A 56745-nucleotide genomic window follows, 5' to 3' on the forward strand; every position below is an offset into this window, starting at 1 on the left:
GCTGGTAGTGCCAATACCTGTATCGGCATTACCCGGCAAATGCGGGCGCGAACGGCGCGGCGGCGGTTGCAGCCGTCGCACGGGATGCGTGTCACGGCGACACGCGCCTGCTGGCCACCTTCGTGGGGTCGGTAACGCGCTGCACGCAGAAGCGCTGCGCGTCCTCCGGCAAGTGGAAGCGGCCGTTGCGGAACAACACCCTTCGCTGCGACGTGTCGTGCGGCGAAGGCGTCTTGAACGGCCCGTAGCTCGCGATTGCGCCGCACACCGGGCGCCCGGAACGTGAAGTCGTGCGGCAGCGGATACCGCGAGTGCCCCGCAGCGTCAGCCGTTCGGGTATTCGCGGTTGATCAGCTCGAGCCGCAGCATCCCGAGTTGCACCCCGACGTTGCTCAGCAGGTAAAGATCGCGGCGCCGCAAGGCCGGCATCTGCGCGGACGCGTCGTAGAGCGACGGCAGCGTCAGGCCCGCCGGCACCGCGGCCTGCATCCCCGCGGCATTCGACACGCGCACGGCAATCGACGCCTGATCCGAATGCGTGACGACACCGACGTTGCCGAGTGCCGACGCCGAGCCGGCCTGCCTGACGATCGCGGTTACGACGCCGTCGGGCGTCGGTATCGGGCTGCCGGCGGCCGGCGCCGGTGTCGCGATCGACGTCACGCCGGCCGTCAGCCCGTATTTCGACGCGAGCACGCTCGCGACTTCCTGCTGCGCAAAGATCCGCGCGGCAACCTTCTGGCGCAGCAGGAACACCGCGTCGGCAATCGCCTCGTTCACGGGGCCCGGCACGGGCGCGGCGCCGGACGACGGCGCGGCGCGATTGCCCAAAGCGAATGCGGCAATCGTGTTGATGGCCGTGGCCTGGACGGTCGGCGGCGTCCACGAGAAAAACGTCTCGAACAGGTAACCGGCCTCGTCGGCGGCGGCTGCGCGGTCGTTCAGTTCGTTCGTCAGCTTGCCGAGCATCTGGCGTTGCAGTTCGGCGTCTGAAACGGGAGCGTCGCCGGCGAAGCCCGGCGTGCTGGCGGTACCGGTCGCGGCAAGCGCGGCAGCGGAAGCGAGGAAATGGCGGCGGGTCTGCATGGTCATCGGAATCGGGGGAAAGAAAGTGCGTCAGCCCTTCGGGAACGCCTGCATCGTCGCGCCGACCGCGCGGGCGAGCATCTGCGCATACATGTCATGCACGAGGTACAGGCTGCGGTTGCGCGTCCACGGCTGGCCCGACTGCGGGTCGTAGCGCGTCGGCAACGGCACCTCGGCAACCGCGGCCGCCTTCATGCCCGCCTGCTGCGAGGTCTGGATGCAGCGCTTCGCATGATCCCGATGGCCGACCACCGCGACGCTGCCCATCGCCGCCGCGCCGCCCGCGCGCGACACGGCCTCGGCGGCCACGCCGGCCGTGCTGAGGTACACGATCGTGCCGTCGCTCGAGATCACGGGCTCGATCGAGGACAGCACGTCGGCGCCCATCCCGTATTTCGACACGAGAAAGCGGGCGATCTCCCACTGCGCGTAGACCTTGACCGGCTTCAGTTGCCGAATGCGATAGACGGCATCCGCGAGCGCTTCGTTGACGGGCCCCGGATCGGGCAGCGCGGACTGGTTGCCGCCCGTGCTCGACGTATTGCCGCTTGCCGCGTTCGGGCGATTGCCGAAGCTGTACGCGACGATCGCGCCGGCCTGGGCCGCCGGCATCGTCGGCAGGTCCCACGCAAATCCGACGTCGGTCAGCGCCGGCTGGATCGCGCCGACCGTCGCGGCATCGCCGAGCTGCGCATTCAGCTTCGCGGACATCTGCGCGGCCAGCGCGGCGTCGGTAACGGGCATCGACGTGACGTCGTCGCCGCCGCATGCGCTCAGCAGCGGCACCGCCGCGACGGCCGGCGCGGCGGCCAGGAATTTTCTGCGTGAAGAAGCCAGCGGATTCAGTTTCATGAGAAATACGAAATGATGCGAATGACGTCGACGCGATCCCCCGGCGTCGCATTCACGGTCACGGGAAATCGCAGTCGGGCGAGTCGCACAGGTGGCGACGGACGGCAGTACCGCAGCGCGGGTCTAATCGCCGCGCCTCCATCGATTGACGAGCCCGGATCGTAGTCGGCGTTTGTTAAATTGCGGTGAAGTTTGCGAGCCAATACGCGCAATCGCGCCTTCGTTTCACGGATGGATGCCCGCGTTTCACATAGGGTGAGCGCCTGCGCGATTCGTTCCACGGATGGCGATCATGCGCCCCGCACGCCGCGCGACTTCCCCGCATGACGCGCTACGATGGCGCAACGCACATGGGCAATCCCCACGACCCGGACCAGGAGTACACGACGATGAAGCTCGGCCTGAACGAATCGCTCGCCCGTCTCGACGAAGCAGGCACGCTGTTCACGACGCTGTTTTGCCACGGCACGCTCGACGTCGAGCTGTACCGGCCGCGCGTCGAGGACAAGCAGAAGCCGCATACGCGCGACGAGGTCTACGTGATCGCCACCGGCACGTCGCACTTCGTCGTCGACGGACGCGAATGCGCGGTCGCGGCCGGTGACGTGCTGTTCGTCCCGGCACACGCCGACCACCGCTTCACCGGCTTCTCCGGCGACTTCTCGACCTGGGTGTTCTTCTACGGCCCCGAGGGCGGCGAGCACGGCGCGTAGCGCGTGATGGTGACGCGCGGCACTTTTCCCGCGATCGCCTAGACTGTCTATTCGCAGCGGGCGGCGCGCGACGCGCGGCCGCCCGATCGTCACGATGCCGGTGGCGGCCGCTTCAACGAACGGGAAAACAGCATGCGATACGAACTGTATTACTGGCCCGAGATCCAGGGCCGAGGCGAATATGTACGGCTCGCGCTCGAGGCGGCGGAAGCCGACTACGTCGACGTCGCGCGCGAATCGGGGCGCGGCATGGGGGTGCCGGCGATGATGCGCATGATGGACAGCGCGAAGGCGGAATGCGTGCCGTTTGCACCGCCGTTCCTGAAAGCCGGCGACCTGGTGGTCGGGCAGACCGCGAACATCCTGCTGTTTCTCGGCGCGCGGCTCGGGCTCGCGCCGGACGACGAAGCCGGGCGGCTGTGGGTGCACCAGCTTCAGTTGACCGTGGCCGATTTCGTCACCGAGATCCACGACACGCACCATCCGATCGCAAGCGGCCTCTACTACGAGGACCAGCAGGCGGAAGCCGCCGAGCGCGCGGCCGATTTCCTCGAGAACCGGCTGCCGAAATTCCTCGGTTATTTCGAGCGCGTACTCGACCAGAACCCGCACAAGAGCGGCTACATCGCCGGCCACGCACTCAGCTATGCGGACCTGTCGATGTTCCAGTTGATCGAGGGGCTGCGTTACGCGTTTCCGAAGGCGATGAAGCGCGCGGAGCGGAAAATCGCGGCGCTGGTCGCGCTGCACGACCGCGTCGCTGAGCATCCGCCGGTGGCGCGTTATCTCGCGTCGGAACGCCGCATCCCGTTCAACGACATGGGCATCTTCCGGCACTATCCGGAGCTGGACAAGTAACGCCGGCACCGCATCCGCGCCGCTTCACGCAGGGCGGCCGACGCCCCGCTCACGCGGCGACCGGCGTCTCGTGCAAATGGCGCCACACGATCAGCCCGTCCGCCTCGCGCCGGAACACGACCGTCGAGCGCCGCACCGTGCGTTGCCCTTGCGCGTTGGTCTGCGTCTCGCGATAGCCGATCGTCGCGCCATCGGACCACACGGCAAGCCCGCGCAACTCGTCGATGTCGATCACCAGCCCCGGGCGCGCGCCGTGCCCGTGTGAAAACAGCGCATCGATGCCCGCGTAATCGAGCACCGTGCCCGACATCGTGATCATCGAAAATCCCGGCGAAAAACGCGCCATCAGCGTCGCGAGCCGCTCGGGGCCGGCACGGCCGGACAACCAGCACGCGATGTCGGCAACGGTGTCGACGACTTCCTTGAAATACGGATTCGGCAAATTCATAAGGCTCTCAGGTTCTCACGAGTGGGATGAAACGGGTTGCGCGACCGGCGCACGGTATGCGGGAAGCCGTGCAATCAGGCCCAGCGGCAGCAACGTCAGCACGACCGCCAGCCCGAAGCACCAGCGGTACGGCGCGAGCGACGGCCCGCCCACGTCGAACGCCAGCAACGCATTGAGTGCGCTGCCGAGCACGGCCACGCCAACGCAGAAGCTCAACTGGCGGTTGATGTTCCACAGCGCGCTCGCGCCGCCCATCCGGTTGGCAGGCACATCGACGAACGCCGCGCTTTGCGACGTGCTCGTGCACAGGCTCGCACCGAACCCCATCGCCGCGAATGCCGCGATGCGCACGGCTTCGACGTCGGCCCAGGGCGTCGCGAGCAGTGCGATGCCGACGCAATCGATCGCGATGCCGCTCGCGAACAAGGGTTTCGCGCCGTGGCGCGCGAAGCAGCGGCGCGTGGTCGCGATCGCGAAGCACGCCGCGATCGCCCACGGCAGCATCAGCGCGCCGGCATGCGCGGCGCTCAACCCGAGCGCGTTCTGCAGATAGAGCGACGCGACGAGGTTGACGCCCGTGAAGATGCCCGGCACGCACAGATAGACCACCACGCCGGTTCGCAGCAGCGGCTGGGCGAGCAGGCGCAGGTCGACGACCGGCGACAGGGCGCGACGCGCATGCGCCGCATAGCCCGTGCCCGCCGCGCTCGCGACGGCCAGCATCGCGAGCGGGAATGCCGCGCCGCCGGGCTGCCCCGCGGCGGTCAGCCCGAGCAGCAGCGCGACGAGCGTGACCGCACTCAGGCCGAGCCCCGGCCAGTCGAGCCGCGGCGGCCGGTCACGCGCGCCGTCGCGCGGCAGCCATGCGAACGCGAGCGCGCAGGTCGCGGCCGCGATCGGCAACATCGCGAAGAAGATCGCGCGCCACGAACCGCGATCGACGATCGCCCCGCCGATCGCCGGCGACAACGCCGGCACGAGCAGCGCGACCATCATCACGACCGACGTGAGCCGTGCCCGTGCCTGCGGCGGATACGCGCGATAGGCCATCGTCTGCCCGACCGGTATCAGCAGCCCGCCGCCGAGCCCCTGGACCAGCCGCCACGCGAGCAGCGTCTCGATCGACGGCGATGCGCCGACGCCGGCACTGCCGAGCCCGAACAGCAGCAGTGAAGCCGCGAACACGCGCCGCTCGCCGCAACGGCGCGCGAGCCACGTGCCGAACGGAATCACGACGGTCAGGCCGAGCACGTACATGTTGCCGACCCACGCAAGCTGCGCAACCGACGCGTGCAGTTCGCGCTGCAGCGCCGGATACGCGGCGTTCAGCATGAACATGTTCGCGAGGTCGATCGCGAAGCCGAGCAGGTAGACGGCGGCGATTCTGGAACGGTCTGGCATGGCGGCGGGAACATCACGAAACGCCGCAGTGTAGAAGCCGGCACGCGTATCGGTAAGCGGCCGGATGCGACGAGTCCCGTCGCAATTTTTTGACAATCGGATCGCGCCGCCACGATGCCACGACAACGCAACGCCGCACGGCCGCACATTCGGGTACCCTTCGAGCGATCCAACACCCAGACAGGACCCACGCCCCAACCATGGTGAGCCTCGATCGTTTCGCCGTTTTCCGTGCCGTGGTCGAAGCCGGTTCGTTCACGGCCGCCGCCACCGCACTGAACCAGGCGCGGGCGGCCGTCAGTTTCAACGTGAAGCAGCTCGAAGCCGAGCTCGGCGTCACGCTGTTCACGCGCACGACCCGGCGTGTCGAGCTGACCGACGCCGGCGAGCGCTTCTACCAGCGCTGCCTGCGCGTGCTCGACGAAGCCGAAGGGGCGATCGACGAAGTGCGCGGCGAACATGGCGGGATGCAGGGCATGCTGCGCGTGACGTCGACGGTCGAGTATGCGGCGCGCGTCCTCGCACCGATGCTGCATGCGTTCACCGCGCAGCATCCCGCGTTACGCGTGCGGCTCGAAACGCATACGTCGCAGGCCGATCTCGTGCGCGACCGCTTCGACGTCGCGATCCGGCTCGGGCGTCACGAGCATTTTCGCGACCTGCCCTATCGCGGCGTCTGCCTCGCCACCTACGACGTACTCGCCGTAATGGCGCCCGACCTGCCGGCGAGGGCCGGGCGCCCTAAACCGGCGTCGCCCGACGACCTCGCCCGCCTGCCGCAGCTCGGCCACAGCCGGCTCGAGCGAATCGCCGAGTGGACGCTCACCGATCGCGCGGGCAACGAACACGCGTTTCGACCGGCCGCGAAGCCTCGCGTCGTCGTCGACAACGCATCGGTGTTGACCGAACTCGCGCGCCGGGGCAGCGGCGTCGCGCTGCTGCCCGAATGGCTCGTGCGCGACGATCTCGAGAGCGGCACGCTGGTCGATGCGCTGCCCGCGTACCGGTTTCCGCAGCAGAACGTCTACGCGCTGTACGTCGCGACGCGGCACGTGCCGCAGAAAGTGCGCGCGTGGGTGGACTTCATGAAGGCGCGGTTGCAGCACGCGCACTGAGCGCGGTTTGCGTGCGCCGCCGCGCGCGGGCCGTCGTTGCGGAGCCGGCCGTCCGATACGACCGGCTTCCGTTGCCGCGCTTTCGGTGCCGCGCCTTCAATACCGACAAGTCAGTGCGGGTGCCCGTGCTGCGTGGCCGCCGCATCGACGGCCTCGACCGAGCGCGTCAGCCACGGCCCGATGTCCATCTCCTCGTAGCGCACGAGCCGGCTCTTGCGCGCCCGGCGATATGCCCACCAGATCGCGACGAACAGCGGAATCCACACGTAGATCGACAGCACTTCCATCCAGTCGATGCGGGCCGCGAAGAACGCCTGGTAATCCTGCCCGAGCGAGATCACGATGCAGATCGCGATCGCGAACAGCGGCCCGAACGGGAACCATTTCGCGCGGTACGGCAGCTGATCGAGCCGGTAGCCCTGCTTCAGGAACCCCTTGCGGAACCGGTAATGGCAGACCGCGATGCCGAGCCATGCGATGAAGCCCGTGATGCCGACCGTGTTCAGCAGCCACAGATAGATGCTCTGGTTGTTGGTCAACGACGTGAGGAAGCACAGCCCGCCGACGGCCATCGTCGCGTACAGCGCGTTGCGCGGCACGCCGCCCGGCGACAGCGTCGCGAACATCGCCGGCGCGCGCCCCTCCGACGCGAGGTTGTACAGCATCCGCGTCGCCGCGTAGGTGCCGGAGTTGCCGGCCGACAGCACGGCCGTCAGGATCACGAGATTCATGGCGCCGGCGGCGAGCCGGAAACCCGCATGGCTGAACACCAGCGTGAACGGGCTCACGCCGATGTCGGTCACGTCGCTCTTCAGCAGGTTCGGGTCCGTGTACGGCACCAGCAGGCCGATCACGAAGATCGCGAGCACGTAGAACAGCATGATCCGCCAGAAAATCTGCTTCACCGCACGCGGGATCGTCTTGCGCGGATTCTCCGATTCGCCGGCGGTAATGCCGACCAGCTCGGTGCCGAGAAACGAGAATCCCGCGATCAGCGCGACGCTCATCATCGCGTGCACGCCGCCGACAAACGGCGCGTCGCCGGTCGTGAAGTTGCGCAAGCCGACCGGATGCCCGTTCCCGATCAGGCCGGCGGCGATCAGCAGCCCGGCCGCGATGAACGCGACCACGGTCACGACCTTGATCAGCGAGAACCAGTATTCCGACTCCCCGAAGCCGCGCACCGACAGCGTATTCAGCAGGAAGATCAGCACGAGGAAGCCCGCGCCCCACCAGATGCCGGGTATGGTCGGAAACCAGTAGCGCATCACGATCTGCGCGGCGACCAGCTCGATCGCGATCGTCACTGCCCAGCTGTACCAATAGGTCCAGCCGAGCGCGACGCCGAAGCCTTCGTCGACGTACTTCTCGCCGTAGATCGCAAACGACCCCGACACCGGCATCAGTGCGGCCATCTCGCCGAGGCCCGTGACGACGAAGTACACCATCAGCCCGATCGCGATATACGCGGCGATCGCACCGCCCGGCCCCGCCTGCGCGACCGACGCACCCGACGCGACGAACAGCCCCGTGCCGATCGAGCCGCCGATCGCGATCATCGCGATGTGGCGGCCCTGCAGACGGCGCTTCAGCGTCGTGCCCGACGGCGCGGCCGTCTCCACTGCCGCTTGCATAGCATCCATAGTGTTCACCCTGATTGGATTCGGGCCGGACAATTTGATTCGGAATACAAATCGTCAGGCCCGGTCATTCGCGTCGAAACCGGCCGCTGCCGGCCGGACGCATCACACGACGCTGCGCTTGATCGCCTGCAGTTCGGCCGTCGTCACGATCTTCTCGATCCGGAATCGCGGGCTTTCCAGCCACACGTTCGCGATCCGCCGGTACTCGTCGAGATCCTCGCACGCGAGCCGCACGAGAAAATCGAACATGCCGCTCACGAGCCAGCAATCGAGCACGGCCGGATTCGCACGCATCTCGTCCTCGAACGGCGCCTGCGAACGCCCGTGGTCGGCCAGCACGATCTGCGCGATCACGACGATCGGCTTGGTCGCGCGCGGCGCCTTGATCACCGCACGGTAGCCCTCGATCACGCCGAGGGCCTCCAGCCGCTCCACGCGCGCCTGGCAGGGCCGCGGCGTGAGGTTCACGAGCTCCGACAGCTTCCGGTAGGAAATGCGCCCGTCGGTACGCAGGATGTCGAGGATCCGGAGATCGATCTTGTCGAGCTGCATCTTCTTGTCGGTCATCCGCGTTCGCTCCGGTCGGGTCGTGGCTGGTGCGCGGAACGTCTCCTGTTCCGCGCGGGGGCCACATTATCCGGCCGAAGCGGCCGCGCGCCAATCGGCTAGAACCGCAGCGACAGGCAGGTCAGGCCGCCGTCCATCTTGCGGAACTCGCTCGTGTCGATCACGTGCAGCGGCAGCCCGAGCGACGCGATCGCGTCGTGCACGCGCGGGTAGCCGGCCGGCGTGATCAGCGTGCCGTTCACGCGCAGCGTGTTGCCCGCGTATTCGTCGGCGGCCGAGATCGCGATCCGGCGATAGTCGGCGAATGCCGGATGCGCGGCCAGCGCTTCGGTCACGAGCAGCGTGTCGTCGCCGAGCGCGTTGACGACCGACTTCAGATGCAGGCCGGCACCCACCGGCACCGCGACGACCGAATAGCCGTAGCGCGACACGAGCGATTCGAACGCGGCGATGCCTTCGGCGTCGGTACGGCCTGTCAGGCCGATGTAGAAGCGCTTGCCGACCAGCATCACGTCGCCGCCGTCGAGACGGCCGTCCTGCATCGGCAGCAGGTCGCGATGCGCGGCGAGCGCCGCTTCGATGTGCGCCGTCTCGCCGCGCCGGGCGGGTGCACCGGGTCGCGTGATCACCGCGAATTCCGGCGTCACGACCGCGACGTCCTCGACGAAGTGCGAATCGGGAAACGCGTCCAGCGGCGGCAGTTCGGTCAGCTCGACGCCCAGCGTACGCAGCGCGTCGCAGTATGCGTGGAACTGCGTGAGCGTCTTGTCGTAGTCGGGCGCGCCGAGCGCGGCAGTGGTCAGGCCCGCGCCACAGGACGGCGCGGGACGGCGAACGATCGCTTGCGTGAATTGCATCGACTCCTCCATGGTCAGCGCCACACCCGTGCGGCACACGGGGCGGCTGCGTTGTGTCCGGACCATTATCGGAAGCCAAATTGGGCAATTCGCGTCGATTTCGGCTGCGCCGACAGCCGATTGCGTCGAATTGCATGCTGCCCGCAGCGGATTCGGCAGACGGCCGTTCACTCATGTTGCGCAACGCGCAACCGCGTGGCGAACGGCCGCTTTCCCGTGCGACGCGGGCTAAGCACCCGGCCCGAACCCCATCTGCGAACGGCCGAGCGCCGAGAGATCGCCCTTCCCGCCGCGTCCGTCGAATTCGACCTCGAAATGGTCGGCCGGAAAATCGGGCGGGCTCTCGCCGCGCAGGAACGCGGCCCGCTGGCGCAGCAGGTACGCGTCGTTCTTCGCGCAACCGGGCGCGGCCGCGATGTACATCACGTTGCTGTCGCCGCTGCCGCGGTGCGCATCCTCGACCGCGTGCACGACGTCGCCGTGCCAGAACACCGCGTCGCCCGGCTCCATGTGCGGGATCGGCACCAGCGCATCGAGCAACAGTGCGTGCCATTCAGGCCGGATCGACAGCGCGCGACCCGGACGCGCGCCGCACAGGTCGTCGTCGGCGACATCGTCCTGCAGCGCGCGCAGCACGACATAGGCCATCGCGTTCGCAACCGGGATCAACTGCAGCGTGCCGTCGCCCGGCCCCTGCGGCGTGAGCGCGGTCCAGCCCTGGAACGTGCGGAACATCGAGCACACGGCCGGCGACGGAATCTCCTCGACGTCCGGACGGAACGCCGCATCGAACGGGTCGTAATCACGCCAGCGGCCGGCCAGCACGTGACGGTAGACCTGGCGGAAGTTCGCGCCGAGCCAGCGTTCGACGGAACCGCCGTCGACATGCGGCGACAGCCCGAGCGACGTCGAGCCGGGCGGGCGGCGGCGAATCCGGTCCGCATAGGCCGGCACCTGGTCGGGATCGAAGTGCGTACGCCCGCCGTCGGCGTGCCGCCACAGGCGGTTCAGAAACACGCGCGCCTGCGTCAGCGCCGGCGACTGGCGCGCAGCCACCTGCGGCTTCGACCAATAAACGCCGTAGATCTGCGGCTTGCCCGACGCAAGGTTGCCGAAATAGCGGTCCTCGGCGCGCGCATCGAGCCGCTCGGCGAAGCGGTTCGCGTCCAGGTACGCGCCGATCTCGTCGTTCCAGTCGCGCGCCTGCCGCGCATCGAATACGCGACGGATCACGACCGCGCCATGCGCGCGGATCGCTGCGACCGCGCGCGGATCGACGGTCCCACCCGCGATGTCCGCGAACGGCACCACCGGAATCACGTCGTGGCCATGCGCATGCGCGCGGCGGATCGCGTCGACCTGCCGCGCGATGTCGCCCTCCAGCTCGCGGAACGTGGCCGCATAACCGGGCAGGTCGGTGCGCAGCCGCTTTTTCGCGTCGCGAATCGCGGCAGGCAAATCGTCAATCGTCAGTTGCATCGTGGTCTCCTCGCTGACAGGTGTCGTGATGTGCCGTCAGCGTACGGCCGGCGCGCAGCCGAGATCACCGTTATCCGGCCAACTATCGATACAATCCTGACAACCCTGGATCACTCGGGACGATGACAGACCACGCACAGCTTGTTGCCGTCCGGATCGCGGAAATAGGCGCCGTAGTAATCGCGGTGATAGTCCGGCCGCAGGCCCGGCGGCCCTTCGCAGGTGCCGCCGTGGCGCAGCGCGAGCGCGTGGCAGCGATCGACGTGCGCGCGCGTCGGCGCAACGAACGCGATCGTGTGGCCGTTGCCCGGTTCGGGCGCGCGGCCGTCGAGCGGCTGGCCGAAGAAGAACAGCGGCCGGTCGGCGTCGGCCGGCATCCAGCCCGACCAGCCGTCCGGCTCGCGGAATTTCAGGCGCAGCCCGAGTTCCGCGAACAGCGGCGCGTAGAAATCGTAGGCGCGCGCGGTATCGCTGACGCCCACGCAAACATGTGAAAACATGGCATTGCTCCGTCGTGACGATCGCCCTCGATCATGCCATGGCGCGATGCCCGCCCTCTCCCGGAGGCCGCGATGGAACCGCAGTACGAGCACGTGACGTTCGCCCCCGGCTGTTCGATCCGTGTTTATCACCGCCAGCTCGCGCGCATTCCGTTCGAATGGCATCGCCATCCCGAGTACGAACTGACGCTGACGCTCAACAGCCGCGGCCGGCGCTTCATCGGCGATCACGTCGCGCACTATGCGGACGACGACCTGGTGCTCGTGCCGCCCAACCTGCCGCATACCTGGTCGTCGAACGCACGCATCGATCGCGATGCGCCCGAAGTCGCCGTCGTCATCTGGTTCGACGGCGACTGGGCGCGGCGGCTGGCCGACTGTTGTCCCGAATACGCGCCGCTGCGTTCGCTGCTGCGGCGTGCCGCACCGGGCCTGCGCTTCGACCCGGACACAGCCCGCGCGATGCGGGCGCGGCTGCCGCACCTGCTCGATCCGTCGCCGCGCACCAGGCTCGCGGCCGCGCTCGACACGCTCGCCGATCTCGCGGAAGCCGGCGGCGAACCGCTCGCCACAGCGCACGCATACGACCGGACCGAACGCACGACACCGCACGCCGATACGGCAGCCCCCGAAGCCGAGCGCCTCGACCGCGTGCTCGACGCGATCGACCGGCACTTCCACGAACCGCTGCGCATCGACGCGCTCGCCGCCGCTGCGCACATGTCCGAACGCACGCTGCAGCGCCTGTTCGTCCGGCATCTCGGCGAAAGCGTCGGGCGCTACGTGCAGCGGCTGCGGCTCGCGCACGCGTGCCGCCATCTCGTCGGCACCGACTGGCCGATCGCGACCGTGGCCGCGCGCTGCGGCATTCCGAATGCCGCGAACTTCAACCGCCAGTTCCTCGCCGCACGCGGGATGACGCCCGGCGCCTACCGGCAGTTCTTCGTGCGGCACGGCCACGCGCCCGATGACGACGCGCCCGCACTCGACACCCGCCCGCCGTCGCTGGAGCATCGCGCCGATCCGGCGCGCAAATGAAAACACCCCGACGGGATGACCCGTCGGGGTGTCGTGGCATTGCGATTGCCCGACGCGAGCGGCCTGCCGGCCGTTCGCGCCACACACGGCTTAACGTGCGTTGAGCGGCTTCGCTTCGCGCGGCGTATCGCCGATGAACAGCTGACGCGGACGGCCGATCTTCTGCTCCGGATCGCCGATCATTTCGTTCCACTGTGCGATCCAGCCGACCGTACGTGCCATCGCGAAGATACACGTGAACATCGACGTCGGGATGCCCAGCGCGCGCTGAACGATGCCCGAGTAGAAGTCGACGTTCGGGTACAGCTTGCGCGACACGAAGTATTCGTCTTCCAGCGCGATCTTCTCGAGCTGCATCGCGAGCTTGAACAGCGGGTCGTCATGCAGGCCCAGTTCGTTCAGCACTTCGTAGCACGTTTCGCGCATCAGCTTCGCACGCGGGTCGTAGTTCTTGTACACGCGGTGACCGAAGCCCATCAGCTTCACGCCCGAATTCTTGTCCTTCACCTGCTTGATGAATTCGGGGATGTTGTCCGGCGAACCGATCTGCTCGAGCATGTTCAGCGCGGCTTCGTTCGCACCACCGTGCGCCGGGCCCCACAGACACGCGATACCGGCCGCGATACATGCGAACGGGTTCGCGCCCGACGAGCCGGCCAGGCGGACGGTCGACGTCGATGCGTTCTGCTCGTGGTCGGCGTGCAGGATCAGGATACGGTCGAGTGCGCGGACGAGCACGTCGTTGACCTTGTACTCTTCGCACGGGTTCGAGAACATCATGTGCATGAAGTTCGCGCTGTACGACAGCGAGTTCTTCGGATACACGAACGGCTGGCCGATGCTGTACTTGTATGCCATCGCGACGAGCGTCGGCAGCTTCGCGATCATGCGGATCGCCGACACTTCACGGTGACGCGGATCGTTGATGTCGAGCGAGTCGTGGTAGAACGCCGACAGCGCGCCGACTGCGGCGACCAGGATCGCCATCGGGTGCGCGTCGCGGCGGAAGCCACGGAAGAAGAAGTGCATCTGCTCGTGCACCATCGTGTGCTTCGTGACGGTGTCGACGAATTCCTTCTTCTGCGCTGCGTTCGGCAGTTCGCCCTTCAGCAGCAGGTAGCAGCTTTCGAGGAAGTCCGCGTTTTGCGCGAGGTTGTCGATCGGGTAGCCGCGGTACAGCAGCTCGCCCTTGTCGCCGTCGATGTACGTGATCGCCGAATTACAAGCTGCCGTCGACATGAAGCCCGGGTCGTACGTGAACTTGCCGGTCTGGCCGTACAGCTTGCGGATGTCGATCACGTCCGGGCCCATCGTGCCCTTGTAGATCGGCAGTTCGACGCTCGGCGAGTTGTCGCTGAACGATAGCGTGGCTTTAACATCAGACGGAGTCATGGCACATCCTCAATCGAAATAAAGAAACGGGATTCGATAACGGGCACAACGTGTCACACCTTGGCGTTACACGTTGCGCAGCATCTCCAACAGCCGGTGAATGTCCGGGCTGTCTAGGTCGCCTTCTGGTTCCTTGCGCGCGAGGAGCAAGTCCATCAGGTCGTTGTCGCTCAGATCGAGCAGGCGCGACAACGCGCCTACGTCTGCATCGGTGAGGTCATGCTCGTATCTGCCGAAGAAACGCTCGAATACGATGTCGTTTTCCAGCAGACCCCGCCGCGCGCGCCAGCGAAGGCGCGCGCGACGGTGCGGGTCGGATTGATGCGAATCGTCGCTCATTGCAGCCCGGCCTTAAACCGCGCGGCGAACCATCAGTTCCTTGATCTTGCCGATCGCCTTCGTCGGGTTCAGGCCCTTCGGGCAAACGTCGACGCAGTTCATGATCGTATGGCAACGGAACAGACGGTACGGGTCTTCCAGGTTGTCGAGACGCTCGCCGGTAGCGGTGTCGCGGCTGTCCGCGATGAAGCGGTAAGCCTGCAGCAGGCCGGCCGGGCCGACGAACTTGTCCGGGTTCCACCAGAAGCTCGGGCACGACGTCGAGCAGCTCGCGCACAGAATGCACTCGTACACGCCGTCGAGCTCGTCGCGTTCTTCCGGCGACTGGAGGCGTTCCTTCTCCGGCGGCGGCGCGTCGTTGATCAGGTACGGCTTGATCGAGTGGTACTGGTTGAAGAAGTGCGTCATGTCGACGATCAGGTCGCGCACGACGGGCAGGCCCGGCAGCGGACGCAGCACGATCTTCTGCGGCAGGTCGTTCAGGTTCGTCAGGCACGCGAGACCGTTCTTGCCGTTGATGTTCATCGCGTCCGAGCCGCACACGCCTTCACGGCACGAACGGCGGAACGACAGCGTCTCGTCCAGTGCCTTCAGCTTCACCAGTGCGTCGAGCAGCATGCGCTCATGCTGGATCTCGAGCTCGTACGTCTGCATGCGCGGCGCTGCGTCCTTGTCCGGATCGTAGCGGTAGACTTCAAAAATGCGTTTTGCCATTTCGGATTCCTTTGACTCGGCTTAGAACGTGCGCGGCTTCGGCGGCACGGAGTCGACCGTCAGCGGCTTCATTTGAACCGGCTTGTAGTCGAGGCGATCGCCTTCGCTGTACCACAGCGTGTGGCGCAGCCAGTTCTCGTCGTCGCGGTGTTCGTAGTCGCTGTGTGCGTGCGCGCCACGGCTTTCCTTGCGCGCTTCCGCCGACACCATCGTGGCGCGGGCCACTTCGATCAGGTTCTCCAGCTCGAGCGCTTCGACGCGCGCGGTGTTGAACACCTTCGACTTGTCCTTCAGGTGGATGTTTTCCACGCGCGCCTTCAGGCCGGCCATCTGGTCGACGCCTTCCTTCAGCAGCTCCGACGTGCGGAACACACCTGCGTGCTTCTGCATCGTCGAACGGATGTCGTTCGCGACGTCCTGCGTGTATTCGCCCGAGGTCGACTTGTCCAGCTTCGCCAGGCGCGCCAGCGAGAATTCGCCTGCATCGGCCGGCAGCGGCTTGTGTTCCTTCTGGCTCTTCACGTGCTCGACGATGTGGTTGCCGGCCGCACGGCCGAACACCACGAGGTCCAGCAGCGAGTTCGTGCCGAGGCGGTTCGCGCCGTGCACGGACACGCACGAGCATTCGCCCACTGCGTAGAAGCCGTTGACCGGATCCTTGTGACCGCGCGACGTGCCGACGACCTGGCCGTGGATGTTGGTCGGGATGCCGCCCATCTGGTAGTGGATCGTCGGGACGACCGGGATCGGTTCCTTGATCGCGTCGACGTTCGCGAACTTCAGCGCGATTTCGCGGATCGACGGCAGACGCTTCATGATCGTCTCGGCGCCGATGTGCGACAGGTCGAGCAGCACGTGATCCTTGTTCGGACCCACGCCGCGGCCTTCCTTGATTTCCTGGTCCATCGAACGCGACACGAAGTCACGCGGCGCCAGGTCCTTCAGCGTCGGTGCATAGCGTTCCATGAAGCGCTCGCCGTTCGCGTTGCGCAGGATACCGCCTTCGCCACGCACGCCTTCGGTGATCAGCACGCCCGCGCCGGCCACGCCGGTCGGGTGGAACTGCCAGAACTCCATGTCCTGCAGCGCGATGCCCGAGCGCGCAGCCATGCCGAGGCCGTCGCCGGTGTTGATGAACGCGTTGGTCGATGCCGCGAAGATCCGGCCTGCGCCGCCCGTCGCGAACAGCGTCGTCTTGCCTTCCATGATGTAGACGTCGCCCGTCTCCATCTCGAGGGCCGTCACGCCGAGCACGTCGCCGTCCGCGTCGCGGATCAGGTCGAGCGCCATCCATTCGACGAAGAACTGCGTCTTCGCTTCGACGTTCTGCTGGTACAGCGTGTGCAGCAGCGCGTGACCGGTACGGTCGGCGGCCGCGCATGCGCGCTGGACCGGCTTCTCGCCGTAGTTCGCGGTATGGCCGCCGAACGGGCGCTGGTAGATCGTGCCGTCCGCGTTGCGGTCGAACGGCATGCCGAAGTGTTCGAGTTCGTACACGACGTTCGGCGCTTCACGGCACATGAACTCGATCGCGTCCTGGTCGCCGAGCCAGTCGGAGCCCTTGATCGTGTCGTAGAAGTGGAAGTGCCAGTTGTCTTCGCTCATGTTGCCGAGCGACGCACCGATACCGCCCTGCGCGGCCACCGTGTGCGAACGCGTCGGGAACACCTTCGACAGCACGCCGACCGACAGGCCCGCGCGCGACAGTTGCAGCGCTGCGCGCAAGCCGGAGCCGCCCGCGCCGACGATCACGACGTCAAACTTGCGGCGCGGGAGATTAGTTTTGATTGCAGCCATTCTTTACACTCTCCAGAGAATCTGCGCGGCGTAGCCCGCACATGCGAGCAGCCAGACGATGGTCAGCGATTGCAGCAGCAGGCGCACACCGACGGGCTTCACGTAGTCCATCCAGATGTCGCGCACGCCGACCCATGCGTGGTAGAAGAGGGAAAGCAGCATCACGAAGGTCGCGAGCTTCATCCATTGCGCGGCGAAGATCGATGCCCAGCCTTCGTACGAGAAATCGTGCGCGCCGAAGAACAGGACGAGCAGAATGACCGTGTAGACCGCCATGATCGTGGCGGTGATGCGCTGCGCAAGCCAGTCGCGCAGGCCGTAATGTGCGCCGACGACGAGGCGCTTCGAGCCGATTCGGTTATTGGCTGCCATTTTCTTAGAATGCTCCGAACAGTTTGAGTGCCATGGCGATCGTCAGGGCGATCGAGACGACAAAGACGACGACTGCCGTCCGCTTGCCGCCTTCCTTCGTGACGGCGTCGTGGTTGACGTCCATCAGCAGGTGGCGAATGCCGGCGCAGAAATGGTGGAAGAAGGCCCACGACAGTGCGAGGACGATCAGCTTGACGATGATGTTGGAGAGGAAAGCCTTGAAGACTTCGAAGCTGAGCTCGGACGTGAGGCTCTGGTCGAAGAGGAACAGCAGGAACGGCAGGAACAAGAACAGCAGCGCGCCGCTGACTCGATGGAGAATCGACAATATCGCTGCCAGCGGCATGCGATATTTCATCGTGATATCGGCGAATCCGATGTTCCGGTATTCCGGCCTCGGCTTTCTTACTGCATCAGTCATGCTAGACCCCTACTATGTTGTCACACTAATCCGCGATTTTAGCGCCTTTTTATATCGCGCTGCAGCGAAAGTCTGCTCTGGATAGTTGCGCGAACTAGAACAAAAGGCGGCCCGAAACGTGCTTCGCGAGCGTGGGAAACGCGAACGCACTCGGCTTGAGCCGAAACTCCGTCAACTCAAGTCATTCTGATAGTAGTACCCGGTTGTGACATACCAGCCGCGACGCACCTCCACCGGCCGGTCACCATATGTATAGGACACGCGCTCGACCGACAGCAACGGAAAACCCGCCGGCACGTGCAGCAGGTCGGCCACCGCCGGTTCCGCCGCCACCGCGCGGATCTTCTCCGTCGCGCGAATCATTCGCGTGCCGAACTCCGTCTCGAACATCGCGTAGAGCGGCCCCTTGTACTCGCTCAGCCGCTCGAACGTGAGCCCGCGGAACATCGCGCCCGGCAGCCAGATCTCGTCGAGCACCGTCACTTCGTTCTCGAACTCCAGCAGGCGGCGCACCTGCACGACCGGATCGGCCGGCTTCAGGTCGAGCTGCCGCGCGATCTCGGCCGGCGCGCGCAGGCGCCGGCATTCGAGCAGGCGGCTCACGTGCGGATGCTCGGCACCGTCGTCGGCCAGCAGGCGCAGGAAGCGGAACTGCGCGCGATCTTCATTGTGCGTCGCAACAAAAGTACCCTTGCCCTGCCGCCGGACCACGAGGTTTTCCGCGGCCAGTTCGTCGATCGCCTTGCGGACGGTGCCCTGGCTGACCTTGTAGCGGGCCGCGAGCTCCACCTCGCTCGGGATGATCTCGCCCGGCTTCCATTCACCGGATTCGAGACTTTGCGTGATCAATGACTTAATCTGCTGGTATAACGGGCTGAACGTCGGCGACGGCGGCGCCGCAGGCGAAGGCGCGGGATCGCTCGCGCCCGGCTGCCCTGGGCCGCCTGCGCCGGTCTGATTCGCGGTATTCGCCTGGTTCGATGTCATGGCGCGCATTTCATCACAAACCGCACTTTTTCGTCCACTCAATTTCCGCAAAACATCTGTCTTATATAAGACATATGATACCGTTTGACTTTGCGCGTGACGGCTCCTACACTCCCGGTCGAGCAAGGGTTCGCGGGTGCAAAAGCGCGTCCCCGGCTACGTGCCACGGCCGTCTCCAGGTTCACCGCGTCTGCCATCGCGAGTCCTCCGCCCTGCTTCAATGCAACGCTTCGCACAACGCGCATAGAATGGCGTTTTCGCTAGCGTCCAACGCTTCACCCGTCCTGGAGATTTTCAATGGCTAAGCCCGCAAAGCGCGTTGCCGTCACCGGCGCCGCAGGTCAAATCGCTTACTCCCTGCTGTTCCGCATCGCGAACGGCGACCTGCTCGGCAAGGACCAGCCGGTCATCCTGCAACTGCTCGACCTCCCGCAAGCCCAAGCCGCCGTCAAAGGCGTCGTGATGGAACTCGACGATTGCGCGTTCCCGCTGCTGGCGGGCGTCGTGATCACCGACGATCCGAAGGTCGCATTCAAGGATGCCGACGTCGCACTGCTGGTCGGCGCACGTCCGCGCTCGAAGGGCATGGAGCGCAAGGACCTGCTGTCGGCGAACGCCGAAATCTTCACGGTTCAGGGCGCTGCGCTGAACGAAGTCGCCAGCCGCGACGTGAAGGTGCTGGTCGTCGGCAACCCGGCGAACACGAACGCCTACATCGCGATGAAGTCGGCGCCGGATCTGCCGAAGAAGAACTTCACGGCGATGCTGCGCCTCGACCACAACCGCGCGCTGTCGCAGCTCGCAGCGAAGTCGGGCAAGCCGGTCGCCTCGATCGAGAAGCTCGCCGTGTGGGGCAACCACTCGCCGACGATGTACCCCGACTTCCGCTTCGCGACCGCCGAAGGCGAATCGCTGCTGAAGCTGATCAACGACGACGTGTGGAACCGTGACACGTTCATCCCGACCGTCGGCAAGCGCGGCGCGGCGATCATCGAAGCGCGCGGCCTGTCGTCGGCGGCGTCGGCAGCCAACGCGGCAATCGACCACGTGCGTGACTGGGTCCTCGGCACGAACGGCAAGTGGGTCACGATGGGCATCCCGTCGGACGGCTCGTACGGCATCCCCGAAGACATCATCTACGGCGTGCCGGTCGTGTGCGAAAACGGCGAGTACAAGCGCGTCGAAGGCCTGGAAATCGACGCATTCTCGCGCGAGAAGATGGACGGCACGCTGGCCGAGCTGCTCGAAGAGCGCGATGGCGTTGCCCACCTGCTGAAGAACTAAGCATCACGTGCCTTTGCCGGGCGGCTCTCGGGCCGCCCGGTTCCGGCCCGGGCCAGCGCCAGCCGCCGGCCCGGCCGAACGATCGGATCCGCGCCCGTTTTGCCACCCCGCGCCCGCGCGCACGGGCCCAGAACGCGCCCGAATCCGATTTTCTCCACGTTGACCCGCTTCCCTGACGTAGACGAGATGGCCGCGCTCACTCCTGCACAAGTGCTGTACGACGGGGCGTCCCCGCCCGCGATCCTGCCCTGTTGCGATCACTACGCGGGCAGCGAAAAGCTGATGCGCAAGTCGCTCGCGCTGCAGGCCGAAACGGGCCCCGTGTTCGACATCACGCTCGACTGCGAAGACGGCGCGGCCGTCGGCCAGGAAGCCGCGCACGCGGCACTCGTCGCCGACATGCTCGGCAGCGACGAAAACCGCTTTGGCCGCGTCGGCGTCCGCATCCACGACTTTTCCCATCCGCACTGGCGCGACGACGTGCGCATCGTGCTGCGCGCGTCGCGCGCCCCCGCCTACATCACGCTCCCGAAAATCGCGAGTGCCGCCGACGCAGCCGAAATGACCGCGTTCATCGAAGGCACGCGCCGCGAGCTCGGCATCGCGCAGCCGATCCCGGTCGACGTGCTGGTCGAGACGCACGGCGCGCTCGCGCAAGCGGCCGCCCTCGCCGCGCTGCCGACGGTCGGCACGCTGAGCTTCGGGCTGATGGATTTCGTCTCCGCGCACCATGGCGCGATTCCCGATGCCGCGATGCGCTCGCCCGGCCAGTTCGAGCACCCGCTCGTGCGCCGCGCGAAGCTGGAAATCGCCGCGACCTGCCACGCGCACGGCAAGACGCCGTCGCACAACGTGACGACCGAGGTGCGCGACATGAGCGTCGTCGCCGCCGATGCACGCCGCGCGCGCGACGAATTCGCCTTCAAGCGGATGTGGAGCATCCACCCCGCGCAGATCCGGCCGATCGTCGACGCATTCGCACCGCGTATCGACGAGGTCGCGCTGGCCGCCGAGATCCTGCTGGCCGCGCAGGCCGCCGACTGGGGGCCGACACGCCACGGTGATACGCTGCACGATCGCGCGAGCTACCGGTATTACTGGTCGGTGCTGCGCCGCGCGCGGGCCACCGGCCAGCCCGTACCGGCCGAGGCCGCGCCGCTGTTCGGCCCGGCCGCCGCGGGCAGCGCGCCGTAAGCGCGCGGCGGCCGCCGATACACGAGTTTCATGCATTCGACGACACGCGAACCGGATAGAGGTTTGCGAAACGACAAAAAACGTAACGGAGCCCGAAAACCTGATATGGACGCGGCCAAATAGGTGAAAATAGCGGCCGCTGCGCGCTTTCGGGGCGCGTGCAGTTTCAAACCGGCCGGCAATTCGATTGCCGGCCCTTGTCAACTGATTATCGAAAGGTTCTGACTCCATGAAGAAACTCCTGATCGCTACCGCCATCGGCGCCTTGTCCGCCACGATGCTGGTGTCGGCTCCGAGCGCGTTTGCCCAGGGTGCGACCACGACGACCGCGAAGAAGGCAACGGCCAAGCGCCCGGCGCCGGCCAAGCGCATCATCCCGCGCAGCAAGAAGGCACAGGCACGCGCCGCAGCCAAGGTCGATCCGGTACCGGACGGCGCGGTCAAGTGGTCCTGCAAGGAAGGTCTGTCGTTCGACCTCGCCGGTGACATGAAGCGCGACCAGGTGGTCACGGTTCACTGGGCGAAGAAGAACTACAAGCTGCCGCGTCAGGCCACGACGACGGGCGCGGACACGTTCTACGATCCGGCAGCAGGCTTCAAGCTGATCGTGATCCCGACCAAGGCGATGCTGTTCTCCGACGCAAACGGCGGCGAGCGCCTCGCGGACGAATGCGTGACGCCGGAAATGGCACAAGGCACGCCGGCACCGACGCAGTCGAACGAGCTGAAGCCGGCAACGAACTAAGCGCGTTCCCATCGGCCCCTCGATGTCCGCCCCGGTCTCCAACGTCCGCCCTGCTCCGGATACGGTACTCGTCGATATCGTCGACTACGTGCTGAATGCCGGCATCGACAGCGCGCTCGCGCTGGAGACGGCGCGTCATTGCCTGATCGACACGCTCGGATGCGGACTCGAGGCGCTGTCCTACCCTGCCTGCACCAAGCTGCTCGGCCCCGTCGTGCCCGGCACGATCGTGCCGAACGGCGCGAAGGTGCCCGGCACGTCCTTCCAGCTCGATCCCGTCCAGGCCGCGTTCGGCATCGGCGCGATGATCCGCTGGCTGGACTTCAACGACACCTGGCTCGCCGCCGAATGGGGCCATCCGTCCGACAATCTCGGTGGCATCCTGGCGACGGCCGACTGGCTCTCCCGCACGGCCGTCGCGGCCGGCAGGAAGCCGCTCACGATGCGCGACGTGCTGGTCGCGATGATCCAGGCCCACGAGATCCAGGGCTGCCTCGCACTCGAGAATTCGTTCAATGCGGTCGGGCTCGACCACGTGCTGCTCGTGAAGGTCGCATCCACGGCCGTCGTCGGCCGGCTGCTCGGGCTCACGCGCGACGAGCTGATCAACGCGGTGTCCAACGCGTTCGTCGACGGCCAGGCGCTGCGCACCTACCGCCACGCGCCGAACACGGGCTCGCGCAAATCATGGGCGGCCGGCGACGCGACCTCCCGCGCGGTGCGCCTCGCGCTGATCGCGAAAACGGGTGAAATGGGCTACCCGTCGGCACTCACCGCCAGGACCTGGGGCTTCTACGACGTGCTGTTCGACGGCAAGCCGTTCCGCTTCCAGCGCCCGTACGGCACGTACGTGATGGAAAACGTGCTGTTCAAGATCGCGTTCCCTGCCGAGTTCCACGCGCAGACGGCCGCCGAGGCCGCGCTGCAGCTGCATGCGCAGCTCGCCGCCGCGGGCCGCACGACCGACGACATCAGCCGGATCACGATCCGCACGCATGCGGCCGCGATCCGCATCATCGACAAGCAGGGCCCGCTCGCCAATCCGGCCGACCGCGACCACTGCATCCAGTACATGGTCGCCGTGCCGCTGCTGTTCGGCCGGCTGACCGCGGCCGATTACGAAGACTCGGCCGCCGCCGATCCCCGCATCGACGCGCTGCGCGCGAAAACGGTCTGCGTCGAGGATCCGCAGTTCACGAAGGATTACCACGACCCGGACAAGCGCTCGATCGCGAATGCACTGACGATCGAGTTCACGGACGGGTCGAAGCTTGCCGAGGTGGCGGTCGAATACCCGCTCGGCCATCGGCGGCGGCGTGCGGAAGGCATCCCGCTCCTGGTCGAGAAGTTCAGGACCAACCTTGCCCGCCGCTTCCCGGCAAAGCAGCAACAAGCGATTCTCGACGTGTCGCTGGACCAGGCAAAGCTCGAAGCGATGCCGGTCGATGAGTACGTCGACTTGTATGTGATATAGCCGTCATTTACAGGACACGTAGTTTCCTAGCCTTAAACCCAGGAAAATCACCATGGCCCACAATCTCCACAAGACCCTCAAGGAATTCGACAGCGGTTCCGGCAAAGGCAAGTTCTACTCGCTGCCGCAGCTCGGCAAGGAACTGAAGACGAAGATCGAACGCCTGCCGGTGTCGATCCGTATCGTGCTCGAGTCCGTGCTGCGCAACTACGACGGCAAGAAGATCACCGAAGAGCACATCGAGCAGCTCGCGAACTGGAAGCCGACCGCGAAGCGCGTCGACGAGATTCCGTTCGTGGTGTCGCGCGTCGTGCTGCAGGACTTCACGGGCGTGCCGCTGCTCGCCGACATCGCGGCCATGCGCGGCGTCGCGGAGCGTACGGGCAAGAACCCGAAGAAGATCGAGCCGCTGGTCCCGGTCGATCTCGTCGTCGACCACTCGGTCCAGATCGACTACTTCCGCCAGAAGGACGCGCTCGACCTGAACATGAAACTGGAATTCCAGCGCAACAACGAGCGCTACCAGTTCATGAAGTGGGGCATGCAGGCATTCGACACGTTCAAGGTCGTGCCGCCGGGCGTCGGCATCGTCCACCAGGTGAACCTCGAATACCTGGCGCGCGGCGTGCACAAGAAGGCCGACGGCGCGGACACCGTGTACTACCCGGACACCCTCGTCGGCACGGACAGCCACACGACGATGATCAACGGCATCGGCGTGGTCGGCTGGGGCGTGGGCGGCATCGAGGCGGAAGCCGGCATGCTCGGCCAGCCGGTGTACTTCCTGACGCCGGACGTCGTCGGCGTCGAGCTGAAGGGCAAGCTGCGCGAAGGCGTGACGGCCACCGACCTGGTGCTGACGATCACCGAAATGCTGCGCAAGGAGAAGGTCGTCGGCAAGTTCGTCGAGTTCTTCGGCGAAGGCACGAAGTCGCTGTCGCTGCCGGATCGCGCAACGATCGGCAACATGGCGCCGGAATACGGCGCGACGATGGGCTTCTTCCCGGTCGACGAAAAGACGATCGAATACTTCGAAGGCACGGGCCGCACGAAGGCGGAAATCGCCGCGTTCGAAAACTACTTCAAGGCGCAGAAGCTGTTCGGCATCCCGAAGGCCGGCGACATCGACTACACGAAGGTCGTGACGCTGGACCTGACGACGGTCGCCCCGTCGCTGGCCGGCCCGAAGCGCCCGCAGGACCGCATCGAGATCGGCAACGTCAAGTCGACGTTCACCGACCTGTTCTCGAAGCCGGTCGCGGAAAACGGCTTCGCGAAGAAGGCGGACGACCTCGGCACGCAGTACACGACGAGCAACGGCGTCGACGTGAAGAACGGCGACATCCTGATCGCCGCGATCACGTCGTGCACGAACACGTCGAACCCGAGCGTGCTGCTGGCCGCCGGCCTGCTCGCGAAGAAGGCGGTCGAGGCCGGCCTCACGGTCGATCCGAAGATCAAGACCTCGCTCGCGCCGGGATCGCGCATCGTCACCGAGTACCTGACGAAGACGGGCCTGCTGCCCTACCTGTCGAAGCTCGGTTTCGAAGTCGCGGCGTATGGCTGCACGACCTGTATCGGCAACGCGGGCGACCTGACGCCGGAGCTGAACGAAGCGATCACGAAGAACGACATCGTCGCGGCAGCCGTGCTGTCGGGCAACCGTAACTTCGAAGCGCGTATCCACCCGAACATCCGCGCGAACTTCCTCGCGTCGCCGCCGCTCGTCGTCGCGTACGCGATCGCCGGCAACATCACGCGCGACCTGATGACCGAGCCGGTCGGCAAGGGCAAGGGCGGCCGCGACATCTACCTCGGCGACATCTGGCCGACGAGCGACGAAATCCACGCGCTGCTCAAGTTCGCGCTCGATCCGAAGAAGTTCGAGGACAACTACTCGAAGCTGACCAAGAAGGGCGACCTCTGGAGCAAGATCGAGGGCGAATCGGGCCAGGTCTACGACTGGCCGAAGTCGACCTACATCGCCGAGCCGCCGTTCTTCGGCAACGACTTCTCGATGGAACCGGCTGCATCGATCCCGACGGTCAAGGGCGCGCGCGCGCTGGGCATCTTCGGTGACTCGGTCACGACCGACCACATCAGCCCGGCAGGCTCGATCAAGGAAGACTCGCCGGCGGGCAAGTGGCTGAAGGAAAACGGCGTGCAGAAGGCCGACTTCAACAGCTACGGCTCGCGCCGCGGCAACCACGACGTGATGATGCGCGGTACGTTCGCGAACGTCCGGATCAAGAACCTGATGATCCCGGCGAAGGCGGACGGCACGCGCGTCGAAGGCGGCCTGACGATCCACCAGCCGAGCGGCGAACAGCAGTCGATCTACGACGCGGCAATGCAGTACGTCGCAGCCGATACGCCGACCGTCGTGTTCGCGGGCGAAGAATACGGCACGGGCTCGTCGCGCGACTGGGCCGCGAAGGGCACGCAGCTGCTCGGCGTGAAGGCCGTGATCGCACGCAGCTTCGAGCGTATCCACCGCTCGAACCTGGTCGGCATGGGCGTGCTGCCGCTGCAGTTCAAGGGCTCGGACAGCGTCCAGTCGCTCGGCATCACCGGCGACGAGACGTTCGACATCGAAGGCCTCGGCGACGACTTCAAGCCGCAGCAGGACGTCACGCTCGTGATCAACCGCAAGAACGGCGAAACGCAGCGCGTGCAGGTCCTGCTGCGCATCGATACGCCGATCGAAGTCGACTACTACAAGCACGGCGGTATCCTGCCGTTCGTGCTGCGCTCGCTGCTCGCAGCGTAAGCGCCCTGCTTTTGCAGGTGCCGCAGCCGCCTCGCGGGCGGTTGCGGCCGATTTGGATGCCCGACCTCGTGTCGGGCTTTTTTTTGCCTGTTCGCGTCACGCAATGTTGCCGATTGTCAGGCTCGTCACGCCGCCTTGTCGCCGCGCGCCTTCGCGCCCGCTCCCCGTGCGTTCTTCTTCAAGTGGGTGCGGTTGTATTCGATCGCCGCGCGCACGAGGGTCTTCAGCGCTCGCTTGTCGAGCCGGTCGCCTTCGAAGAAGTCGATCGCGCGCCGCGCATTGCCGTCCAGGCCGTCGTTGAACAGCTTGTCGGGATCGGGCAACTGCGCGCCGTGCATGAAGGTCAGCTTCACCTTGCCCTTGTGCGCGTTCGCCACCGCGATCATCCCGTCGCACGACCATACGGGGCTGCCCATCCACTTCCAATCCTCGACGATGCTGTCGTCGACGGCGAGGATCGTCTGACGGAGGTCGGCAAAGAGCGGGCCGCGCCAGTCGGCAATGCCGGCGATCAGCGCGTCGATGCGCTCCGACGGCGTGAGGTCCGTTGCGTTCATGCGCGGGCCTCCGTGCCTTCGTCGGGACGCGCCAGCACCTGTTCGAGCGACTCGAGGAACCGCACCCAGCCGTGCTGCGCACCGCGGTACGCCTGCTCCTGGTCCGTGCGGAAGCCGACCTGCTCCATCCGCAGGTGCGTGCCGGCCAGCGTCGGCGTGAGCGTCCACGTGACGACGCTTTCGAGGCCGTACGCGGCCCACGTGTAGGACAGCACGCGCGGCGGCTCGATCGTCAGCACCGTGCAGTCGACCGAGCCCCAGTCGGCGCGGAAGCTGAAGGCGCGGCCCGCGACGGGTTCGAAGTCGCTCTTCATCAGCCACGCCTCGATCAGGTGCGGTTGCGTGAGCGCGCGCCAGATCTTCTCCGGCGGATGAGGCAGTTCGCGGTCGACGACGACGGAACGCGTTTCGGTGGTGGTCTGGTTCATTACTGGTCGATCCTTTTCAGAAGATCTTCGAGGGCATCGAACCGGTTCTGCCAGAAACCTGCCATCTGGCTCGTCCAGTCGATCAGCGGGGCCAGCGCTTGCGGCTGTGCGCTGTAGTGCGTCTGCCGGCCTTCGTGACGGTCGTTCACGAGCCCGGCCTGCTTCAGGACACCGAGATGCTTCGACACGGCCGGCTGCGACACACCCGCATGGGCCGTCAGCGCGGCAACCGTCAGCTCGCCGTCCGCGCACAGCCGCTCGAACAGCGCGCGGCGGGTGGGATCGGCAAGGGTTCTGAAAAGCATGTCGTGTGTGTTCTGCATGTCGTTCAAAATTCATAACTCGCTGGTTATGGATTGAAGGATAGCCGCCGATCGATGCGCGTCAAGGCGGAATTTCACGAGCCGCGTCGTGCAATCCGGCGCGGTTCTGCCGCTCACCCACCGGCGCGCACGCGCGCCCCGGATTCGAGCGTTTCCTCTAATCCGCATGGGCGACACGCGATCCGAAAGCCGCCTGCAAGACTGCCCGACGCGCTGTTCCACAGTTCGGGAAACGTTTGCGTTCGGCCGGCCCCTTTCTTGTGCACGCGCGAATCCGTTCCTGCCGCATCGCTTCGTTTGACCACATAGTGCGACGCGGCATGCGGCAACGACCGGTCGCATGCCACGCGTTCACGCGTCGATCCACTCCGCGATCGCGCACGTTCCGGCGCGGCGACGAGCGACTCGTGCGTGCGAACGTCGCGCTTTGCCGCGCCGTCGTGCCGCGAACCGGTTCCGTTCGCCACGCCCACGATCGCCTGCGCGTACGACGCTGCGCGTGCACGCCCACACCCCGATGTCAGAACTGACAGCTATGGAAACTGGCAGCTACCTGAACGGTAGCGACGCCCTACGCTCGTCACCGCTCGCGACCCCACAAGGGTCGAGGGCTCCAGCAACGTCGTCTCTCCTAAAAAGGACTCCCGATGAAAAGGAACGCCTGGTTTGCCCTGCCCCTGCCGTCGCCCCGCCGCCTCGCGTGCGTGGCACCCCTCGTGTTCGCTGCCGCTGCGGCGCATGCGGCGACGGACTGGGTCGATACCCATACGAAGGCCTTTCTGACCGGCCCGCAGTTGATGGCGCGCAGTGCGGCGCCGTCGCTCGAACTCGCGGCCGGCGAAACGACCGACGTTGTCGTCAGCCTGAAGCTGCGCAATGCCGCGCAGCTCAAGCAACTGGCGCGCGACGTGAACCGGCCCGGCAGCGCGCATTACCGCCAGTACCTCACGCACGAGCAGTTCCTCGCCAACTACGCGCCGACCGATGCGCAGGTGAAGTCGGTCGTCGACTATCTGCACAAGAGCGGCTTCGTGAACGTCGAGGTCGCACCGAACCGGTTGCTGGTGTCCGCACGCGGCACGGCCGGCACCGTGAAGACCGCATTCAACACGTCGCTCGTGCACTTCGAATACGCGGGCCGCTCGGGCTTCGCCAACACGTCGACCGCGCAGGTGCCGCGCGCGCTCGGCGATGTGGTCGGCTCGGTGCTCGGGCTGCAGAGCGTCGCACACGCGCGGCCGCTGCTGCGCATCGGCAACGTGTCGAAGCCGCAGGCGCTCGCGGCCGGCACGGCGACCGGCCACTATCCGAAGGAATTCCCGAGCCTCTACAACGCGACCGGCGTGCCGACCGCAGCCGGTGTCACCGTCGGCATCATCACGATCGGCGGCGTGTCGCAGACGCTGCAGGACCTGAAGCAGTTCACGTCGAGCAACGGTTACGGCACGGTCTCGACGCAGACCGTCAAGACCAACGGCTCGGGCGGCAGCTACACCGACGACCAGGACGGCCAGGGCGAATGGGATCTCGACAGCCAGTCGATCGTCGGCTCGGCGGGCGGCCAGGTCGGCAAGCTCGTGTTCTACATGGCGGACCTCAACGCCAGCGGCAACACGGGGCTCACGCAGGCGTTCAACCGCGCGGTGTCGGACAACACCGCGAAGGTGATCAACGTGTCGCTCGGCTGGTGCGAAACCGACGCAAACGCGGACGGCACGCTCGACGCCGAGGAACAGATCTTCACGACGGCAGCGGCGCAAGGCCAGACCTTCTCGGTGTCGTCGGGCGACGAAGGCGTGTACGAGTGCAACAACCGCGGCTATCCGGACGGCTCGAACTACACGGTGTCGTGGCCGGCTTCGTCGCCGCACGTGCTCGCGATCGGCGGCACGACGCTTTATACGACGTCATCGGGTGCGTTCTCGAACGAGACGGTGTGGAACGAAGGGCTCGACGGCAACGGCAAGCTGTGGGCGACGGGCGGCGGCGTCAGCACGATCCTGCCCGCACCGTCGTGGCAGTCGGGCAGCAACCGCCAGTTGCCGGACGTGTCGTTCGACGCCGCGCAAAGCACCGGCGCGTACATCTACAACTACGGCCAGTTGCAGCAGATCGGCGGCACGAGCCTCGCCGCGCCGATCTTCACGGGCCTCTGGGCACGCCTGCTCGCGGCGAACGGCACGGGCCTCGGCTTCCCGGCCGGCAATTTCTATGCGGACATTCCGTCGCGTCCGTCGCTCGTGCGCTACGACGTCGTGTCGGGGAACAACGGCTATCAGGGGTATGGCTACAACGCAGGCACCGGCTGGGATTACACGACCGGCTTCGGCAGCCTGAACATCGCGAACCTCAACCAGCTGATCAAGTCGGGCGGGTTCTGAGCGAAGCCTGAAGGCCGGTGCGCGGCGGCAGGTTGCCGCGCACCGGCTCGTGACTTGCCCTTGCCTATTCCGCCGCGCGCTCGCTCACGCGCTCGGTGGTCGCCGCCGCCACGCCGGCCCGATGCGACGGCGCAAAGAGCCGCAACCCGCTCGCGACACTCGCCGCCCCGGCGAACCCCGCACCGAGCATCAAAGCAAGCGTCGGCCCGTGGCGCCCTGCGATCCCGAACGACAGCGCGACGAGCGCAGCACCGGTCGCCTGCCCGATCAGCCGCGCGGTCGCGATGATCCCGCTCGCGCCGCCGCTGCGCTCGGGCGGCGCGCTCGACATCAGCGCCTTCAGGTTCGGCGACTGGAAGAAGCCGAAGCCCGCACCGCACAGCATCATCCGCCAGCCGATGTCGATCACGCCCGGCGCCGCCGGCAATGCGGCGAGCGACACCATGCCCGCGCTCAGCAACGCAAGACCGATCGCGCCGAGCAGCCCCGGCGGATAACGGTCCGACAAGCGCCCCGCGATCGGCGCGGCGAGCGCGACGATCGCCGACCACGGTGTCATCAGGAACCCCGTCTCGACCGCGTTGCGATGCAGGACGGTTTCGAAATAGAACGGCAGCGACACGAACGCGAGCCCCTGCGCGGCGAACGCGCACACGGCGGTCAGCGCGGACAGCGTGAACACCGGCCGGCGAAACAGGTCGACCGGCAGCATCGGCGCCGGGTGCCCGGCCTGACGGCGAATCAGCAGCCAGCCGAATGCGAGCGCGACCGCGGCCGACGCGAACACGATCGAAAGCGGCCCACGCTGCGCGAATTCGCCGAGCGCGAAGATCAGCGACGCGAACGTGATCACGTTGAACAATGCGGCGACCGGATCGAATACGTGCTTGCCGCGCGCCGTCTGCGGCAGCGACGGAATCGCCACGGCCAGCGCGAACACGCCGAGCGGTACGTTCACCGCGAACAGCCACGGCCACGCGGCGACCGACAGGATCAGCGACGCGATGGTCGGCCCCACCGCGAACGACACGCCGACGACGAGCGCGTTGAAGCCGACGCCGCGCCCGAGCCGGTGCGCGGGGAACAGGCCGCGGATCAGCGCGACGTTGACGCTCATGATCGCGCTCGCGCCGAAGCCCTGCACGATCCGCGCGGCCGTCAGCATCGGCAGCGTCGACGCGAGCGAGCAGCCGAGCGACGCGAGCGTGAACACCGCGAGCCCGGCGATATACACGCGCTTGTGGCCGACGATGTCGCCGAGCGACGCGAACGGCAGCAGCGTCGCGACCATCGCGAGCTGGTATGCGTTGATGATCCATACGGACGCGGCCGGCGATGCATGCAGGTCGGCGGCGATCGCGGGCAGCGCGGTGTTCGCGATCGCGGTGTCGAGCGTCGCGAGCGCGACGGCCAGCAGCACGGCGGACATCGCGCGCCAGTTGACGGCCGGCTCATGCGCGCCGGCGGGGGTAGCGAATTCGGACAAGATGACGGCTCGGCTGACGAGCGACGCGTTGCGCCGCGTCGCGGATTGGACTCGCGGCGGCGTTCCGGTCGCACCGCACGGAACGCGCGCCGCCGCGCCCCGTATTGTTGCAGAGCCGCATCGAACGTGCAGGCGGCCGCCTCGTCAGTCAGCGAAATGAAAGCAATGCGCGACCACGCATGACACGTGGCGACTCGGGTGCCGGGGGCAAGCCCGCCCGCTCAGCTCACCGCGCGCCGCGCATTGCGTCCGCGCAGCCATTCGAGCGCAAGCAGCAGGCTCGTCGAGAAGATGATCAGGATCGTGGCAAGCGCGGCGATCGTCGGGCTGATGTTCTCACGGATGCCCGTGAACATCTGGCGCGGCAGCGTGGTCTGGTCGGCGCCGGCGAGGAACAGCGTGACGACGACTTCGTCGAACGACGTCGCGAACGCGAACAGCGCGCCCGACATCACGCCCGGTGCGATCACCGGCAGCGTCACGCGGAAGAAGGTCGACACCGGATTCGCGCCGAGCGACAGGCTCGCGCGCACGAGGTTCTGGTTGAAGCCCTGCAGCGTCGCCGCGACCGTCGTCACGACGAACGGCACGCCAAGCGCCGCGTGCGCGGCGATCAGCCCCGTGTAGGTGTTCGCGAGCCCGAGCGGCGCGAAGAACAGATACATGCCGACGCCGACCACGACGACCGGCACGATCATCGGCGACAGCAGCACGGCCATCAGCAGCCCCTTGCCGCGGAAGTCGGCCTTCGTGAGACCGATCGCGGCGAGCGTGCCGAGCACCGTCGCGACGACGGTGGCCGACGGCGCGACGATGAAGCTGTTCTTCGCGGCCATCCGCCACTCGTCCGACGCGATCAGGTTCTCGTACCAGCGCATCGAGAAGCCCGGAATCGGATAGACGAGGAACGTGCTCGACGAAAACGACAGCGGCACGATCGCGAGCACCGGCAGGATCAGGTACAGCAGCGTCAGCACGACGAGCACGCGCAGCGCGACGTACCACGCGCGCTCGACGAACGACATGTGCGGCGCGAACAGCGGCCTGGCGAGTTTCATGGTCGGATTCCCCTTCCCGTTTCGTTGTGCGCGGCGCTCAGCCGAGGCTCACGTTCGTGCGCGTGAAGCGCCCGTACACCGCGTACAGCACCAGCGTCGCCGCGAGCAGCAGCCCGCCGAGCGCGCACGCCATGCCCCAGTTGATCGTCACGTTCGTGAAGTACGCGACGTAGTAGCTGACCATCTGGTCGTTCGGCCCGCCGAGCAGCGCGGGCGTGATGTAGTAGCCGATCGCGAGGATGAACACCAGCAGCGCGCCCGCGCCGACGCCCGGGTAGGTCTGCGGCACGTACACGCGCCAGAACGCGGCGAACGGATGGCTGCCGAGCGACACGGCTGCGCGCTGGTAGGTCGGCGGAATCGACTTCATCACGCTGTAGAGCGGCAGGATCATGAACGGCAGCAGGATGTGCGTCATCGAGATGTACACGCCGACGCGGTTGAACAGCAGCGTCAGCGGATGCGAGATCAGCCCGCTGCCGATCAGCGCCGTGTTGATGAGCCCTTCGCTCTGCAGCAGCACGATCCACGCGGCGACGCGCACCAGCACCGACGTCCAGAACGGAATCAGCACGAGGATCATCACGAGGTTCGCGCGGCGCTCCGACAGCGTCGAGATCCAGTACGCGAGCGGATAGCCGAGCAGCAGCGCGAACAGCGTGACGGCAACGCCGATCACGAACGTGCGGCCGAAGATCGCCAGATAGATCGACTGGTCCGGATCGGCCTGCACGATGTGGCCGAAGCCGTCCTGCTTGTGGTCGAGCGCGGCGAGCAGGTAGAACGGCGACACGGTGCTGCCGTTCTTCGCGATCGACTGCCAGTACGCGACGTCGCCCCAGCGCGCATCGAGGTCGATCAGTTTCGCGCGCGTCTGCGCGGGCGTCAGTGCCGCATCGTTGTCGCCTTTCAGCGGCATCGCGCGCGCCGTCTTCGCGACGAGCGAGCGATAACCGGGAATCTCAGTGTTCAGGCGCCGCGCGAGTGCGCCCATCGCCTCGCTGTCGGCCACATTCGTCATGTCGGCCGCGAGCGCGACATACGCGGCGTCGGCCGGTGGTGCCTTGCGGTCCCAGCCCGACAGCGCGGCGACCGTATTCGGCAACGCGGTCGCGATCTCCGGGTTCTGCACCGCGCGCGTGAGCAGCGTGCCGATCGGCACGACGAAGATCAGCAGCAGGAAAATCGCGAGCGGCGCGACCAGCAGCAACGCCATCGTGCGCTTGCGGGCCTCGGCGGCCTTCAGCTCGCGCTTGAGCGCGGCGGTCGACGGCGAGGAAGACGCGATCGTCATCGTATTCAACGTTTCTCTCCGGCCGGGCACGTTCCGGCGGAAGGCCGCGCGACGCGATCGACGCGCCGCGCGGCAGGTTGCATCAGGGCACCTTCAGGATGCCTGACCGGTTACTTCGTCGCCCATGCGGCGAAACGCTGCTCGAGCTCGTCGCTGTGGTCGGTCCAGAAGCCGATGTCTTCCAGCACGGCGTTCTTGCCGTTGGCCGGCGAGTTCGGCAGGTTCGCGAGCGTCTTCGCGTCGAGCGACTTGATCGCCGCGATGTTCGCGGGGCCGTACGCGATGTGCTGCGCATAGCCTTGCTGCGGCTTCGGCGTCAGCGTGTACGCGATGTACTGCTCGGCCAGCGCCTTGTTCGGCGAGCCCTTCGGAATCGCCCAGTAGTCGAGGTCGTAGATGCTGCCGTTCCACACGACCTTCAGGTTCTTGCCTTCCTTCTGCGCGGCGTCGATGCGGCCGTTGTACGCGGTCGACATCACGACGTCGCCGGCGACGAGGAACTGCGGCGGCTGCGCGCCCGCTTCCCACCACTGGATATACGGCTTCAGCTCGTCGAGCTTCTTGAACGCGCGGTCCTGGCCGGCCTTCGTGCCGAGCACCTTGTAGACGTCCTTCGGCGCGACGCCGTCGGCCATCAGCGCGAATTCGAGGTTGTAGCGCGCACCCTTGCGCATGCCGCGCTTGCCGGGGAATTTCTTCACGTTCCAGAAATCGGCCCAGCCGGTCGGGGCCGACTTCAGCTTGTCCGCGTTGTACGACAGCGCCGTCGACCACACGAAGAAGCCCACGCCGCACACCTGCGGCGATTCCGGAATCAGGTCGGACTTCTTCGCGATCTTCGACCAGTCGAGCTTCTCGTACAGCCCTTCGTCGCAGCCGCGATTCAGGTCGCCCGACTCGACTTCGACCACGTCCCAGTTGACGTGCTTCGCCTCGACCATCGCCTTCACTTTCGCCTGCTCGCCGTTGTATTCGACGGCGGTGACCTTGTTGCCGGTCGCCTTCTCGAACGGCTGGTTGAACGCGGCCTTCTGCGCGTCGCCGTTCGCGCCGCCGAAGTTGACGACCGTGAGTTCGGCAGCCGATGCCGATACGCCGACGACGGCGAGCGCGAGTGCCAGCGCGGTACGACGCGCGGTAATGCTTGCTCGGTTCATGGTGGTTCCTCTCCTCTCGTGGTGGAAGTGGGCAGTTGTTGTTGACGACGTACAGCGGAAAACCGGGAAAACCCTGCTCAGGCGAACACGCGCAGGTGTTCGGGTGCGAACGCGAGCGCGACCGGTGCGCCGGGCGAGAACGCGTCGAGCGCGCCGGTGCCGAGCGGCACCTTCACGAAGCACTCGTCCTGGCCCGGCAGCGCGCAGCGCATGCGCACGTGATCGCCGAAATAGATGAGGCTGCGCGCCTCGCCGCTCAACCGGTTGGCGGCCGCGCCGTTCGCGTGCCCGTTCGCGTCGTGCGCGGCGAGGCTCATGCGCTCGGGGCGGATGCACGCGACGGCCGGCGCGCCCTCGGCCGCATCGCCGATGCGGCGGCCGACGAGCTGCGTGCCGTCGTCGAGCCGGAATTCGCAGAATTCGCCGTCGACGCGCGCGATGGTGCCGCGCAGCCGGTTGCTGTCGCCGATGAAGTTCGCGACGAATTCGTTGCACGGCGATTCGTACAGGCGGTCGACGGTGTCGAGCTGCTGCACGATGCCCTTGTCGAACACGGCGACGCGATCGGACATCGTCAGCGCCTCGCCCTGGTCGTGCGTCACGTACACGAAGGTCACGCCGAGCTTTTCGTGCAGCGCCTTCAGTTCGTACTGCATGTGCTCGCGCAGCTGCTTGTCGAGCGCGCCGAGCGGCTCGTCCATCAGCACCAGCTTCGGCTCGAACACGAGCGCGCGCGCCAGCGCGATGCGCTGCTGCTGGCCGCCCGACAGTTGCGCCGGGTAACGTTTCGCGAAGCGCTCCATCTGCACCATCTTCAGCGCATGCGCGACGCGTTCGGCACGCTCCGCGGCCGGCAGCTTGCGCACGGTCAGCGGATACGCGACGTTCTGCTCGACCGTCAGGTGCGGAAACAGCGCGTAGTTCTGGAACACCATGCCGATGTTGCGCTTGTGCGGCGGCACGTTGTTCAGCAGTTCGCCGTCGAGGCGGATCTCGCCGCCGGTCGGGAATTCGAAGCCGGCCAGCATCATCAGGCAGGTCGTCTTGCCGGAGCCCGACGGCCCGAGCAGCGTCAGGAATTCCCCGCGGTGGATATCGAGGTCGAGCGATTTGACGACCAGCGTTTCGCCGTCGTAGGTCTTCCGCACGCCGCGAAAGCTGACGATCACATCATCGGACTTCATCGTGGCTGTCCCCTTGCTTCGCGACAATTGATTTTGAGATGCGAGCCACTATACGGCGCCCACGGTTCTACAATAGGGAACCATTTCAATATTACTAGTAGGACCACTTTGGATACCGTGATCCTCGCCGACTGGCTCTCCGCCCGTCTCGACCGCAACTCGCCCGAGCCGATGTACCGGCAGTTGCTGCAGTGGATGCAGCAGGCCATCCTGACCGGAGAATTGGGGCCAGGAACGAAGCTGCCGAGTTCCCGCACGCTCGCGGCCGACCTGTCGATCGCGCGCAATACCGTGCTGCACGTGTACGACCAGCTGACCGCCGAAGGCTATGTGCTGACGACGACCGGCAGCGGCACCTATGTGGCCGACACGCGGCCGGATGCCGCCGCGATCCACGTGCCGGGCGCCGCGCCGCCGCCGTCGAGCGCCGATGCGACGCCGCAGCCGGACGCGCAGGGCGGCCTGTCGATGCGCGGCCGGCAACTGATCGAGCATGCGGGGGTATCGCGACGCCAATGGGGTGCGTTCATGCCGGGCGTGCCGGACGTGTCGGAGTTCCCGAGCCGGACGTGGAGCCGCCTGCAGGCGCGGCTGTGGAAGGAAGCGAACCCCGAGCTGCTGACCTATGCGCCGGGCGGCGGCTACCGGCCGTTGCGGCGCGCGCTCGCCGATTACCTGCGCGTCGCGCGCTCGGTCAAGTGCTCGCCGGACCAGGTGATCATCACGACGGGCATCCATCAGTCGATCGATCTCGCGGTGCGGCTGCTCTCCGACATCGGCGATCGCGCGTGGGTCGAGGAACCGTGCTACTGGGGTGTGCGAAGCGTATTGCAGGCGGCGGGCCTCACGCTGACGCCGGTGCCGGTCGACCAGGAAGGCCTCGACCCACGCGCCAGCGACATGCAGCATCCGCCCCGGCTCGTGCTCGTCACGCCGTCGCACCAGTACCCGCTCGGGATGGTGATGAGCCTCGCACGGCGCCGGATGCTGCTCGAATACGCGCGACAGCACCGCTGCTGGATCATCGAGGACGACTACGACAGCGAGTTCCGCTACGGCAGCCGCCCGCTCGCGTCGCTGCAGGGGCTCGACGACGGCGGCCGCGTGATCTACGTCGGCAGTCTCGGCAAGATGCTGTTCCCGGGGCTGCGGATGGGCTACATGGTCGTGCCCGAGCATCTGGTCGACACGTTCCGCACCGGGTTGTCGGAGCTGTATCGCGAGGGCCAGTTGATGCAGCAGGCCGTGCTCGCCGAATTCATCATGGACGGCCACCTGACTTCGCACGTCAGACGGATGCGCACGCTGTACGGCGAGCGCCGGCAGCTGATGATCGACGCGATCCGCGCGCGCTTCGGCGACGCGCTGCCCGTGATGGGCGACGAGGCCGGCCTGCATCTCGTGCTCGGCCTGCCCGACGCCTGCGACGACCGCGCGGTCACGCAGAGCGCGTTCGATGCGGGCGTGATCGTGCGCCCGCTCACCAGCTACTACAGCAGCGTCGACACCGCGCGGCGCGGCCTGTTGCTCGGTTATGCGTGCGTCGCGCACGAAGGCATCCGGCCGGCGTTCGACACGCTCGCGAATACCATCGAGCAACACCTGCCTCGCGATCTCACGCGCGCGGCATAACGACCGTCATGCGCCGCGCCGCCCGTGTCACTGCGTGCTGCCGGCCCCGCGATCGAGCGAAGCCGCGCGCACGGCTTCGCCGGGCTTCGTGAACACGCGCTGCCGCAGCGCGGCGATCTGCGCGTCGCGATCCTGCGGCGACAGGCCGGCCGACTCGATCTGCGCACGCTGCGCCGCGTAGTCCGCGTAGCGGCTCTGCCACGATGCGTCGTCCTGCTGCATCTGCGCGACGCGCGCGGCCGCTTCGGGGCCCAGCGTCTGCGTCAGTTGTGCGCGCATCGCGTCGGGCGTCGCCCCGCTCTTCTGCAATTGCGCGATCTGGTCGATCGCCGCCCGCTGCTGGTCGACGCGCTGCTGCGCGGCGCGTTCGTCGGCCGGCATCTGCTGTTCGAGCGCCGCGAGCCGTTCGGCCTTCTGCGCATCCGTCAGCGCGGGGTCTCGCGCGATCTTCAGCCGCGCGAGGTCGTAGCGCTGCCGCCATTGCTCCGCACCGAAGAACGGCTGGCTCCAGTCGCCGAGCGTGCGGTACGCGATCGACGCGCGCTGGTCGAGCGCGAGCTGCAATGCCCCCAGGTCCGACTTGTCGACCGCGCCGGCATCGCGCAGTTTCGCGAGTGCGTCGAGATACGCGCGATACCGGTGCCACACGTCGAGCGCCTCGGCCTGCGCAACGGTACCGTCGAGCTGCGCGGCAATCTCGCGCACGACGAACGCATCGAGCCCGGCCGCACTCAGGTCGCTCTGCGCGGTCAGGCAGTAGTCGAAGAAATCCCGCACCGCGCGCGCCTTCGCGAGATGGCCGCCGGCATCGAGCGGCAAGCGGGGCGCGCTGGAGCCGGCGAGCGACGGCGGCAGGCCCGTGCTTGCCGGCACGGCGGCCGGCGGCGGTGCGGCAGCCGGCCCGCGTGCCGCCGACGCATCCGGCGGCTCGCCGGATGCGCCCGTCCCGCCATGCCGGCCCGCGCCGCTCCACATCGCCACGCCGGCAATCGCCGCCAGCCCCACGACGCCATAGACCACGGCGCGGCGCGCCAGCGGCGTGCTTCCTCCTCGTGCCGTCATCGATTACACGCCCGCCAGCTTCAGCCGGTTCGCATGCGTGCGGATCACCGCGACCGGATCTTCCGCATACGCGCCGCGCACGCCGAGCAGCTGGTTGATCTCGTCGAGGTGGTTCCACTTGTAGCTCGTGCTCAGCACCTTGCCGTACAGCGCACTGCACTTCGACACGAGCCCGTCGTTCTGCCCGGAGCCGCGGTTGATCATCACCGTTCCGGTGCCGAACAGCGCGAGCGTCGACAGGTCGAGCACGTTCGCCGGATCGACGAGCGGAAGGGTGCTCGTGTCCGTCGCACCCGTGACGCCGAACACGGAGAGCGTCGGCTGGATCGCCGTGCCGGCCCACGAATACAGAAGGTGCGTGTTGCCGCCGACGGTTTCGGTCGGCGCGCCGGTCTGGCAACTGCCCGGCGCACCCAGGCCCGCGCTCGGATAGTTCTGGTTGTACGTGGCGGCCCGTGCGGTGGTCAGCGTCTGCAGTGCGGCGAGCGCATCCTGGTTGGTGTTGTGGCTGCTGCTCGTCAGGATCCCGAACACATTGACGAACGCGGCGATCACCGATGACGAAAGCCCGGTCGGATCGTACGCCAGCACGTTCTGCACGAAGTCGGCGAATTCGGAGCCGCGATGCGGCGTGCCGATCGTCGTCACCGACGCAACGAGATCGGGCGCGACGGCAGCAACATAGCGCGACGAGAGGCCGCCCTGGCTGTGGCCGACGAGATTCACCTTGGTCGCACCCGTGGCCGCGAGCACCGTCTTCACGTAAGCGAGCAACTGTTCGCCGCGCCCGTTCGGGCCGTCGTCGCTCTGGAAACCCGACAGGTTCGCGACGTAGACGGTCGCACCGTTCTGCTGCAGGTCCTCCTGGATGCCGTACCAATACTCGAGCACGCCGGCGAACTTGTCGGTGCCCGAGAGCCCGTGCACGAGGATGATCGGGTAACGCGTCGCCGCGTAGCCATCGGCGGGCGCGGTCGCCGCCATTGCCGCGTGCGTCGTCGCGAGCGTCATCACCGCGGTCGTCCCCGCGAACGGCGCGATGCTCATCGCGCATGCCACTGCCCCTGCCACCACCCTGGAACGCATCGTCCTGGCCATGCATGTTCTCCTGATTATTGTGCTGCCGGTGCGAATGAAGCCGGATCGACACACACGATGCATCGCGAACGTCGCGTGCACCGTGTGCGTCGAATGCGGGAGTGAATCACGACTCGTGAACGTTTGCGCCCTGACTAGACACGGTTCTCTAATCGGTTGACGCGCCCCGCCCGTTCAGGCGGGGCCGCGTTCATGCGTGCGCATGCTGCAACGCACACCCGCGACGCGTTACAGCTTCGCGCTCACGCGCACCCAGGCGGTCCGGCCCGGCTCCATCACCGGCGAGTTCGCCGGATAGCCGAAGCCCGCGTTGCCGGCGAGGTTCAGGTGCTCGGTATAGGCCTTGTTCAGCACGTTGTCGACGCCCACCGATACCTGCACGGTCTTGCTCACGTTGTACTGCGTATGCAGCGAGAGCACGCCGAATCCGGCACTCGGGCCGAAGTCCTTGCCGACCACGTTGCCCTCGTTCAGGGCATAACGATGCTGCGGCGCAACGATGCGCCACAGGCCCCCTGCCGACCACGCACCACGCGTGTATTCGAGCCCGATGCGTGCCTCGAGCGGCGGCATCTGCGGCAGCGGATCGCCGCTTGCGACGTTGCGCCCCCACGCATACGCGAGCGACGTCTCGACGCGCAGCGGCGCAACCGGCCGCCACGACACGCCCGCCTCGCCGCCCATGATCTGCGCATTGACGTTGGTCGCCTGCGTGGTCGGGCCCATCATGCCGGCCGAATAGTTGAACAGGATGAAGTCCTGCACGTAGCCCGCGTAGGCCGACACCCATGCATCGAGCCGGTCGCTCCTGTATTGCGCGCCGATGTCGAGCTGCGTAGTCTTCTCCGGCTGCACCGCCGAAAACGCGTTGACCGAACCGGCCGGCCCGCGCTTCGCGGAGAACAGCTCCCAGTAATCGGGATAACGCTCCGTATGGCCGATCCCCGCGTACCACGTGACGGGCAGCGAGGCGAGATCGCGTTCGTAGCGGATGAAGCCGCTCGGCAGCACGCGCGTGCGATCGTCGTCGAAGGTCGGATTCGGCTTGCTCTTCATCATGCCGCTCGTCGTCGGGCGCTTGTCGCGTGCGCTCGCATAGTCGACACGGACGCCGCCGATCACGCGCGACACTTCGCTCGCGTACCACGTCAGTTCGCCGAACACGCCTGCGTTCCACATCGTCGCCTGCGCATCCCACGGCTGGTCGCCGTAGTTCTGCCGCCCCATCGCCGAGCGCGAATCGAGCCGGTTCGATTGCGCATCCACGCCCGTCACGAGCTTGAAGTCGCCGGCGAAACGGAACGTCGCGGCTGCGCGCGCGCCGACCGTGCGACGCCGCACTTCCGACGCCATCCGCATCGGCATGCTGCTGGTCGGGTCGGGTTGCCGCAACGTGTAGTTGTCCATCACGTGATCGGCTTCGTTGTAGTACACGCGCGCCTCGATCCGGTCGAGCACGTCGCCGATGTGCTTCTTGTCGAACGACAGGCCGAACGTCTCGCGGCGGAAATGCGCGCCGTCCATTCCGCGCCCCGCGTAGCGCGCATAACCGTCGCCGGTGCCGGCGGTCAGCTCGACGCGCGTGTGGTCGTCCGGCGTCCAGCCGAGCGCCGCATCGGCGTTCCATTTGTCCCACTGAGACGGCACCGTGTTGCCGTTGCCGTCCTTGTAGTCCTGCGAATGCGCGTGGTTCGCGGTCACGCGGCCATAGACATCCGGCGTGCCGGCCGTCACGTCGACGTTCTGGTCGTTGCGGCCGAACGACCCGCCGACCAGGCTGCCCTCGAAGCGCATGCCGGGCTTGTCGAATCGCGGTGTCACGCGCTCGAACAGCACGGTGCCGGCCGATGCGCCGGGGCCGTACAGCACGGTCTGCGGCCCCTTCAGGACGGTGACCTTGTCATAGCTTTCCGGTGCGATATACGACGTCGGCGCATCCATCCGGCCCGGGCATGCTCCGAGCGTCGACATCCCGTTCGCCAGGATGTTCAGCCGCGAGCCGAACATCCCGCGCAGCACGAGGTCGCCGTTGGTACCGCCGCTGCGGATCGACGTGAAGCCGGGGATCGTCTTCAGGTAATCCGCGCCGTCGCTGGCGGGCAGCGGCTGGCGCGGGGTCTTCGGATCCGTGACGACGACGAGCGGCGTCGTCAGCGGCGATGCGACGACTTCGATGGTCGGCAGCGGCACGGCCGTATCGTCGGCCGGCGCACTGGCCGCGCGCGCCGTTTCGGCTGCCGCGGCGCTCGCGGCCAGTGCGCCGGCTGCGAGCGCGGGAACGGTGAGTTTCAGCACGCGCGGCATGCGCCGCGCACAGGCATTGCGCGACGCCCGCGGCGCACGCAACTGGAAAATGGTCATGATCGAAAGCCCGAGTGACGCCCTCCGCACGGCCTCGACGGGCCGCACGGATATCGGCGGTGAAAAGAACGGAAAACAGCGCGTCAGGCGCGCTCGGGCGGTGCGCGCGGGTACGCGCGCGGATAGCGGTCGGTGCGCGCCGCGACGGCAGGCGGCGCGACGGCGGAGACGGAAACGACGGGAACGGCAGCGAGTGCCGCGGCGGCGGGCCCGCCGATCGCGGGACTGTGCGCGAAGAAACCGCAGTAGCCGCACGCATCGAGATGCAGCGCGTGATCGTGCATGCGGCCTGCATCGGGTGACCGATGCGCGCCATGCTCTGCACTGCAGACAATTGCGTCGGGCGTGGCCGCCTGCGCGACGCGCCACTGCGACACCAGCGGCGCCGCGATCGCGAACCAGATCGCGAGCACGCCAAGCCAGGCGGTCAGGTGACGATGTCGGTGCAGCATGCGCGGCGCAGAGTAAGCGGAATGTAAAAACAGCCGAGATGTTACAGAATGTTTAACGCGCTGACCAGCGCGGATGGCGGTAAACGAACCGGGGGCGCATGGTTGTCAACACAACCATGCGCCCCCGCCTGCTGCATGCTTCCGGAACGAACGTGCCGTTCAGGGCGCCATGCGCCGCAGTACGTCGTCGCGCCGGATGAAATGATGGTAGAGCGCGGCCAGCGCGTGCAATCCGATCACGAAATAGAACGCGTTGCCGATCAGCTCGTGCGCTTCCTTGATCGTCGGCCGCAGCGCCTTGTCGGGGCCGAACAGCGTGAACGACACGCCGAGCCAGTCGAGCGACACCGGCTTTCCGCCCAGGTTGATCATCATGATGCCGAGCAGCGGCTGCGCGATGATGAATACGTAGAGCGCGAGATGCGCGAGCTTCGAGAGCCAGCGCAGCAGCGCCGTTTGCGGAATGGCCTCGGGCACGCGGCTGACGACTCGCCACAGAACGCGCAGCACCGACAGCACGAGCACGAGCGTGCCCGCGGTGAGGTGCACGTTCATCCAGAACACCCGGCTGTCGCTGCCTTTCGGCCCGCGGATCTCGATGGCCAGGTAGGCCAGCGCCACCAGCGCGAACACGGCCCAGTGGAAGAAGATCGCGGGCGAGCTGTAGCGCGTCTGTTTCGCGAGGATGTTTCTCATGCTTCGTCTCGTGTTGTATGCGGGGATGAGCGCATGCCGCAATCGGCACGGCAGCCCGGCAAAGCTGCCACGATTGTAGCCGCACGCGCGTCCGGTTTTGTGCGGCGAGGTCAAATATCGGACGAATCGTCAACGCACGCGCCGCGCGGGCCGTCATATGGAAAATCCGCATCGCGCCCGTAAACGGCTGTGGCACGATGAAGCTTTGGTGTCGACGTTGCGCGCGCATCATGAGCAAGGCGTTCTTCGTTGCGGCCTATCGGCTGACCGCCGCGTTGCTCGCGGTGTCGACGACGTTGCACAGCATCGCCGGCTACTGGGGCATGCCTGCATTCGAGCTCGGCAACTTTCTCAGCTACTTCACGCAACTGAGCAGCCTCTACGCGGCCGCGATGCTCGCCGCCGGGCTCTGGCGCATCGCCCGCCCCGGCTCGGCTCGCTACGAATCGATGCGCGGCGCCGCGGTGCTGTACGTCCTGATCACCGCGATCGTCTACGAGATCCTGCTCGCGCGGCTCGATGCGCTGCGCCACGTCACGCCGGCATTCAACAACTGGGTACTGCACCGGATCGTGCCGCTCGTCGTGCTGTGCGACTGGCTGTACGTGGAGCCGCGCCTGCCGATCCCGCGGCGCAGCGCGTTCGCGTGGCTCGCCTTTCCGGTCGTCTATCTCGGCTATACGCTCGTGCGCGGCGCGCTGGAGAACTGGTATCCCTACCCGTTCGTCGATCCGCGGCCGCATGGCTACCTGCCGGTCGCGATCCAGTGTTCGCTGATCGCAATCGGCGCCGCGGCGCTCGCACTGGGCATTCGCTGGCTCGGCAATCACGCGAGACAGTCGGGCGCGGTGACGCTCGGGAAAGGATGAAGGCGGGAAACGCCTGAACGTGTGCGCCGCCCGGCGCACACGGGGCGAGGCGGGCCGTCAGCCGCCGTTGCGCGGCAGGAAGTTGATCGGATCGACGACCTTGCCGTTCTGGCGCACTTCGAACTCGAACGTCGAACGGCCGCTCGCGTCGGTGCCCATTTCGGCGACCGGCTGGCCCTGGCGCACCGCGTCGCCTTCGTTGACCAGCAGTTTGCCGTTGTGCCCGTAGGCCGTGATGAGCCCGTTCTCATGCTTCAGGATCACGAGCGGGCCGTAGGCCTTGACGCCGGACCCCGCATAAACCACGCGTCCGGCCGCCGCGGCCCGCACCGAATGGTCGGGGCCGGACGCGGCGATCACGATGCCGCGCGTCCTGCCGGCCGTGAACGGCGTCGCCACGACACCGGTGGCCGGCCAGGCGAGCGAGCCCGGCTGCGCGGCCGCCGAGGGCGGCTGCCCGAGCGACGTTTGCGCAGGCGGCGGCGCGACGCGCAGCACCTGCCCGGGATACACGGCATCGGTCGGCGCCATGTGGTTCCAGCCGGCCACGTCCTGCACGCGCTGCCCGTACGCGTTCGCGACGCCCGCGAGCGTATCGCCCGGATTCACGCGGTAATAGCCGGCGATCACGCCCGGCGTCGCGGCCGACGTGGGTGCCGACTGGCGCGCCGGCTGCCAGCTGTCGGTCCACGGCGTCATCGTGCAACCCGTCAGCGCGATGGCCGCGGCAACGAGTGCCGCCTGCGGCAGCCAGCGCGTCGGCGCATCGTGGATGGGAATAGTTTCTCTCAAGGGTCCTCCCGGATTTGCGTCGTTGCGCCGCCCACCGCCCCCCGGCGCGCGACGCACGATGTCCGGCCGGACGGCCGGACCAATCAGTATCCGACCGCTCTCGCGGCCGTCAGTTTCCACAGCGGAACATCGGCGCGATGGGCTCACCGGCCCCTTTTTCGCGCCGCTCCGATCGGCAAAGATACCATTTGTGGCGGTCAAGGCCGCGCCCGATGCCTGATCCGGCAACAATCTTGCGGTGCCGCAGCAGCGTGCCGGCCACCTGCGAGCCCCGCCGGGCGGGCTTGCCGCGGATCTTCCGCACGCCTCGCCACCCGCGCCTGCCGTATCGATCCCGTCACATTCTCCCCCGCGATCGCCACCTATACTCGGTGATGCACTGCGCGACCCAACGACAACGAGGAGCATGACAATGAACAACGCGACGTTTCTTTCCGTGCAGCACAACGCCGACGATTTCTCCGGTTCCAGCGGCCTGGTCGAATTGCTCAACCGGCACCTGCTGTTCGCGACCGACGTCGCCGAGGCGGCCGATGCGCTCGTCCAGCTGGCGAGCGTCGCGCACATGACCGGCGCCACGCGCCACAGCGTCGAGCTGCCGGTCCTCGCGATCGAGCGGCTGCGCGACGCGCTCGACACGCTGAGCGGCTACGACGAAACGTGGCTGCAGGTGCTGGAACCGGCGGAAGCGCTGTTCCGGGATATCGGGCGCGGCAGGCGCCCGCTGCACTGAACCGACGGTCGGCGCGATACGCGCGCCACCAATGAAAACAGCCCGTCGTTCCGCTATCCGGAACGACGGGCTGTTCGTACTTCAGGGGACGGATCGGGCCGCCAACGCGGCCGCACCGACCGAACCCGCATTAACGACCCTTGTAGATCGGCGCGTCGTCAGCGATGCGCTTGACTTGCCAGCCGGTCTTGGCCTTGGCCGGTGCGCCGGATTCTTGTGCGGCAGCCGGTTGTGCGCCATAGCCGGTCGTGTCGGCAGCGGCAACGTTCTGTTGCGGGTTCAGGCGGGCTTCAGCGGCCTGAATGCTTTCCGGGTAGTTCGTACGGTCGCTGCCCAGCTTGTAGCCGGCCTGCTGGACGGCGACCAGGTCGGCCTTCACCTGTGCACGGGTGACGGGCGCATTCTGTTGGGCGAACGAGACGGCGGGAACGGCGAGAACGGCAGCTGCGGCGAACGTTGCGATCAGCGATTTCATGATTACCTCCGGGATTTTTTTGCTCCGCCGCACACACCATGTCTGCAGCGATGGAACAGAGTTTAGTCCCGGGAACACCTAGGGAAAACCATGAAAGAACGAAAACACTGTTTCCCCGGAGCCAACAATGCCTGCATCCGGGATAGAAAAACCCTATTCAAAGAATAGATTTTCGCAACAATGCCGCCCCCGCCAGCCGGTCAGGACCAGTTCGCGTGGAAGCTGCCCGGCTTGTCGGTGCGCTCGAACGTGTGCGCGCCGAAGAAGTCTCGCTGCGCCTGCACGAGGTTTGCCGGCAGCCGCTCCGAACGATAGCTGTCGAAGTACGCGACGGCCGACGCGAACGCCGGTACCGGCACGCCTGCCTTCACCGCGGCCACCACGACGTCGCGCAGCGACGCCTGGTAATTCGCGGCGATGTCCTTGAAGTACGGATCGAGCAGCAGGTTCGCGAGCGCCGGATCCTTCGCGTACGCGTCCGTGATCTTCTGCAGGAAGCGCGCGCGGATGATGCAGCCCGCGCGGAAGATCTTCGCGATCGTCCCGAGATCGAGGTTCCAGCCGTATTCTTCGGATGCCGTGCGCAGTTGCGCGAAGCCCTGCGCGTACGAGATCACCTTGCTCAGGTAAAGCGCGCGGCGCACCGCTTCGACGAACGCGGCGCGATCGCCGTCGAACGGCGCGGCGGCCGGGCCCGACAGGATCTTGCTGGCCGCGACACGCTCGGTCTTCAGCGACGACAGCACGCGCGCGAACACCGACTCGGTAATGAGCGGCAGCGGCACGCCGAGATCCAGCGCGTTCTGGCTCGTCCACTTGCCGGTGCCCTTCTGCGCGGCGCGATCGAGGATCACGTCGACGAGGTGCTTGCCGGTCTCTTCGTCCTTCTTGCCGAAGATCTTCGACGTGATCTCGATCAGGTAGCTGTCGAGTTCGCCCTGGTTCCATTCGGTGTACACCGCGCCGAGTTCGTCGTTGGTCAGGCCAGCGACGTCCTTCAGCACCGAGTAGCTTTCGGCGATCAGCTGCATGTCGCCGTATTCGATGCCGTTGTGGACCATCTTCACGTAGTGGCCCGCACCGTCCGGGCCCATGTACGCGACGCACGGCTCGCCGTCCGACGGCGCCTTCGCGGCGATCTGCTTGAGGATCGGCTCGACGAGGTCGTACGCGTCACGCTGGCCGCCAGGCATGATCGACGGGCCGCGCAGCGCGCCCTCTTCGCCGCCCGACACGCCGGTGCCGATGAAGTGCAGGCCCGATTGCGCGAGTTCCTGGTTGCGGCGGATCGTGTCGGTGAAATGCGTGTTGCCGCCGTCGATCAGCACATCGCCCTTCTCGAGCAGCGGCTTGAGCGATGCGATCGTCGCATCGGTCGCTTCGCCGGCCTTCACCATCATCAGGATCCGGCGCGGCGTTTCGAGCGACGCGACGAATTCCTCGAGCGTATAGGTCGGCACCAGGTTGCGGCCGGGGAATTCGGCGATCAGTTCGTCGGTTTTCTCGCGGCTGCGGTTGTACACAGACACCGCGTAACCGCGGCTCTCGATATTGAGTGCGAGATTGCGGCCCATCACCGCGAGCCCGATCACACCGATTGCTTGTTTGCCCATTAGTCAATTCTCCGGAAAAAACGGGGCGCGACCCGAACCGGGTCGCGCGCACAGGCGAAAGGATAGTGGAAACCCGGCGGCGATGCGCGCTTGCGTGTCACTGCTCCGCGTGCGGCAGCCGCCGGAACACGACACTCAGGTTGTTCGCCGGCATCTCGACCACCTCGATGCAGTCGAGCCCGCGATCGAGGCCGAGCGCGACGACGGTTTCGAGATCGCGCACGCCCCACGACGGGTCGCGGCTGCGCAGTTGCAGGTCGAATGCCTCGTTCGACGGCGCCGTGTGCCGGCCCTCGCGGCGATACGGCCCGTACAGGAACAGCACGCCGCCCGGCCGCAGCAGGCGCGACGCGCCCGCGAACAGCGCGTCGGTGCAGGCCCAGGGCGAGATGTGGATCATGTTGATGCAGACGATCGCGTCGAGCGCGTCGACCGGCCACGACGCGTCGCGCACGTCGAACGCCAGCGGCCCGGCCACGTTCGCGAGGCCCGCATGGGCAACCCACGCGGCGATCGAGCGGCGCGCCTGCGCATCGGGATCGCTCGGTTGCCAGTGCAGGCCCGGCAGCGCCTGTGCGAAGTGGACGACGTGCTGGCCCGTGCCGCTCGCGATTTCGAGCACGCGGCCGCTCGCCGGCAACACGCGGCGCAAGACGTCGAGGATCGGCCCGCGATTGCGTTCGGCTGCCGGCGCCGACAGCCGCGCGGACGGATCGGGCGAAGCGGTCGGATCGGTCACGATGCGTGCTCCGGTGCGTGGCCCGCGAGGCCCAGCCGCGCGGTGAGCGCGTCGAGCGCGGGTGCGCAGCGCGCCTCGACCTTCAGCGTCAGGATCGGATCGGCGCGCGTATGGCCGAGATTGAGCGCGGCGACCGGCTTGTGCTGCGCCTGCGCCCACACGCAGAAACGGTAGCCGGAATACACCATCAGCGACGAGCCGACGACGAGCAGCGCATCGGCCGCATCGAGTGCCTGCGACGCGAGCGCCACGCGCTCGCGCGGCACGTTTTCGCCGAAGAACACGACCGCCGGCTTCAGCAGCCCGCCGCACGCGGGGCACGCCGGGATGCGGAACGTGTCGAGCGCCGCCCATTCGAGATGCGCGTCGCCGTCTGCGGCAGGCTCGGCCTGCGCGCCCAGCAGCTCGGGATTGTCGGCCTCGAGCATGACCTGGATCGTCGCGCGCGCATGATGCGCGCCGCAGTCGAGACACGTGACGCCGTCGATGCCGCCGTGCAGCTCGATCACGTCGCCGCTGCCCGCGCGCTGGTGCAGGCCGTCGACGTTCTGCGTGACGAGACGCTCGATCCGCCCCGCGCCGCCGAGCCGCGCGAGCGCGACGTGCGATCCGTTCGGCCGCGCGCGGCCGACGACGGGCCAGCCGATCATGCTGCGCGCCCAGTAACGCCGCCGCGCGGCATCGGAGCCGAGGAATTCATGGAGCTGAATCGGCGGCGAGCGCATCCACTGGCCGTTGCGGTCGCGATAGCCGGGAATGCCGGAGTCGGTGCTGATGCCCGCGCCGGTCAGTACCAGCAGGCGCGGATGACGTTCGACGAACGTCTGCAGCGCATCGAGTGCGGCCGGATCGATGCCGGCGGTTGAGGGGTCGTGCAGGGCTGTGTCGTTCATGTTGGCAACGCGTGATCGGGCGCGCCGGCAAGCCGTGCGCCCGCACGGGCAGCCAGGCACGCCAGCACATGATACAGAACGCCGCGCGATCGGGCCGATGGCCCGCGTCGCAAACCGGCGCACAAAAAAAGACGCCCATCAGCCACTCGGCGATGGGCGCTTCAACAATTGATCCATCGGGGTAGTGGATCAACTGACAGCACAATTTCGCGGCGCCCGCCATGCCGCGGCCGGCGAACGCTTCCCCTGGACTGCATGTATTCCGCGGTGCCGGACACATCGACGCGCGGCCGGCTTTCGGGTGCGATCCGGTGCGATCCGGTTCGGGCCCGTCGCGCCGGCGCGATACACGGCGCACGAACGCCCGCGCCGCGCGACGACTCGCGTTGCGCGCGCCAGCATGACGATCCGGGTTCCGGGCCGGGCCATCCACGGCTGGTCGAAGTTCGTCCCCGACGGCCGACCGGCACCAGTCGGCCTCGTGCGTCACACCTGCACGTCGTCGTTCAGAACAAACCCGATTGCTCGGATGGAACGGAAAGCCGCGCGCTCACGTCGCCTCGATCAACGGCGAAGCGAGTACCCAGGCAGGTCGGCGATTCATGTTTGCAACACGACATGTTGCGATTCGGTCTGTTTTCATTCTCTTGTCCCCGTCTCCGATACGTCCGACCCACTGAAGCGATCGCCGGACCGACTGCGTCCGCGACCGCGCTCACGGCCCGTACAGATATGCAAGGAGCGCACCATGCTTCACGCCGCAAGGCCGCGCGGGCCACAGCGGGGCCATCGCGGCGAATCGCGCACCGGCAAGCAGCGCGAACGTTTCGAAACTGAAACGCGTGCCGGATCGGCGACCCTCGGCCGGGCATGCCGCGATGTCGTCATGCCGTCATGCCGCGCCGGCACGTCCCGCATCGATGTCGCGTCGTTGCATCTGCGCGCGACTGCCGACCGGCTTACAATCGCCCCACAGTGCCGCATACGCACGAACGGACGCGCGGGCCCACCCCGGCCTGCTTCGCGCAACTCGCCGCCACCTGACGGGAGCCCCCTGCCCGACCTATGCCTGACTCACACGACTGGCTGGATATCGACTACCGGACGCTGTTCCGGCTGCATCCGGATCGCCGGATCGAACGGGAGAACGATCCCGACTGCTCGCCCGGGCCCCGCTTCTGGCTCGGCAGATGCGCGGAACGCAACCTGGCGGGCGTACGCGCCGACGTGCCCTTTCCTGTCGCAGAAGAACTGGCGCGGCTGGCCGACAGCGAAACGCCGTCGGCGGACTTCACCCAGCCCGCGCATCTCGAACGCTATCTGGCGCTGCTCGCCCCCGTTCTGAACTGGAACATCGGCCTCGTCTACGCGCTGCCGCACGCACTCGGTTTCGACACCGACGCACACGTCGAGCTGATCGACGGCGACAGCGACGCGGACCGGCATCTGCTGCACGCACTGTCGACGCGCGGGATGCCCGAAGGCCTGTTCTCGATGGGGTTTAAAGGCGCCGCCGATCTGTGGGCGCCGTGGTGCGCGGCCGTCGTCGACGGAGAAGTCGCATCGGTCGCATTCGCCGCGCGACTGTCCGAAGTCGGTGCCGAACTCGGTCTCGCGACGGCCCCTGCGTTCCGGGGGCGCGGCCTCGCGGCAGCCGTGACCGCCGCGTGGTCGCGGCTGCCGTCGCTTCGAACCCGCACGCTGTTCTACAGCACCGACAGCGACAACCGCGCGTCACAGCGCGTGGCGTCGCGCCTCGGCCTCACGCTGTGCGGCACGACGCTGCGGGTGGCATAACGCGGGGGCCGGCGCGACACCTCAACGAAAGGCCTCGATGACCTTGACGCGACGTTCGGTTTCGCCGACGAAGCAACTGTCAACCTCCACGAGTCCGAGCGTACCGCCTGCATCGGGCTGCCGCGATTCGGCGCAGGCGGCATCCCGCGTCTTTAGCCAGCGGCGCTCGTCGTCGCGCAACCGCGCCTTGCCCTGTGCATCCAGGCTCGCCATCTTCGTCTTGTAGACGGCATTCAACCGTCGGTCGGCCTCGTCGTATTTCAGCCGCAGGCAATTGCGGATGTCGGCCGTGTAGCCCGTTTCCTCGGCGGTCTTGCAGATAGCGGTGCGCTGCGCATCGTCCGCGCGCGCGTCGAACGCAACCGTGAAAAACATCGCGCTCGCCGCCAGACCGATCGCCGCGTGTTGAAGCGTATTCATCCGGATTCGCCGTTCCCAATGATCGAAAGCACCGATTATGCCCGGCGTGCCGCCCGCATGGCTCCTGTTGCCTCGACGTCACCGCTCACGCCCGATCGGGCGCTGCGCATGCCGTGCCGCGCAGCCGGCGCGCAAACACGCTAGCATTCGGACACGCAACGTCGCGCCCGCTTTGCCCCGCCTCCAAGGACCCGACATGACCACGCCCGCCCCTGCCCGCCCCGACGTCGCGCATCGCGTCTTTTCGGCCGGGCAGCTGTCGATCGGCCTCACGTTGCCGCTGCTTCGCACCGGCCATGTCGTCGCCGACTTCGACGAGCAACTCGAACTCGCGGCGCTGGCCGACACGCTCGGCTTTCGCGCGCTGTGGATTCGCGACGTGCCGCTGAACAGCGCCGACTATCCCGACCCGGTCGGCCACCTCGACCCGTGGGTCCTGCTCGGCGCACTGGCGTCACGCACGCGCCGGATTGCACTCGCCAGCGGCGCGATCGTGCTGCCGCTGCGCCATCCGCTGCATATCGCGAAAGGCGCGCTGTCGGTCGCGACGCTGTCGGGCGGACGCTTCATCCTCGGGCTCGGCTCCGGCGACCGGCCGCCCGAATATGCGGCGTTCGGTGTCGACGCGGAAACGCGCCGCGACCGGTACCGCGCGCACTGGGACGTCGTCGCGGCCGCGCTCGGCGTGCCATCGCGCGTGCTGCCCGACGAGGCGCCGCCCGATGCGCCCGACTTCACGCTGCTGCCTCGCGGCGCCGACGCGGTGCCGATGCTGGCGGTCGGCTCGGGCGGGCAAAGCGTCGACTGGATCGCGCGTCACTCGATCGGCTGGATGACGTATCACCGCGATCCGGACACGCAACGCGCACGCTATTCGATGTGGCGCGCGGCGGTTGAAAGGCTCGCGTCGCCGGCCTTTCGCGCGTTCGGCGTGTCGATGCGCGTCGACCTCGTCGCGGATCCCGATGCGCCGGCCATCGCATTGCCGCTCGGTTATGCAACCGGACGCCGCGCATTGATCGACATCCTGCGGAACATGCGCGCGGCAGGCACGCATCACGTCACGCTGAATCCGGGCTCCGACCGGCCCGTGCGCGACGTCATCGAAGAAATCGCGGAACACGTCCTGCCGGTTTTTCACGACGGGGAAGCGTGATTTGGCAGGATTCCGGATGAATTCGGCGCGACGCGCGCGGCGCTCGCCGTTGCCTGCAAGCGGGCATTACGCGCGCCTTACACGCCGGCAATCGAGTCGCCTCACCTTCCCTGCGTCAGCCACATGACTGCGGAAACGCGCCGCGAACGGCCGTGCCGCGTCGTGCATGCCCGATTCGAATGATCGTCGACGGAACTATTCGGTTCCGGGCGCGATCATGTTAACTTCCCGTCCATCGTTCAGCCCGGCGGGCCGCGCGCCGATGCGCGCCCGCATGCCCACTCCATGCGACATATCCTCCTCGGCTGGCTGCTTGCCACCGTCGTCACGGCCGCTCACGCGGCCGCTCCCGCCCCGGCCGCCGCGTCGGCCGCTTCCGGCACCGCGCCCGCGCTGACGCCGCAACAGGCTCGGCAGGCACTCGACGTGCTCGAAAATCCCCGCGATCGTGCGCAGGTCGAAACGACGCTGCGTGCGATCGCGGCCGTCGGCGCGCTGAGCGCACCCGCGGTCGTTGCAAGCAATGCGGCGGCGGCCAGCGGCGCATCGGCTGCCGCGGCCCCGGGCGCGCTCACGTCGAACGGGCTCGCGTCGATGCTCGTCCGGCAGGGATCGCGCTGGGCCACCGAAATCGGCGGCGCGCTGAAGGAGTCGCTGCACTCACTGCTCGATGTCGGCTCGGTCGGAAGCTGGTGGCATGACAGGCTGGTGCGAGCCGACGAGCGCGCGGATCTCGCGCACGCGTTCTGGATCATCGTCGCCGTGCTCGTGCCCGCGCTCTTCGTCGAATGGTTGGCAAAGCGGCTGTTGCGACGCGCGCTGGCCGCGGTGGCCGCACGGCGTGCCGACACGTCGCGCCGCACCGCGCCGGACTCCGCCACGCCCGATGACGACGACGCACCGCCGGACACCCCCGCCAAACCCGACGCCGCCGATCCCGCCGATCCCGCCGATCCCGCCAATGCACCCGACACCGCCCCCGCGTCGTCACCAGGCCGAGGCCACGCGCGCCGCCACACCACGCTGCTGCACCGGATGCCGCGCGCGCTCGTCAGCCTTGCGTTGCGGGCCGTGCCGCTGCTCGTGTTCGTCGGTGTCGCGAGCCTGACGATGTCCGCGATCGGAGAGACGGGCACTCCGATCGAATCCGCGCTCGAAGCGCTGATCGACATCTACGTGATCTGCCGGCTCGTCACGATCGTCAGCCGGCTGTTCTTCCAGCCCGATGCGCGGCAATTGCGGTTGCTGCACATCAGCGATGCGTGGGCCGATTTCGCGCAACGCTCGATCGCGCGGATCGTGATCGTGGTCGGCGCCTGCACGGCCGCTGTCGAGATCGCCGCGAGCTTCGGGCTCAGCGAGGCCGGTCATGTCGCCCTGCTGAAAGCCGTCGCGCTCGTCGGGCACCTGATGGTGTCGGCGCTGATCCTGCGGTGCCGCCAGCCGGTCGCCGCGCGGATTCGCGCGGCCGGCGACGACCGTGCGTCCTTCGAGATGGTCGCGAATGCGCTCGCGGACGCGTGGGCCCCCGTGTCGGTATTCATCGTGATGGCGCTGTGGTTCGTGTGGGCGCTCGACGTCCACAACGGCTATCGCGTGCTGATCACGCTCGGCGGTCGCTCGATCGCCGTGATGATCGGCATGCGGATGGTCTCGATCGTCGTGTTCGGCGCGCTCGCGCGGCTGTTCCAGGGCCGGGACGAAGACCGCACGCTCGTCCACCTGCACGCGTACCGCTACTACCCGCTGCTGCGCCAGATCGTGTCGGGCGCGATCGGCATCGTGACCGTCGTGTTGCTGCTGCAGATCTGGGGCGTGCCGATCTTCCGCGCGTTCGAAACCGGCACCATCGGCCACCGCCTCGCGTCGGCGCTGGTGACGATCGCGATCGCGGCCATCGTCGCGCTCCTCGTGTGGGAAGCCGCGAACATCGCGATCGAGCGCCGCCTTCAACGGTGGACGCGCGAAGGCAATCTCGTGCGCGCGGCGCGACTGCGCACGCTGCTGCCGATGTTGCGCTCGCTGCTGTTCGTGATGATCGCGCTCGTCGTCGTGCTGACGGGCCTCAGCCAGCTCGGTGTGAACGTCGGCCCGCTGCTTGCCGGCGCGAGCATCTTCGGTGTCGCGCTCGGCTTCGGTTCGCAGAAGCTCGTGCAGGATTTCATCACCGGGATCTTCCTGCTGATGGAAAACGCGATGCAGGTCGGCGACTGGGTCACGCTCGCCGGCGTGTCGGGTACGGTCGAGTACCTGTCGATCCGCACCGTGCGGCTGCGCGCGGGCGACGGGTCGCTGTACACGATCCCGTTCAGCTCCGTGACGACCGTCAACAACACGAATCGCGGGCTCGGCAACGCCGCAGTCAAGATCAGTATTGCCTACGGCGAGGATATCGATCGCGCGATCGCGACCCTGAAGGAGATCGGCGCGGCGTTGCGCGACGATCCGAAATACCGCGACGGCATCCTGTCGGACTTCAGCTACTGGGGGATCGACCAGGTCGACGGCGCGGCACTCGCGCTGTCCGGACAGATGCAATGCACGGACGCGACGCGCTGGAGCGTGCAGCGTGAATTCAACCGGCGGATCGCGGAGACGTTCCGCGAACGCGACATCCGGATCGCCAATCCGCAGCGCAGCGTCGTCGCCTATGCGGACGGATCGCGGCCTGTCGTCGAAGGCCAAAACGGCGGCAATGGCGACAATGGCGGCGACGGTGACAACAGCGGCAACGGCCATGCTGCAGAACCGGCCCGGCCGCCGTCGCCCGCCGAACCGGGGCGCAAGCCGGGTTGACCGGCCTGGGGCGATGCCGCCCTGCGCTCAACGCGAGGCGGGCTTGTTCACGCGCCGCGCGCTTGTCGCGGCGGGCGCCGATGCCCCCGCCTTCGCCTTGGCCGCACGTTTCGCCGCCGCGCCCTGCCCGCGCTTCGCGCCGGCTTCCGGATCGGCAGCCGATACGTCGCGCTGCGCATGCCATTGCTCGAGCAGCACGCGTGTCTGGTCGGCGATCGTGTCGATCAGCAATGCCGCGCGCTCGCCCTCGAACGCCTCCCATTCGAGCAACTGCAGCGCCGAACGCTGCGCGATGTGGAACACCGTGATCTGCCCGAACAGGCTCAGCGCGCGCAATCGGGTGACGGGATCGTTGGCCGGCCGGCCCGAGATACGGCCGATCAGTTCGGCGCTCACGTCGTTGAGCGGCTTGCGCATGCGCTTCATCAGGATCTCGCTCGCGCTCGCCGGCTCCTGGCCGCCTTGCTCGCGTGCGAAGAACATCCGCTGGTTCATCGTCTTCGGCGCGGTGAACATCCGGTCCGACAGCGCGCGCAGCAGCCCGATGAACGCGTCGATCAGCACGTCGACGTCCGCGTCCGCATCGAGCATCGCCCTCGCATGGCCGACCGACGGTGCGAACACTTCCCTGCCGTTCTCCGCGATCGCCTCGACGCACGCGCGGTACACGCCCTCCTTGTTCTCGAAGTAATACTGGAGCGCCGGCGCGTTCACGCCGGCCATCGCGGCGATCTCGCGTGTCGATGCACCCGCGAACCCGCGCTCGCCGAACAGTTCGATCGCCGCCTCGATGATCCGCTGGCGCGTTTCGTCGCCGCGGGCGTAGCCGCCCGCCGACGTCCGGCGCAGCTTCTTCGCTTCGTTCATGCCTTCCCCGTCATTCGATCGATCGATATTCTACTTGACACAATTTTATCAACTGGAATAATTCTTCCACTTGGAATAAATTGGACACCGGAATGTCGACGCCGCAAGACCCGCCACAGCAAGCAGATCGTCAGGAAAACGGAACAACACCGCGAAACGGAAGCGGCTCGGGAGGCAAATCCGGAAACGGATCGAAACGGCGCATCCTGCTCGTCGTCGCCGTGCTCGCGGCGATCGGCGGCGCCGTCTGGCTCGGCCGCTGGTGGACGGTCGGCCGTTTCATCGAAAGTACCAACGACGCGTACCTGCAGGCGGACAGCATGACTGCCGCGCCGAAGGTCGCCGGCTACGTGACCGATGTGTACGTCCGCGACAATCAG

Annotated in this window: 53 protein-coding genes (1 of these 53 cut by a window edge); 17 read left to right on the forward strand and 36 right to left on the reverse strand. The window is 67.1% G+C overall.

Annotated features, from left to right (window positions below; genetic code table 11):
• Positions 1-324: 324 nt before the first annotated feature.
• Positions 325-1086 carry a hypothetical protein gene (locus VK92_RS08080; RefSeq protein WP_048022083.1) on the reverse strand — a complete coding sequence of 254 codons (762 nt, stop codon included), beginning with the start codon at positions 1084-1086 and terminating at the stop codon, positions 325-327.
• A 30-nt stretch (positions 1087-1116) separates the two neighbouring features.
• Positions 1117-1938 carry a hypothetical protein gene (locus VK92_RS08085; protein ID WP_048022085.1) on the reverse strand — a complete coding sequence of 274 codons (822 nt, stop codon included), beginning with the start codon at positions 1936-1938 and terminating at the stop codon, positions 1117-1119.
• A gap of 389 nt (positions 1939-2327) precedes the next feature.
• Between VK92_RS08085 and VK92_RS08090 the strand changes: the two genes are divergently transcribed.
• Both VK92_RS08090 and VK92_RS08095 read left to right on the forward strand, forming a co-directional pair.
• Entirely contained in the window at positions 2328-2651 is a 324-nt protein-coding gene (locus VK92_RS08090; RefSeq protein WP_048022177.1) for a cupin domain-containing protein, read from the forward strand.
• Between the two features lie 132 nt (positions 2652-2783).
• Positions 2784-3509, forward strand: a complete 726-nt coding sequence (locus VK92_RS08095) for a glutathione S-transferase (RefSeq protein ID WP_048022087.1) — start codon at positions 2784-2786, stop codon at positions 3507-3509.
• Positions 3510-3558: 49 nt separating this feature from the next.
• On the opposite strand, the gene VK92_RS08100 is transcribed toward VK92_RS08095, so the two are convergent.
• Positions 3559-3957 carry a hypothetical protein gene (locus VK92_RS08100; RefSeq protein WP_048022089.1) on the reverse strand — a complete coding sequence of 133 codons (399 nt, stop codon included), beginning with the start codon at positions 3955-3957 and terminating at the stop codon, positions 3559-3561.
• Positions 3958-3972: 15 nt separating this feature from the next.
• Positions 3973-5358 (reverse strand): MFS transporter, encoded by a 1386-nt coding sequence (locus VK92_RS08105; protein ID WP_048022091.1) that lies wholly within the window; start codon positions 5356-5358, stop codon positions 3973-3975.
• Positions 5359-5558: 200 nt separating this feature from the next.
• On the opposite strand from VK92_RS08105, the gene VK92_RS08110 reads away from it, so the two are divergent.
• Positions 5559-6473, forward strand: a complete 915-nt coding sequence (locus VK92_RS08110; protein WP_048022093.1) for a LysR family transcriptional regulator — start codon at positions 5559-5561, stop codon at positions 6471-6473.
• A gap of 110 nt (positions 6474-6583) precedes the next feature.
• Here VK92_RS08110 and VK92_RS08115 read toward each other — a convergent pair whose 3' ends face one another.
• The 5 genes from VK92_RS08115 to VK92_RS08135 all read right to left on the reverse strand — a co-directional run bounded on the left by VK92_RS08115 (position 6584) and on the right by VK92_RS08135 (position 11519).
• Positions 6584-8116 carry an amino acid permease gene (locus tag VK92_RS08115; protein WP_042974237.1) on the reverse strand — a complete coding sequence of 511 codons (1533 nt, stop codon included), beginning with the start codon at positions 8114-8116 and terminating at the stop codon, positions 6584-6586.
• Positions 8117-8218: 102 nt separating this feature from the next.
• Positions 8219-8683: an Lrp/AsnC family transcriptional regulator gene (locus VK92_RS08120; RefSeq protein WP_048022094.1), complete on the reverse strand. Its 465-nt coding sequence runs from the start codon at positions 8681-8683 to the stop codon at positions 8219-8221.
• A gap of 98 nt (positions 8684-8781) precedes the next feature.
• The gene (locus VK92_RS08125) at positions 8782-9540 is read right to left on the reverse strand and encodes a dimethylarginine dimethylaminohydrolase family protein (protein ID WP_021158709.1); all 759 of its coding nucleotides are present in this window, start codon (positions 9538-9540) and stop codon (positions 8782-8784) included.
• A 228-nt stretch (positions 9541-9768) separates the two neighbouring features.
• Positions 9769-11019, reverse strand: a complete 1251-nt coding sequence (locus VK92_RS08130) for a DUF1479 domain-containing protein (protein WP_048022095.1) — start codon at positions 11017-11019, stop codon at positions 9769-9771.
• Positions 11020-11129: 110 nt separating this feature from the next.
• Positions 11130-11519 carry a VOC family protein gene (locus VK92_RS08135; protein ID WP_021158706.1) on the reverse strand — a complete coding sequence of 130 codons (390 nt, stop codon included), beginning with the start codon at positions 11517-11519 and terminating at the stop codon, positions 11130-11132.
• Positions 11520-11591: 72 nt separating this feature from the next.
• On the opposite strand from VK92_RS08135, the gene VK92_RS08140 reads away from it, so the two are divergent.
• Positions 11592-12557 (forward strand): helix-turn-helix domain-containing protein, encoded by a 966-nt coding sequence (locus VK92_RS08140; protein ID WP_048022098.1) that lies wholly within the window; start codon positions 11592-11594, stop codon positions 12555-12557.
• 90 nt (positions 12558-12647) lie between these two features.
• Here VK92_RS08140 and gltA read toward each other — a convergent pair whose 3' ends face one another.
• The 7 genes from gltA to VK92_RS08175 all read right to left on the reverse strand — a co-directional run bounded on the left by gltA (position 12648) and on the right by VK92_RS08175 (position 18588).
• Positions 12648-13949: a citrate synthase gene (gene gltA / locus VK92_RS08145; protein WP_011355741.1), complete on the reverse strand. Its 1302-nt coding sequence runs from the start codon at positions 13947-13949 to the stop codon at positions 12648-12650.
• Positions 13950-14015: 66 nt separating this feature from the next.
• Positions 14016-14288, reverse strand: a complete 273-nt coding sequence (locus tag VK92_RS08150; RefSeq protein ID WP_011548107.1) for an FAD assembly factor SdhE — start codon at positions 14286-14288, stop codon at positions 14016-14018.
• Between the two features lie 12 nt (positions 14289-14300).
• Positions 14301-15002: a succinate dehydrogenase iron-sulfur subunit gene (locus VK92_RS08155; RefSeq protein ID WP_006479352.1), complete on the reverse strand. Its 702-nt coding sequence runs from the start codon at positions 15000-15002 to the stop codon at positions 14301-14303.
• A gap of 21 nt (positions 15003-15023) precedes the next feature.
• Positions 15024-16799: a succinate dehydrogenase flavoprotein subunit gene (sdhA, locus tag VK92_RS08160; RefSeq protein WP_021158704.1), complete on the reverse strand. Its 1776-nt coding sequence runs from the start codon at positions 16797-16799 to the stop codon at positions 15024-15026.
• Positions 16800-16802: 3 nt separating this feature from the next.
• Positions 16803-17171 carry a succinate dehydrogenase, hydrophobic membrane anchor protein gene (gene sdhD / locus VK92_RS08165; protein WP_011355745.1) on the reverse strand — a complete coding sequence of 123 codons (369 nt, stop codon included), beginning with the start codon at positions 17169-17171 and terminating at the stop codon, positions 16803-16805.
• Positions 17172-17175: 4 nt separating this feature from the next.
• On the reverse strand, positions 17176-17592 hold the full coding sequence (sdhC, locus tag VK92_RS08170) for a succinate dehydrogenase, cytochrome b556 subunit (RefSeq protein WP_021158703.1): 417 nt from the start codon (positions 17590-17592) through the stop codon (positions 17176-17178).
• A 171-nt stretch (positions 17593-17763) separates the two neighbouring features.
• On the reverse strand, positions 17764-18588 hold the full coding sequence (locus VK92_RS08175; protein ID WP_034196031.1) for a GntR family transcriptional regulator: 825 nt from the start codon (positions 18586-18588) through the stop codon (positions 17764-17766).
• 288 nt (positions 18589-18876) lie between these two features.
• On the opposite strand from VK92_RS08175, the gene VK92_RS08180 reads away from it, so the two are divergent.
• The 5 genes from VK92_RS08180 (at position 18877) to acnA (ending at position 26046) form a co-directional block, all read left to right on the forward strand.
• A complete protein-coding gene (locus tag VK92_RS08180) occupies positions 18877-19863 on the forward strand; it encodes a malate dehydrogenase (RefSeq protein ID WP_006754984.1) in 987 nt (328 codons plus the stop codon).
• Positions 19864-20049: 186 nt separating this feature from the next.
• The gene (locus VK92_RS08185) at positions 20050-21057 is read left to right on the forward strand and encodes an HpcH/HpaI aldolase/citrate lyase family protein (RefSeq protein WP_048022103.1); all 1008 of its coding nucleotides are present in this window, start codon (positions 20050-20052) and stop codon (positions 21055-21057) included.
• Positions 21058-21286: 229 nt separating this feature from the next.
• On the forward strand, positions 21287-21802 hold the full coding sequence (locus VK92_RS08190) for a hypothetical protein (RefSeq protein ID WP_021158700.1): 516 nt from the start codon (positions 21287-21289) through the stop codon (positions 21800-21802).
• A 22-nt stretch (positions 21803-21824) separates the two neighbouring features.
• Positions 21825-23276 carry a bifunctional 2-methylcitrate dehydratase/aconitate hydratase gene (locus tag VK92_RS08195; RefSeq protein WP_021158699.1) on the forward strand — a complete coding sequence of 484 codons (1452 nt, stop codon included), beginning with the start codon at positions 21825-21827 and terminating at the stop codon, positions 23274-23276.
• 52 nt (positions 23277-23328) lie between these two features.
• The gene (acnA, locus tag VK92_RS08200; RefSeq protein WP_048022106.1) at positions 23329-26046 is read left to right on the forward strand and encodes an aconitate hydratase AcnA; all 2718 of its coding nucleotides are present in this window, start codon (positions 23329-23331) and stop codon (positions 26044-26046) included.
• A gap of 125 nt (positions 26047-26171) precedes the next feature.
• On the opposite strand, the gene VK92_RS08205 is transcribed toward acnA, so the two are convergent.
• Genes VK92_RS08205 through VK92_RS08215 form a run of 3 tightly spaced genes read right to left on the reverse strand, consistent with a single transcriptional unit; the run spans position 26172 to position 27354 of the window.
• Entirely contained in the window at positions 26172-26603 is a 432-nt protein-coding gene (locus VK92_RS08205; protein WP_048022108.1) for a DUF1801 domain-containing protein, read from the reverse strand.
• The gene (locus VK92_RS08210) at positions 26600-27031 is read right to left on the reverse strand and encodes an SRPBCC family protein (protein ID WP_048022110.1); all 432 of its coding nucleotides are present in this window, start codon (positions 27029-27031) and stop codon (positions 26600-26602) included. Before VK92_RS08210 ends, VK92_RS08205 begins: the two co-directional genes overlap by 4 nt.
• Complete coding sequence (locus VK92_RS08215) at positions 27031-27354, reverse strand: ArsR/SmtB family transcription factor (protein ID WP_042974255.1); 324 nt, start codon at positions 27352-27354, stop codon at positions 27031-27033. The genes VK92_RS08210 and VK92_RS08215 overlap by 1 nt, the downstream gene beginning before the upstream one ends.
• 647 nt (positions 27355-28001) lie before the next feature.
• On the opposite strand from VK92_RS08215, the gene VK92_RS08220 reads away from it, so the two are divergent.
• Positions 28002-29735: a S53 family peptidase gene (locus VK92_RS08220; RefSeq protein ID WP_048022112.1), complete on the forward strand. Its 1734-nt coding sequence runs from the start codon at positions 28002-28004 to the stop codon at positions 29733-29735.
• Between the two features lie 64 nt (positions 29736-29799).
• Here the strand turns inward: VK92_RS08220 and VK92_RS08225 are convergent, their stop codons facing one another.
• From VK92_RS08225 to VK92_RS08245, 5 genes are all read right to left on the reverse strand, one after another.
• Entirely contained in the window at positions 29800-31221 is a 1422-nt protein-coding gene (locus tag VK92_RS08225; protein ID WP_021158692.1) for an MFS transporter, read from the reverse strand.
• Between the two features lie 221 nt (positions 31222-31442).
• On the reverse strand, positions 31443-32279 hold the full coding sequence (locus VK92_RS08230) for an ABC transporter permease (RefSeq protein WP_027791109.1): 837 nt from the start codon (positions 32277-32279) through the stop codon (positions 31443-31445).
• A 37-nt stretch (positions 32280-32316) separates the two neighbouring features.
• Positions 32317-33573 carry an ABC transporter permease gene (locus tag VK92_RS08235; RefSeq protein ID WP_048022181.1) on the reverse strand — a complete coding sequence of 419 codons (1257 nt, stop codon included), beginning with the start codon at positions 33571-33573 and terminating at the stop codon, positions 32317-32319.
• A gap of 110 nt (positions 33574-33683) precedes the next feature.
• Complete coding sequence (locus VK92_RS08240; protein WP_021158689.1) at positions 33684-34730, reverse strand: ABC transporter substrate-binding protein; 1047 nt, start codon at positions 34728-34730, stop codon at positions 33684-33686.
• A gap of 77 nt (positions 34731-34807) precedes the next feature.
• Positions 34808-35914 carry an ABC transporter ATP-binding protein gene (locus VK92_RS08245; RefSeq protein WP_042974229.1) on the reverse strand — a complete coding sequence of 369 codons (1107 nt, stop codon included), beginning with the start codon at positions 35912-35914 and terminating at the stop codon, positions 34808-34810.
• Positions 35915-36022: 108 nt separating this feature from the next.
• Here VK92_RS08245 and pdxR point away from each other — a divergent pair, with 108 nt between their 5' ends.
• Complete coding sequence (pdxR, locus tag VK92_RS08250; RefSeq protein ID WP_048022114.1) at positions 36023-37546, forward strand: MocR-like pyridoxine biosynthesis transcription factor PdxR; 1524 nt, start codon at positions 36023-36025, stop codon at positions 37544-37546.
• Between the two features lie 27 nt (positions 37547-37573).
• Here pdxR and VK92_RS08255 read toward each other — a convergent pair whose 3' ends face one another.
• From VK92_RS08255 to VK92_RS08275, 5 genes are all read right to left on the reverse strand, one after another.
• Positions 37574-38608: a lipase secretion chaperone gene (locus VK92_RS08255; protein ID WP_048022117.1), complete on the reverse strand. Its 1035-nt coding sequence runs from the start codon at positions 38606-38608 to the stop codon at positions 37574-37576.
• Positions 38609-38611: 3 nt separating this feature from the next.
• Entirely contained in the window at positions 38612-39706 is a 1095-nt protein-coding gene (locus tag VK92_RS08260) for a triacylglycerol lipase (protein ID WP_048022119.1), read from the reverse strand.
• A 228-nt stretch (positions 39707-39934) separates the two neighbouring features.
• A complete protein-coding gene (locus VK92_RS08265; protein ID WP_048022121.1) occupies positions 39935-42067 on the reverse strand; it encodes a TonB-dependent copper receptor in 2133 nt (710 codons plus the stop codon).
• 83 nt (positions 42068-42150) lie between these two features.
• Positions 42151-42519, reverse strand: coding sequence for a DUF2946 domain-containing protein (locus VK92_RS08270; protein WP_048022123.1), 369 nt, complete (start codon positions 42517-42519; stop codon positions 42151-42153).
• Positions 42520-42678: 159 nt separating this feature from the next.
• Positions 42679-43215 carry a cytochrome b gene (locus tag VK92_RS08275; RefSeq protein WP_048022125.1) on the reverse strand — a complete coding sequence of 179 codons (537 nt, stop codon included), beginning with the start codon at positions 43213-43215 and terminating at the stop codon, positions 42679-42681.
• A 230-nt stretch (positions 43216-43445) separates the two neighbouring features.
• Between VK92_RS08275 and VK92_RS08280 the strand changes: the two genes are divergently transcribed.
• On the forward strand, positions 43446-44084 hold the full coding sequence (locus tag VK92_RS08280) for a Pr6Pr family membrane protein (RefSeq protein WP_048022127.1): 639 nt from the start codon (positions 43446-43448) through the stop codon (positions 44082-44084).
• A gap of 57 nt (positions 44085-44141) precedes the next feature.
• Here the strand turns inward: VK92_RS08280 and VK92_RS08285 are convergent, their stop codons facing one another.
• A complete protein-coding gene (locus tag VK92_RS08285; protein ID WP_048022129.1) occupies positions 44142-44876 on the reverse strand; it encodes a peptidoglycan DD-metalloendopeptidase family protein in 735 nt (244 codons plus the stop codon).
• Between the two features lie 412 nt (positions 44877-45288).
• Here VK92_RS08285 and VK92_RS08290 point away from each other — a divergent pair, with 412 nt between their 5' ends.
• Positions 45289-45609, forward strand: a complete 321-nt coding sequence (locus tag VK92_RS08290; RefSeq protein ID WP_048022131.1) for a hypothetical protein — start codon at positions 45289-45291, stop codon at positions 45607-45609.
• A 130-nt stretch (positions 45610-45739) separates the two neighbouring features.
• Here the strand turns inward: VK92_RS08290 and VK92_RS08295 are convergent, their stop codons facing one another.
• The 4 genes from VK92_RS08295 to VK92_RS08310 all read right to left on the reverse strand — a co-directional run bounded on the left by VK92_RS08295 (position 45740) and on the right by VK92_RS08310 (position 49329).
• Positions 45740-46084 carry a DUF4148 domain-containing protein gene (locus VK92_RS08295; protein ID WP_021160880.1) on the reverse strand — a complete coding sequence of 115 codons (345 nt, stop codon included), beginning with the start codon at positions 46082-46084 and terminating at the stop codon, positions 45740-45742.
• 200 nt (positions 46085-46284) lie between these two features.
• Positions 46285-47697: an NADP-dependent phosphogluconate dehydrogenase gene (gndA, locus tag VK92_RS08300; RefSeq protein ID WP_021160879.1), complete on the reverse strand. Its 1413-nt coding sequence runs from the start codon at positions 47695-47697 to the stop codon at positions 46285-46287.
• Positions 47698-47794: 97 nt separating this feature from the next.
• Complete coding sequence (locus VK92_RS08305) at positions 47795-48436, reverse strand: DUF938 domain-containing protein (protein WP_027791097.1); 642 nt, start codon at positions 48434-48436, stop codon at positions 47795-47797.
• Positions 48433-49329 (reverse strand): NAD-dependent protein deacetylase, encoded by an 897-nt coding sequence (locus VK92_RS08310; RefSeq protein ID WP_048022133.1) that lies wholly within the window; start codon positions 49327-49329, stop codon positions 48433-48435. Before VK92_RS08310 ends, VK92_RS08305 begins: the two co-directional genes overlap by 4 nt.
• 1065 nt (positions 49330-50394) lie before the next feature.
• Between VK92_RS08310 and VK92_RS08315 the strand changes: the two genes are divergently transcribed.
• Complete coding sequence (locus tag VK92_RS08315) at positions 50395-51126, forward strand: GNAT family N-acetyltransferase (protein ID WP_048022135.1); 732 nt, start codon at positions 50395-50397, stop codon at positions 51124-51126.
• A 21-nt stretch (positions 51127-51147) separates the two neighbouring features.
• Here VK92_RS08315 and VK92_RS38905 read toward each other — a convergent pair whose 3' ends face one another.
• Entirely contained in the window at positions 51148-51501 is a 354-nt protein-coding gene (locus VK92_RS38905) for a lysozyme inhibitor LprI family protein (RefSeq protein WP_165589148.1), read from the reverse strand.
• 241 nt (positions 51502-51742) lie between these two features.
• Between VK92_RS38905 and VK92_RS08325 the strand changes: the two genes are divergently transcribed.
• Both VK92_RS08325 and VK92_RS08330 read left to right on the forward strand, forming a co-directional pair.
• Positions 51743-52702 carry an LLM class oxidoreductase gene (locus VK92_RS08325; protein ID WP_048022137.1) on the forward strand — a complete coding sequence of 320 codons (960 nt, stop codon included), beginning with the start codon at positions 51743-51745 and terminating at the stop codon, positions 52700-52702.
• Positions 52703-52987: 285 nt separating this feature from the next.
• On the forward strand, positions 52988-55498 hold the full coding sequence (locus tag VK92_RS08330) for a mechanosensitive ion channel family protein (RefSeq protein WP_048022139.1): 2511 nt from the start codon (positions 52988-52990) through the stop codon (positions 55496-55498).
• A 27-nt stretch (positions 55499-55525) separates the two neighbouring features.
• Here VK92_RS08330 and VK92_RS08335 read toward each other — a convergent pair whose 3' ends face one another.
• On the reverse strand, positions 55526-56365 hold the full coding sequence (locus tag VK92_RS08335) for a CerR family C-terminal domain-containing protein (protein WP_048022141.1): 840 nt from the start codon (positions 56363-56365) through the stop codon (positions 55526-55528).
• A gap of 92 nt (positions 56366-56457) precedes the next feature.
• Between VK92_RS08335 and VK92_RS08340 the strand changes: the two genes are divergently transcribed.
• Positions 56458-56745, forward strand: the 5' end (the start) of a protein-coding gene (locus VK92_RS08340; RefSeq protein WP_048022143.1) for an HlyD family secretion protein. The gene runs 858 nt beyond the window's last position; 288 of the gene's 1146 nt are visible here — the first part of the coding sequence; the start codon lies at positions 56458-56460; the stop codon falls past the right edge of the window.

It is taken from the genome of Burkholderia sp. LK4 (genome assembly GCF_001043615.1).
GTDB classification, from domain to species: Bacteria; Pseudomonadota; Gammaproteobacteria; order Burkholderiales; family Burkholderiaceae; genus Burkholderia; species Burkholderia cepacia.

Excerpts from the sequence above, each read along its gene's own strand:
- VK92_RS08080 (WP_048022083.1), bottom strand. The coding sequence starts at position 1,086 with ATGCAGACCCGCCGCCATTTCCTCGCTTCCGCTGCCGCGCTTGCCGCG.
- VK92_RS08085 (WP_048022085.1), bottom strand. The coding sequence starts at position 1,938 with ATGAAACTGAATCCGCTGGCTTCTTCACGCAGAAAATTCCTGGCCGCC.
- VK92_RS08090 (WP_048022177.1), top strand. The coding sequence starts at position 2,328 with ATGAAGCTCGGCCTGAACGAATCGCTCGCCCGTCTCGACGAAGCAGGC.
- VK92_RS08095 (WP_048022087.1), top strand. The coding sequence starts at position 2,784 with ATGCGATACGAACTGTATTACTGGCCCGAGATCCAGGGCCGAGGCGAA.
- VK92_RS08100 (WP_048022089.1), bottom strand. The coding sequence starts at position 3,957 with ATGAATTTGCCGAATCCGTATTTCAAGGAAGTCGTCGACACCGTTGCC.
- VK92_RS08105 (WP_048022091.1), bottom strand. The coding sequence starts at position 5,358 with ATGCCAGACCGTTCCAGAATCGCCGCCGTCTACCTGCTCGGCTTCGCG.
- VK92_RS08110 (WP_048022093.1), top strand. The coding sequence starts at position 5,559 with ATGGTGAGCCTCGATCGTTTCGCCGTTTTCCGTGCCGTGGTCGAAGCC.
- VK92_RS08115 (WP_042974237.1), bottom strand. The coding sequence starts at position 8,116 with ATGGATGCTATGCAAGCGGCAGTGGAGACGGCCGCGCCGTCGGGCACG.
- VK92_RS08120 (WP_048022094.1), bottom strand. The coding sequence starts at position 8,683 with ATGACCGACAAGAAGATGCAGCTCGACAAGATCGATCTCCGGATCCTC.
- VK92_RS08125 (WP_021158709.1), bottom strand. The coding sequence starts at position 9,540 with ATGCAATTCACGCAAGCGATCGTTCGCCGTCCCGCGCCGTCCTGTGGC.
- VK92_RS08130 (WP_048022095.1), bottom strand. The coding sequence starts at position 11,019 with ATGCAACTGACGATTGACGATTTGCCTGCCGCGATTCGCGACGCGAAA.
- VK92_RS08135 (WP_021158706.1), bottom strand. The coding sequence starts at position 11,519 with ATGTTTTCACATGTTTGCGTGGGCGTCAGCGATACCGCGCGCGCCTAC.
- VK92_RS08140 (WP_048022098.1), top strand. The coding sequence starts at position 11,592 with ATGGAACCGCAGTACGAGCACGTGACGTTCGCCCCCGGCTGTTCGATC.
- gltA (WP_011355741.1), bottom strand. The coding sequence starts at position 13,949 with ATGACTCCGTCTGATGTTAAAGCCACGCTATCGTTCAGCGACAACTCG.
- VK92_RS08150 (WP_011548107.1), bottom strand. The coding sequence starts at position 14,288 with ATGAGCGACGATTCGCATCAATCCGACCCGCACCGTCGCGCGCGCCTT.
- VK92_RS08155 (WP_006479352.1), bottom strand. The coding sequence starts at position 15,002 with ATGGCAAAACGCATTTTTGAAGTCTACCGCTACGATCCGGACAAGGAC.
- sdhA (WP_021158704.1), bottom strand. The coding sequence starts at position 16,799 with ATGGCTGCAATCAAAACTAATCTCCCGCGCCGCAAGTTTGACGTCGTG.
- sdhD (WP_011355745.1), bottom strand. The coding sequence starts at position 17,171 with ATGGCAGCCAATAACCGAATCGGCTCGAAGCGCCTCGTCGTCGGCGCA.
- sdhC (WP_021158703.1), bottom strand. The coding sequence starts at position 17,592 with ATGACTGATGCAGTAAGAAAGCCGAGGCCGGAATACCGGAACATCGGA.
- VK92_RS08175 (WP_034196031.1), bottom strand. The coding sequence starts at position 18,588 with ATGCGCGCCATGACATCGAACCAGGCGAATACCGCGAATCAGACCGGC.
- VK92_RS08180 (WP_006754984.1), top strand. The coding sequence starts at position 18,877 with ATGGCTAAGCCCGCAAAGCGCGTTGCCGTCACCGGCGCCGCAGGTCAA.
- VK92_RS08185 (WP_048022103.1), top strand. The coding sequence starts at position 20,050 with ATGGCCGCGCTCACTCCTGCACAAGTGCTGTACGACGGGGCGTCCCCG.
- VK92_RS08190 (WP_021158700.1), top strand. The coding sequence starts at position 21,287 with ATGAAGAAACTCCTGATCGCTACCGCCATCGGCGCCTTGTCCGCCACG.
- VK92_RS08195 (WP_021158699.1), top strand. The coding sequence starts at position 21,825 with ATGTCCGCCCCGGTCTCCAACGTCCGCCCTGCTCCGGATACGGTACTC.
- acnA (WP_048022106.1), top strand. The coding sequence starts at position 23,329 with ATGGCCCACAATCTCCACAAGACCCTCAAGGAATTCGACAGCGGTTCC.
- VK92_RS08205 (WP_048022108.1), bottom strand. The coding sequence starts at position 26,603 with ATGAACGCAACGGACCTCACGCCGTCGGAGCGCATCGACGCGCTGATC.
- VK92_RS08210 (WP_048022110.1), bottom strand. The coding sequence starts at position 27,031 with ATGAACCAGACCACCACCGAAACGCGTTCCGTCGTCGTCGACCGCGAA.
- VK92_RS08215 (WP_042974255.1), bottom strand. The coding sequence starts at position 27,354 with ATGCAGAACACACACGACATGCTTTTCAGAACCCTTGCCGATCCCACC.
- VK92_RS08220 (WP_048022112.1), top strand. The coding sequence starts at position 28,002 with ATGAAAAGGAACGCCTGGTTTGCCCTGCCCCTGCCGTCGCCCCGCCGC.
- VK92_RS08230 (WP_027791109.1), bottom strand. The coding sequence starts at position 32,279 with ATGAAACTCGCCAGGCCGCTGTTCGCGCCGCACATGTCGTTCGTCGAG.
- VK92_RS08235 (WP_048022181.1), bottom strand. The coding sequence starts at position 33,573 with ATGACGATCGCGTCTTCCTCGCCGTCGACCGCCGCGCTCAAGCGCGAG.
- VK92_RS08240 (WP_021158689.1), bottom strand. The coding sequence starts at position 34,730 with ATGAACCGAGCAAGCATTACCGCGCGTCGTACCGCGCTGGCACTCGCG.
- VK92_RS08245 (WP_042974229.1), bottom strand. The coding sequence starts at position 35,914 with ATGAAGTCCGATGATGTGATCGTCAGCTTTCGCGGCGTGCGGAAGACC.
- VK92_RS08255 (WP_048022117.1), bottom strand. The coding sequence starts at position 38,608 with ATGACGGCACGAGGAGGAAGCACGCCGCTGGCGCGCCGCGCCGTGGTC.
- VK92_RS08260 (WP_048022119.1), bottom strand. The coding sequence starts at position 39,706 with ATGGCCAGGACGATGCGTTCCAGGGTGGTGGCAGGGGCAGTGGCATGC.
- VK92_RS08265 (WP_048022121.1), bottom strand. The coding sequence starts at position 42,067 with ATGACCATTTTCCAGTTGCGTGCGCCGCGGGCGTCGCGCAATGCCTGT.
- VK92_RS08270 (WP_048022123.1), bottom strand. The coding sequence starts at position 42,519 with ATGCTGCACCGACATCGTCACCTGACCGCCTGGCTTGGCGTGCTCGCG.
- VK92_RS08275 (WP_048022125.1), bottom strand. The coding sequence starts at position 43,215 with ATGAGAAACATCCTCGCGAAACAGACGCGCTACAGCTCGCCCGCGATC.
- VK92_RS08280 (WP_048022127.1), top strand. The coding sequence starts at position 43,446 with ATGAGCAAGGCGTTCTTCGTTGCGGCCTATCGGCTGACCGCCGCGTTG.
- VK92_RS08290 (WP_048022131.1), top strand. The coding sequence starts at position 45,289 with ATGAACAACGCGACGTTTCTTTCCGTGCAGCACAACGCCGACGATTTC.
- VK92_RS08295 (WP_021160880.1), bottom strand. The coding sequence starts at position 46,084 with ATGAAATCGCTGATCGCAACGTTCGCCGCAGCTGCCGTTCTCGCCGTT.
- gndA (WP_021160879.1), bottom strand. The coding sequence starts at position 47,697 with ATGGGCAAACAAGCAATCGGTGTGATCGGGCTCGCGGTGATGGGCCGC.
- VK92_RS08310 (WP_048022133.1), bottom strand. The coding sequence starts at position 49,329 with ATGAACGACACAGCCCTGCACGACCCCTCAACCGCCGGCATCGATCCG.
- VK92_RS08315 (WP_048022135.1), top strand. The coding sequence starts at position 50,395 with ATGCCTGACTCACACGACTGGCTGGATATCGACTACCGGACGCTGTTC.
- VK92_RS38905 (WP_165589148.1), bottom strand. The coding sequence starts at position 51,501 with ATGTTTTTCACGGTTGCGTTCGACGCGCGCGCGGACGATGCGCAGCGC.
- VK92_RS08325 (WP_048022137.1), top strand. The coding sequence starts at position 51,743 with ATGACCACGCCCGCCCCTGCCCGCCCCGACGTCGCGCATCGCGTCTTT.
- VK92_RS08330 (WP_048022139.1), top strand. The coding sequence starts at position 52,988 with ATGCGACATATCCTCCTCGGCTGGCTGCTTGCCACCGTCGTCACGGCC.
- VK92_RS08335 (WP_048022141.1), bottom strand. The coding sequence starts at position 56,365 with ATGAACGAAGCGAAGAAGCTGCGCCGGACGTCGGCGGGCGGCTACGCC.